The sequence below is a fragment of the Paracoccus sp. (in: a-proteobacteria) genome, assembly GCF_035556475.1.
Taxonomy (GTDB): domain Bacteria; phylum Pseudomonadota; class Alphaproteobacteria; order Rhodobacterales; family Rhodobacteraceae; genus Paracoccus.
This window is the reverse complement of record NZ_DATMFA010000120.1, coordinates 1-41,316: the sequence shown is the minus strand read 5'-3', so window position 1 is coordinate 41,316 and position 41,316 is coordinate 1. Positions and strand designations below refer to the sequence as shown.

The following is a 41,316-nucleotide window of genomic DNA, read 5'->3' as shown; positions in this document are numbered from 1 at the left end:
GGCTGGACGCGCATGAGGAGCGGCTTGAGACGGGGGATGCCAGCCGGATCGCCGAATGGCGGCATAGCGATTGGCAGTTCCATCAGGCCCTGATCTCGGCCTGTGGCTCGCGGGTGCTGATGCAGACCCATGCCGAGATCTTCGACAAATATCTTCGCTATCAGATGATCGCGCTGGCCTTCCGGCCCTCGGCCTCGCGGCCCGAACATGGCGCGCTGAAGGATGCGGCCCTGAGGCGCGATACGCAGGCCGCGGTAGAGCTGCTGCGCCATCACCTGCGCGCCGGGGTCGAGCACGCCTTGTCGCAGGGCAGGCTCGCCGGCTGAACCTTGCCGAGATCAAGCTGAACTTTGCCGATCCCCCCGTGCCGCCGCGAAATGCGGATTGCCCGTCCCGGAAGGAAGCGGCACTACCGAAGAAGTATAATCACCACCTCTCTGGATCACCATGAAACTTCGGGTCTTCATCAGCTCTCTTTTCGTCACCTCACTTCTTGCCGGGGGCGTCCATGCCGAGCAATGGCACCCGCGCCATGACCGGCCCGATTCCGTGGAACGCTTCAACCCGCGCCCCCATGATCGCGACCGTCGTGACCATGACCGCCGCGACCATGACCGGCGCGATCGCGACGATCACCGCGGCCACCGCCATGATCGTGACCGCGACCGGGATCACCGCCATGGCAAAGCGTGGCACTGCCCGCCCGGCCTTGCCAAGAAGGGTCGGGATTGCGTCCCGCCCGGCCACAAGAAACACCACCACAAGCACCACCAGTACCGCGTCGGCGAGCGGTTCCGCCCCTCGGACTATGACCGGGTTCAGGACATGCGCCTCTACAAACTGGAGCAGCGCCGGAACTGGGACTATTACCGCGACAACGACCAGATCTATCGCGTCGACAACAACACCCAGAAGGTGCTGGGCGTGATCAACCTGATGCAGGCCCTTCGGAACTGACCGGCTACCCCGGACGCCGCGATTGCCGGCGTCCGGGGCAACCTTTCAGGCTTGGGAGGGGCCTTCGCCCTGTTCCAGCGCGACCTGCAGCTCCCTGCGCTGCTCGGGGGGAAGCGCGCGAAGGATGCGGCGCATCCGCCCGGGCTTGTATTTCTGCGGGTGCCCCTCGGCGGCATGTTGCTGGACCCGCCGCATCACCTGATCAAAGCTCAGAACGGGATGGGTCAGGCGTATGCTGCCAGCGGGTGCGCGATCCAGCGCCTCGCGCAGCATGGGCGGATTGGTGTCGAACCAGGCGGGCGCGAACACTTCCGGCGCCGCCCGATACAGGTCGACCATCCTCCATCCCGAATGCGTACCCAGATTGGCCACCACCGCCTCGTCATTCGGCATGGAGCGCTTGGCGCCCACGAGCCCGCGCGATATCTGCCGCCGAACCTCGCTGAGCTCGGGGACACGGAAACCGGCAAGCCGGTTGAAGGCGAAGATGCAGCCCATCTCAGCCGAGGGCAGGGCGATGGTGACTGCCTCGGCAATCGGCTTGATCTTTTTCGGGGCGAGATTGCAGGCCATGAAATCCGCCTCGATCCGGGACAGCCGCCCAAAGATCGCGTGCTCGCTGCCATCGGGAACGTGGACGTCATTCTCGACCAACCACTGGTTCGCGCGCGGCCCGAAATCCTCGGCGATCGCAATGTGGCAGAGATCGCCCATCCGCCAGCCCCAATCCTGGGGGATGGGCTTTCCGACCATTTCCAGAACCCGGTCAGACGTCAGGCTGGATTTCGGCCAGCGCCCGGTATCGACCGGCCCCCGGCTTTCGTCCACGCAGATGGCGACATTCCCGGATCCGAAGAACCTTTCGAGCTGTCCGGCGAGCCGATCCTCCCCATCGCCAAAGCGATGCGTGCGGATGAAGATGATATCCGCCCCACTCATCCGAGCCGCTTTGCTTTCTTCGCGATGTGAAAGGCGAGGCTCTGCAACTCATCGATGCTTTGCCGGTATCCTTCGGCCGAGCGCAGGCGCGCAATCTTCTCCTGACGTCTTTCCTCGATAAGCTGGCAGGCGTCGCGAACCGGGGCGTATCGGCGCAGGCGGGTCATGTAGCTGCGCAACTCCTTCTCGAACCGCCGCGCCGCAAGGTCCGTAACCTCGTTGCGGTCGAAGAAGCCGAAATATTTGGCATCGTACTTGCTGTGATTGTCCAGAACGTCGCCCCTCATCCGGCGAAGCAGGTATTCCTCGCGCGACTTGACGGCGTAGTGATTCATCTGCGCAAGCCCGTAGCCCACGTTCTTGCGGCTGCTCTTCCAGCTCATCTTTCGCCCGTTGAGGGGCTCGCCGCTGCCACTGATCCAGTTCAGAGCATAGTCCCGGCCCTCCTCGGATCGTGCGACGCGCATGTTCAGATACGGACGGTGGATCGCGATGCAGAGGTTGGGATCGTTCTTGTAGAGCGTCTTGACGCCGTAGCCCTTGCTGAAATCCTCGGGTGCGGCGCCGGTCAGGCGGGTCACGACCGGTTCCGGCTCGAACTCCTCCAGCCCGTTGCTGCCGAAGAAGCGCCATGTCAGGCACATTCCGGTCGCGCCATTGCCGAGGATTTCGTCGATGAGGCTGTCGACCGTGCCCTCGCCGGTCTTGATCGAGACAAACTCGTCAAGATCCATCACCAACACCCAGTCGGAACCGATGACCAGAGGATTCTGCGAGGCGCGATGCAAGGCGCGCGACTGCGGAGGCTTGTCGCGCCAGGGACCGTTATCCAGCCGAGTCACCAAGCCCAGTTCGGCCAGCGCGTCCAGCAGCTCATCCGTGCCGTCCGTGCAGTCATTGGTGTAGACGAGGATATCGGTGAAGCCGAGAAGATGGTGATAGGCCACCCATTCAAGGATATAGGGCCCCTCATCCTTGGCCATGGTGACGATCGTGACGCGGCCATGGGCCGAGACATTCGCTCCGCCCGGGATATTCTTCTTGCGGGCCAGAAGATCGGCGAGGAAAGCTTCGTCCTCCGCGGTTTTGGCAGCGGCGGCAGCGGCGGCTCTGGATTGTTTGGTCGTGAGGCCGACGGGCGCGGGCTTCTCCTTCTTTCGTTTCTTTGCCTTCGCCGCTGTTTCGGGCGCGTCCTCTCCCGGCTTCGCCTTGTCACGCTTGCGCTTTTTGGGCATTACCTCGCGGGTCGGAAGCGATCCGTAATCGGCGATGCCATTCGCCTCGATCCATTTCCCGATCCAGCTATGGCGCGGCGGGAGGCCATGCGAGGACCGCTCGCAGCTCTTGCGTAGCCAGCGCGAATAGAGATGCACGCAGAGGCTTTCATGGCGCTCGAACTTTTCGGCAAGCGTGTCGGTGAGCTCGGTCTCGACCAGGGCCTTCCGATCCTGGAAGGAGACGGGAAAGAAGATCTCGGCCGGTTGAGCATTCTCGATCTCGCCGGTCTTGCGCGCGAACCATGTCAGCGCCTTGGGTCCGAAGGTTCCCCAGGGCATGTCGCCGATGCGGGCGGGCTCACCCTGACTTTTCCGGTCGAGGAGCGTTTGCCGCTGTCCGCCGCCAAGCCACGGCGGAACAGGGAAGGGCTCGCTGAGGAACTCGTGCAATTCTTGCAGCATCAGCGAGGATTTAGGGGCGCAGAGAACGGCATTCCCCAGCTCGACGCGATCGGTGCGCTCGTGTCCGATATACCATTTCAAATTCTTCGGGAACGGGCGCAGGGCGATGATGTCGGTATCGACCCAGGCACGCCCGGTCTGCGCGACCATCATCACGCGAAAGATGTCAGCGTGCAGTGCCGGGCTCTGGTTGCTGTAGACCTGAATGCTGTCGGTGTCCCAGATCTCGCGCGCGTCCCTTAGCCGGGCACCTTCGGGAACATTCGGGATCTCGTCATAGGCGTAAAGGATATAGTCGTGCCCCAGATCCACAAAGCTCCTGATGGAGGCGATCTCCAGCCAGGACAGCGCACCCCCGATCCAGAGCGAGCCGATCGGCATCAGTTTGTCAGCCATGAATTTCGTCTTTCATCTCGGGAGGGGTCCGGGATCTTGAGGTGATGCGAATGGATCGAGGTTCGGATAGCGGCATGGGTCCGATGGTTTCGGGGTCATTTTGTGCGTCATACCGCTGATCGTTCATTCCCTCGTCTGTCAGGCGCGCCATCCTCGCGTATCACGGCTGCGCTGCCAACCCGCTTGGCGCGTGTTTGCAAGGTCCCGCCGGGAGGATCGCCTGTCGCGATCACCTTATGCGGCTGCGGTTCCTTCGGCAATTCCATGACGCTCCTCCGGCAATCGCTTGCGACGGGATCGGGTCCGCGGAACTCGAGGCCATATTTTCAGGTGAGCTTGCTGCGCGAGGGGGGCAGCCTACCGGAAACCGATCACGGTCGGCTTCGTCCCCCCAACGGTCTTCGATGGAGGGAGCAGGGGTTGGGACAGTCCGTCCCCTCAGGCCGTCGTCGCGGGATCGAATCGATCGGGATGGGCTGCGGCAAAAGCCGGAAGCGCCGCGCAAGCGCGCCCGACGGCGGAAATGCGCGGCAGGTGATCAAAGGCGACGCCCCAGCGGGCGGCGTTGTAAAGCTGCGGGATCAGCGTGCAATCGGCGATCCCGGGGGCATCCCCGTGGCAGAAGGCGCCGGTGAAGGCCGGATGATCCAGCATCGCCTCCACCGCCTCCAACCCGCGCGAGATGTTTTCGCGGTTCCAGTCGGCCCGCGCGTCCGGTCCGGCCAACCCCTCGACGCGCTTCAACACGCCGAGGTTCGATACCGGATGGATCTCGCAGGCGATGGCAAGGGCGATGGCCCGGACATACGCCCGCGCCCCCGCGCCTGCGGGAAGCAGCGGCACCTCGGGCCGGGTTTCCTCGAGATATTCGAGGATCGCGAGGGATTGGGTCAGAACCAGCCCGTCGATCTCCAGCGCCGGGACCAGACCCTGCGGGTTCAGGTCCAGATGCCCCGGCCTCCGATGGTCGCCCGCCACCAGATCGACTGTGACGCGCCGATAGGCGATGCCCTTCAGCGCCAGCGCGATCCGCACCCGGTAGGAGGCCGAGGACCGCCAGTAGTCATGCAACACGATCGGGCTGGCCATGATCAGTCCCGTGCCGGCAGGATGCGGCCGGTGCAGGGGCCAAAGCCGATCCGGTATCCCTCGCCCTGCGCAAAGCCGTAAAGGCCGATCTCATCGCCGTCCTCGATGAAGGTCCGCGCCGCGCCATTCACCTCGACCGGCGATTTGCCGCCTTCGGTCATTTCCAGCAGCGCGCCGGTCTGGTCGCGGCTCGGCCCCGAGATGGTGCCGGAGCCCAGAAGGTCGCCGACCCGCATCGGGCAACCGGATTCGGTGTGATGGGCCAGTTGCTGCGCGCTGGAATAATACATGACGTTGTAGTTGGTGCGCGACATGGGCTGTCCGTTCATCGTCCAGCCGATCGTCATGTCGTAAAGGCCGGGCCGGCTCTCGGCCAGATAGGGCAGCAGGGGATTGCTGCGCTCGGCGCCCGCGCTGCGGAACGGCTCTAGCGCTGCCTGCGTCACGATCCATGCGCCGATCGTGGTGCCAAGCGCCTTGGACTGGAACGGCCCGAGCGGCTGATATTCCCATGCTTGGATATCCCGGGCCGACCAGTCGTTCAGCAGCACATAGCCAAAGATCATCTCTTCGGCCTCGTCCACGCTGACGCGGTCGCCCATGCGGCTGTCGGCGCCGACGATCGCGCCCAGCTCCATTTCCAGATCGAGGCGGCGGCAGGCGGTCCAGACCGGGCCAGCCTCGCCCTTGACCTGACCCATTGGGCGGCGGATATCGGTCCCGGTGACCACGACCGAGGACGCCCGGCCGTTATAGCCGATCGGCATATGCGTCCATTGCGGCGGCAGCGCGTTTTCCGGCCCCCGGAACAGCACGCCGACGTTGAAGGCGTGGTTGCGCGAGGCATAGAAATCGGTGAACTCGGTCACGCGGATCGGCAGGTGCAGCGTCGCATCGGCCATCGCGACCAGCGGCAGATCTTCCTCTGCCCCTTCGGCCAGAAGCTGGGTCAGCCGCGCGCGCGTCCGGTCCCATGCCTCGCGGCCGAGAGCGATGAAGTCGTTGAGCTGCGGGCGCGCGAACGTCCCCTCGGCATCGACCAGCCCCCGGCGCTCGCATTCGGCGAGGTCGAGGATCATGTCCCCGATCGCCACGCCACAGCGCGCCGCGGCATTGGGGGTCGAGAACACGCCATAAGGCAGGTTCTGGATGGGAAATTCGCAATCTGCGTGGTTGGCAGCCACAATCCGGCTGCGCAACGGCTGAACAACCGGCGTCACGACATGTCTCCTGCAATCATTCGATCGCGCCGCCCGACCCGGCGGGGGCGCCCGGGGCTTACCCGTCGGGGACCATCCCTACCACAGATCGTTTCAATTGCAACGATTAATACTACCAATGCTCGATCGCGCGGGGCGGGACCGGTTGGGTCACGAGGTAACTCTTGCGCTTTTCGTAAAAAGCGTTGCCGCCCGCGACCAGCACATAGTGCATATTGTCATAGGAGAACCGGTGGGTCGCGGCATGGAAGAACATCGCCTCACCGATCATCGGGTGGCGCTCACCGCGCAGGACCGCGCGGGCGGCGTCACGGACCGGGGGCAGGGATTTCGGGTCCATCCGGCGCTTCATGATGCCCGGCGCGAACTGGCCTTTCTGCGCGACGACACCGCAAACGGTATTCGGATAGCGACCGGATTCGACCCGGTTCATCACGACGCTGCCGACCGCGATCATGCCGTCCCTGCTGGAGCGGTTCGCCTCGAAATAGATCGCGCGCTCCATGCATTCCAACTCGCTATGGCGGCCGGGAAAGCCGCAGCCCGACACCAGAATCGATGCGGCAAGCAGCAAGGCCCATGGCCCGGCCTTCTTGTTCGAGATCTTCATCATACTGCCCCAACTGACGCCCTTTCCGGGCGCGGCTTGTTTTGATTGATGATGAACAAGAAAGGGGACCGCGACAACCGTAAGTCGGTGCGGGGGTCATTTCGTGATCAGGACGGAGGCTGGTGCAGGATCCTTCAGTGAAGCGGGCCGAAAGGGGTGGGCGATGGCCTGGATCTGGCCCGAGGTGCCGCGATGTCATGCACGGGCTCGAACTTCAGCAGCTCCGGCAGCCGGCTGTTTCGCACGAAATGCCGGGTCCGTTCGGCAAAGGTCACTTCGAACACATGGCTGCGGGCGAAATCCCGTGCCCGGAATGCCGCCTTGACGATGGCGTCGCGATCGCGGTGCAACCTCGCGATGGCGCGGGCCAGAGCCGCCGCGTCGAAGACTGGCACCGCCCAGCCCGAGCCCGAGACCTCGACGATGCCCCGGAAGGCGTCATTGGCGTATCCCGCGATGGGAACGCCGCAGGACATGACCTCGGGATAGGTGCTGGAGGGGTCGCCCTGCGTATGGCAGCACAGAAACAGGTCGGCCTTGTCGCGGAGATAGGGGATCCAACCGGTCTGGAAATCCAGCACGCCGCGCAGGATGACCTGATCCTGCAGCCCCTCGGTTCGGATGAGGTGCTGCAAGGCGTCCTGCTGTGGACCCGATCCGAAGATGTCGAGGGTGAAGGGGACGCCTTGCCGGCGAAGCTCGGCCGCGACGCGGGGCAGTTCCATCACGCCTTTCATCGGCACCATGCGCCCGCCAAAGACCAGACGCAGCGGTTCGTTCTGGCGCAGCCTTTGCGTCCGCGCGGACATGGCGCCGTCCGAGATCACCTCGTCCGCGCGCACCCGATTGTCGAAGAACAGCAGCGTATCGGCGCAGAGGCCCTGATAGTTCTCATATGTGGGCAGGCCGCTGCATTGCAGCCCGGCCGCCCGCTTCAGCATCGCCCGGCGGATCCGTTCGGTTCGCCACAGCCAGAGCAGCCGCCGCAACCGCCTGAGCGGGCCCATCTGCTCGCCTGCGAGGATCTGACGTTCTGTCCTCGGGGAATACTCGGTCACGAAGACGACGGGCAGGCCGATCTGCTGGCAGACATTCAGCATCGGGAGCTCGCTCCGCGACAGGAAGGCCACGACCTGCGCCGCCCCCGCAAGCCGCTTGGCCAGCGCCTCCGGGTCCGAGGGGCGCAGCTCCAGCGCGGTTTCGCCCTCGCCCGGCATGTATTCGACATGGTCCATGTCGGTGGTCGGCGTTTCGTCCAGTTCGACAAGGCTCGCGACGGGGCCGGGCCAGTTCCGGGCGTATTCGGCCGCGCCCTCCATGTATTTCCGGGTCAGGACCAGCCCGCCGCGTGGGCCGCGTTGCGCCCTGAGCGAGGGCAGCAGGATCAATTCGGTTGGAGCATCGGGCCTGTCGTCCCTCATGTCAGACGCTCCAGCATCGGTTTGATCTCGTCCAGATCGACCGCGAATCCGGTGCCCGAGGGCAGGCCGACCACGAAGCCGAACTTCATCCCCATGCAATCCGCGTATTCCTTGTAGGGCATCGCAAAGCGGTCCGGCGGCTGGATGACCAGAAACGACCCGCCTTTCGCCAAGGTATAGATCGCATGTGAAAAGTGGCTGCCCTCGACCGCGACGACCACGGGCGCGTCGAGCGCGCGGCGCAGGATCTCGGCGGCGCTGGTCTCCTCGACCGCGATGATGTCGAAGCCCTCGCGCTCCAGCAACTCGGCCAAGGCATCCTCGTTGACCAGCCGCCGCGGCTCACCATGCGCGGTGCCGCGGCGCAGGAAAACGCCCCTTGCGGGCCTCGCCGGTCCCAGATGCGCGCGCAGGCGGCTGCGCAACTCCTCGTAGCGCGCGACCTTGTAGCTGTTCTGCGAGAAGTCGCGGTAGAGCGTCAGCCGCGCGACGCGGGCATGGCCGGGCATGGGCGGGGCGGGCAGGTCCAGCAGGTCGCGATAGCCAGCCTCGTGCAGATAGGGCTTGGTCGGGGCGCCGATGCAGGGCTGGTCCGGCTTCGGGATCAGTTCAAGCGGCAGGCTGTCCTGAATGAAGTTCCCGAAGAAATCCGCCCCCGTCCAGGTCGAGACGAGATGCGCCTCCGGCAGCGTGAGCGCTGGGGGCAGGGCGGGGTCGAGCATCCGGGCGGGACCGATACCGACCCTTTCCTTCGCGCCCCCACGATAGATATAGGCCCCGGCCAGCACCACGTCGGGAACAAGCAGCGCCTCGGTCGCGGCATGTTCGACCGGGCTCCCCTCGATCAGGCCGCGCTCGACCTCCCAGTCACGCCAGGGGGAGAGGGCGGTGATCCTCTCCATCGCGCCCTCGGGGTAAAGTGCGGGCGGTCGCGAGGTTTCCTCGGCCGGGCAGATCGTCTGGCGTTCTGTCGCGAAGTCGGAAAGCTGGCTTGACCCCCGCCGCAGCAACCTTGCCAGATTGCGCGAGATCAGCGCCGTGTTCAGCATGGCTGGCGGACGATGGCGATGATGCGGTCCTGATCCGCCTCTGGCAGGTCGGGATAGAGGGGCAGGCACAGGACTTCCTCCCCGCCGCGCTTTGCATGCGGCAACAGTTCCGGCGCGGCGGAGGGGAGCGTGCTGTACATCGGCAGATCCGAGATCAGCGGGTGGAAATAGCGCCGGGCAAGGATCCCGTGTTCGCGCAGGGTCTCGTAAAGCTCATCGCGGGACAATGGGTATTCCGGCCGCACCCGGACCGGGAAGGCATAGGAATTGTGGCCCGGCTGGCCCGGGGGGCACAGGCATTGCAGGCCGGGGATTTGCGACAACGCATCCCAATAGCGCTGCGCGACCCCGTCCCGGGCGGCGATCATCTCGTCGATCTGCGGCAGCAGCGCCAGCCCCATGGCGGCGTGAAGCTCGCTCATCTTGGTGTTCAGGCCGATATCCGAGACCGTCACCTCGTCCACGATCCCGTAATTGCACAACCGGTCCACCGCCAGCTTGGTCTGGCGGTCGGGCGAGATGATCGCCCCGCCCTCGCAGCTGTGAAATACCTTGGTGGCATGGAAGCTGAGGACCGACAGGTCGCCTTCGGCCACGATGGGTCTGCCATTCCGCCGCACCCCGAAGGCATGGGCGGCATCATAGATGACCTTCAGCCCGTGCCGCCGGGCGACAGCGGCCAGCCCTTCGGTATCGCAGGGGATGCCATAGCAATGGACCGGCATGATGGCCTGCGTCCGGGGCGTGATCTGTGCCTCGACCGCCGCCGGGTCGAGGTTGAGCGTATGCGGGTCCACATCGGCGAATACCGGCTCGGCCCCGGCCCAGCGGATGGCGTGAGAGGTTGCGACGAACGAGAAGGGCGAGGTGATGACCTCGCCCGTAATCCCGTGCAGCCGCAGCGCGAGCACCAGCCCGAGCGAGGCATTGCAGACCAGCGAGAGATGCTCCACCCCCAGATGGGCCGCCAATTGCGCCTCGAATTGACGCAGGATCGGACCGTTATTGGTGAGAACCCGGTTTCCCCAGATACTCTCGAGGAGTGGAATGAAATCCGAAAGCGCGGGAAGAACGGGACGCAGAACGAAAACCGGCGAACTACTCATTCTTTTGGCCTTATAAAGCCGTATTGGGGCTAATCTTTACACCCACCAGTTTAGACGGGTTGGGAAATTCTTCACGCAGTTTATCGTGCGCCGTACCTGACCATTTAGACAGGTCGGAGGCTCATGCGCGGGGTCCGTGGCAGAAGCCCTGGTGCCCCCTCAGCGCCGGGCAAACATCACCATATTGCCGATGATCGTGAGGCAAACCCCAGATATGGCAGTCGGTGTCCAATGGAACCCCTCGAAGAAGGTCGAGATGGCGAGTGCGATGACGGGAAAGACGACCGTGGCATAGCCGGCCTTTGCCGAACCCATCTGTTTGACCAGAAGCAGGTAGGTGGTGAAACCGATCACCGATCCGATCAGCGCCAGGTAGATCAGGGCCGCCCAGTAGCTGACGCCATGCGGGGCCACGATCCGCTCTCCGGTCAGGAAGATCAGGGCCAGAAGCGTCAGCGCCCCGATTCCCATGCCCCAGGCATTCGCCGTGACCGGAGAGATACCGAGGGCAGAGTTCCGGCGGGACGCCATGTTCCCGAATGAGAACATCAGTGTGCCGAATCCGGCCCAGGCGATGCCTTGCAGGCTGCGGGCATCAAGCGTGGTGAACAGATCCTGCCAGAACAGCAGGACAAGGCCCGCCACCCCGATCCCGCCTGCCGCCAGCACGCGCAGCGTGATCCGGTCCCCGAAAAAGATCCGCGCGTTGACCGCGTTGAAGATCGAGGCCAGCGAGAAAACGACCGAAACCAGCCCCGAGGGGATCAGCGTGGCCGCGTTGTAGAGCCCGATGAAATTGAAGCAGAAGAGGCAAGCGGCCTGAAGGACGACGAACCTCCATTGCGCCGGCAGTCGAAGCCGGCCCGCCAGTGCAAGACCCCCGAGCATCAGCACCGCTGCCAGCGCGAAGCGGTAGAAGATCGAGACGATGACCGGCACATCGCCGACCTGAAGGGCAATGGCGATCCAGGTCGTGCCCCAGATCAGGACGGTCGCGGCAAAGAGGATGACGTTGTTCATGCCCTCGCAGATAGCCCGCGAAACGGCCGCTGTTTTGCACGATCTTGCGCAAATGCATCGGGTCTCGCTTTCGCGGACGGGGGCGATCGGATAACGATTCTCGCATGAAGCAGGCTGTTCACGATTTTCTGGGCCGGTCTCCGGTCGCGACAAGGACCGCCTGGCTGGAGCTGGGCCTGGGCGCCTCGGTCGCGATATGGCAGAACCACGATGACCGGATCAGCTATGACGCGCCCAGCAATCACACGTTCAGCCTTTATCTGGACGGCGGGACGGGAACGCGCCGCATCGACGCGGGCGGGATCTGTGGCCATCCGGGCGCGGTCTGCGTCATGCCCGAGGGCTGCGGATCAAGCTGGGAGATCACCGCGCCGTTCCGCTTCGTGCATCTCTACCTCTCGGACGACCGGCTGCGCAGCGGCTTCGCGCGCACGCATGATCGCGATGCGCGGCTCCTCGACCTGCCCGAAGTGACCTTCGCCGATGTCCCGCGCCTTGCCGGACCACTGGGCGGGCTTGCCCGCGCGGCCGAGGCGGGAGACACGCTTCTGGCCGAAAGCGCCCTCGCCGAACTTTACGGCAGGCTCAATGTCAGGGCATTGTCGGTGCGCGGCGGGCTTGCGCCACATGTCCTGCGCCGGGTCGATGACTGGATCGAGGCCCAGCTGGACGAGGCCATCCACCTTGAAGATCTTGCCCGGCTGGCGGGCATGTCGGAGTTTCATTTCCACCGCATGTTCCGCCTGTCGCGGGGCATCGCGCCCCATGCCTGGATTCTGGACCGCCGCGTCGACCGTGCCCGGACGCTGCTTCGGCGCGGCCAGCCCATCGCCGAAGTGGCCGCCGCCTCCGGCTTTTCCAGCCAGAGCCACCTGACCCGCGTGTTTCGCCGCGAGACCGGCAGGACGCCGGCGGAATATGCGCGCTCGGCGAGGGGCTAGGCTGTCCGGTCCGGTTCCCGGTCGGGGTGGTTCTGACCACGCGCGGCAGCTGGAACGAGTGGGTGTGAGGGGAGCGCGATCAGCTGACGCGCGGCGCTCCCTCATGGAAGGGCAAGCTGAAGGCGGCCTCTCAACCCTGCCGCTCGCTGCGCTTCCATTCCTCCCAGCCGGGATCGCCCTGCATGAAGGCTTCGATCTCGGCCCGGTTGGCTTCCAGCTTGGGGTCGTGCTTCAGGTAAAGTTTCGTCTCGCGCGCGATCACGCCGGAAAGGATCAGCAGGCCGATCAGGTTCGGGATCGCCATCAGCCCGTTCATCACGTCCGAGAAGTTCCAGACCACGCCCAGCGGGACGGTGCAGCCGAAATAGACGACCAGCGAGAACAGGACGCGGAACGGCATCACCGCGCGATGGCCCATCAGGCGCTCGACATTGCGCTCGCCGTAATACGCCCAGCCGAGGATCGTCGAATAGGCGAACATCACCAGCCCGACGGTCACGATCCAATGGCCCCATTGCCCCGGCAATCCGTGGCTGAAGGCCTGCCCGGTCATGACCGAGGCCGAGATCTGCTGGCCGGTCGTGGGATCGATCTCGCTCCAGACGCCGGTGGTGATGATGACGAGGCCGGTGCAGCTGACGACGATGATCGTGTCGATGAAGGTCTGCGTCATCGACACCAGCCCCTGCCGCACCGGATGGGTGGTCTGGGCCGAGGCCGCGGCGATCGCGGCCGAGCCCATGCCGGATTCGTTCGAGAAAATGCCGCGCGCCACGCCATAGCGGACCGCGATCATGATGGTCGAGCCCAGAAAGCCGCCGACCGCCGAGGTGCCGGTGAAGGCCTGGCCGAAGATTTCGCCGAAGGCCGCCGGGACTGCGCTGGCATTGGCCAGCAGGATATAGATCGCGCCCAGCACATAGAACAGGATCATCACCGGGACGAGGCCGGCCGTGACCTTGCCGATCGACTTGATGCCGCCGACCAGCACGACCAGCGACAAGACGGCCAGCGCGGCGCCCGTCGCCCAGGTCGGGATGGCGAAGCTGCTGTGAAGATTCGATGCGATCGAGTTGCCCTGCGTCATGTTGCCGATGCCGAAGCAGGCACAGACCGCAAAGACGGCGAAGGAAAGGGCAAGGAACTTGCCGAAGGGGCCGGGAATGCCGCGCTCAAGATAGTATTGCGGCCCGCCGTTCTTTTCTCCGACCTCGTCGGTGGTGCGGAAGCGCACGGCCAGGAATGCCTCGGAATATTTCGAGGCCATGCCGAGGATCGCGGTCACCCACATCCAGAACAGCGCGCCCGGCCCGCCGATCCCGATCGCGGTGGCGACGCCCACGATATTGCCGGTCCCGACCGTCGCGGCCATTGCCGTGGTCAGGGCCTGGAATTGCGAAATGTCGCCCTCGGCATCGTCGTCGCGGCGCCGGAGCAGGCCAAGCCGCAGTGCCGCGCCAAGCCGGAGGATCTGGATCCCGCCCAGCCGCACCGTGAGGTAAAGACCGGTCCCAAGCAGCAGGGGGATCAGCATATACGGCCCCCAGACGATGCTTCCGATCATCCCCAGAAAGCTTTCCACGCCATCCAGATTCATGAGAGGTCCCTTTCTTCCGTCATGGGGGCGTTCAGAGACCCGTTACGTCCCGATTGTCAACCCGAAGGGGAACGGCCATATCTCCTGATGGTTGCGTGTCTTTTTCCGCTTGCTGCCTGGGGGTGAGCGTCTGATTGTGCCTCCGGTGGCCGGATATAGGGCTTGACCTCAGGTCTCAGCGCGTCATCATCATGAAATCCGCCCAGCGACGAGGCCAGGCATGATCACCTTGAACGTGAACGGTCGGGACCATGATCTCGACATAGATCCAGAAACACCACTCCTTTGGGTGCTGCGGGACGAGCTTCGTCTGACCGGCACGAAATTCGGCTGCGGTATCGCGCAATGCGGCGCTTGCACCGTCATGCTTGACGGGATGCCGCGCCGGTCCTGCATCACCCCGATCTCGATGGCCGAGGGGCGCGAGGTCACCACCATCGAAGCCATCGAGGGGCCGGAGGCCGAGGCCGTCAGGTCCGCATGGGCTGCGATCGACGTGCCGCAATGCGGCTGGTGCCAGTCGGGCCAGATCATGTCGGCGACAGCCTTGCTGCAGACGATCTCTAGCCCTTCGGACGATGACATCGACAATGCGATGGCGGGGAATGTCTGCCGCTGCGCGACCTATATCCGCATCCGGCAGGCGATCCACGACGCTGCCAAGACGCTGGAGGGTTGACCATGGGAATCGTGACGACACGGCGGGCCTTCCTCGCCGGTGGTGCGGGACTGACGCTGGGGTTGATGCTGCCGCTTGGCGCGAGCCGGGCGCAGGTGACGGTCAGCGGTCCCTTTGCCCCGAACGCCTTTATCCGCATCGGGACGGACGATACCGTCACCGTGCTGATCAAGCATCTCGAGATGGGGCAGGGCCCCTATACCGGCCTCGCGACCCTCGTGGCCGAGGAGTTGGACGCGGACTGGGCGCAGATGCGGGCCGAGGGTGCGCCGGCCAATGACGCCCTTTACGCCAATCTGGCCTTCGGCGCGCAGGGAACCGGAGGCTCGACCGCGATTGCGAACAGCTTCATGCAGATGCGCAAGGCGGGTGCGGCTGCGCGTGCCATGCTGGTTTCGGCCGCTGCCGAAACCTGGGGCGTCCCCGCGGCAGAGATCGTCGTCAAGGCAGGCACCGTCTCGCATCCCGGCAGCGGGCGCAGTTCCGGCTTCGGCGCCCTGACCGAAGCGGCGGCGAAGCTCCCGGTGCCCGAGGATCCGCCGGTGAAGGCGGCGGCGGATTTCGTGCTGATCGGGAAGGATCTGCCGAAGCTCGACACCAAGGGCAAGACCGATGGCAGCGCGCAATTCACGATGGACATCTATCGCGACGGCATGCTGACGGTGCTTGTCGCCCATCCGCCGAAATTCGGCGCCACGGTGGCGAGTTTCGACGACAAGGCGGCGCTGGCGGTCAAGGGGGTCGAGATGGTGCGCCAGATCCCTTCGGGTGTCGCCGTCTATGCCCGCAATACCTATGCCGCGATGAAGGGCCGCGAGGCTCTTGTCGTCGAATGGGACGAAACCGCCGCCGAGACGCGCGGCACGACCGAAATGTTCGAGGCCTTCAGCAAGGCCGCCGCCGAAGGCGGGCAGACGGTCGAGGAAAAGGGCGACATGTCTGCCATGGCAGGCGCGGCGAAGGTGATCGAGGCGGAGTATTTATTCCCCTACCTCGCTCATGCGCCGCTGGAGCCGCTGGATGCGGTGATCGAGGTCAAGGGCGGCAAGGCCGAGATGTGGTTCGGCTGCCAGTTTCCCTCGATCGACCGGCCCACGGTCGCGGGGGTGCTGGGCCTGCCGGTCGAGGATGTCTCAATCAACGTTCTGCTGGCCGGAGGTTCCTTTGGGCGGCGGGCGCAGGGTTCGGGCCATCTCGCGTCCGAGGCCGCCAATGTCGCGAAAGCGGCGGGGCGCGACGGCGCCTTCAAGCTGGTCTGGACGCGCGAGGATGACGTCAAGGGCGGCTATTACCGCCCCCTGACCGTGCATCGCTTCAAAGCGGGCCTCGACGCCGATGGCCAGATCGTCGCGTGGGAGAATACGGTCGCCAACCAGTCGATCATGAAGGGCACGCCGATGGAGGCGATGCTGAAGGGCGGGCCAGACAATACCTCCTACGAGGGATCGACCGGATTGCCCTATCTTTTCGGGGCGCGGCGGATCGGCTGGGCCAGCATGGAAAGTCCGGTCAGCGTTCTCTGGTGGCGGTCGGTCGGCCACACCCATACCGCCTATGCAGTCGAGACCTTCCTCGATCAGGTGCTCGAGGCGGCGGGCAAGGATCCGGTCAAGGGCCGGTTGGAGCTTCTGCCCCCCGAGGCCGCGCGTGAGCGTGGCGTGATCGAGAAGGTGGCGGAAATCTCGGGCTGGACCGGCCCGACGCGGGACGGCAAGGGCTATGGCGTCGCCTGGGCGAAAAGCTTCGGTTCCTATGTCGCGCAGGTGGTCGAGGTCGAGGACCGGGGTGGAACGCCCAAGATCACCCGCGTCTGGTGCGCTGTCGATTGCGGCGTCGCGGTCAACCCGAACGTGATCCGCGCGCAGATGGAGGGCGGGATCGGCTATGCGCTTGGCGCCGTCCTGCACAGCCGCATCACGCTGGCGCCCGGCGGCGAGGTCGAGCAGTCCAATTTCCACGACTACCCCATGCTGAGGATTTCCGAGATGCCTGCAGTCGAGGTCGCGATCATCGCGAGTGATGCCGATCCCACCGGCGTGGGCGAACCGGGCGTGCCGCCCCTTGGCCCGGCCATGGCGAATGCCTGGCGCGCGCTGAAGGGCGAGGCGCATTACAGTCTGCCCTTTGCCGGGGCGATGTCATGATGCGTCGAGCTATTTCGGCGCTGGCACTCGTCCTCGTCCCGTTTTCGGCAATGGCGCAAGAGGGTCTTTCGGATCCAGAGGCGTTTGCCGGCATTGCCGATGAACAGGCGCGCTCGGTCGCGATCTTCGAAGAGATGGGCAAGGTCCTGACGCATCCCCGCTGCCTCAACTGCCATCCCGTGACCGGCGGGCCGACGCAGGGCGATGACATGCACCCGCATTCGCCGCCTGTGGTGCGCGGAGAGGCCGATTTCGGCGCGGCCGGGATGAACTGCAATGTCTGCCATGGCGACAAGAACGTCACCCTGACCTCTGCGATCGGGTCGATCCCCGGTCACGAACCCTGGGCGCTGGCCCCGGCCAGCATGGGCTGGCAGGGGCTTGGCCTTGGCGAGATCTGCGCGCAGCTGAAGGATCCCGAGCGCAATGGCGGCAGGACGCTGGACGACCTGCACGAGCATAACGCCACGGATGGTCTGGTCGGCTGGGGATGGGATCCGGGCGAGGGCCGAGAGCCGGTGCCCGGAACGCAGGAGCTGTTCGGCAAACTGACCCGCGCCTGGATTGATACCGGCGCCGCCTGCCCGAGCTGAGGCCGCCTAATCCTCTGCGTGCCGCCCGCCGGGCGATGAGGGGGGCGTGTCGTCCCCCTCGGCGAGGGATTTCACGGCGAGTTCGATGAAAAACCCGCGCTCGCTGTCGGTCAGACGGTCGAGGATTGCGGCCTGCAAATCGCGCACCACCGGGACCAGCGCCGAGAGGGCGGCGTCCCCGGCGGTGGTCAATCGCAGCGTGCGCGCCCTCCGATCCTCCTTGGCGACCGGGCGTTCGATGAAACCCTTCTGCTCCAGTCGCTTGACCACGCCGCCGATCGTCGCGCGGTCATAGGCGATCATCTGGGCAAGCGTCGCCTGATCTATCCCCGGAAATCGGCGCAAGGTGTCCAGCGCCGCAAATTGCACGGAGGTCACGTCGTGGCCGGCGGCCCGCATCCGTTCCTGAAACACCGCGGTCGAGCGTTGATGCAACCGGCGGATCAGGTGCCCCGGCATTTCCGCTAGATCACTGCCGCTCACCTTACCCTCCCTCTATTGATATGCACACATATCATATTGACAGGCCGAGCCTCGGTCCACTATTAAATGATAAGTATACATATCATCAGGGAGGCCGATGACATGCAGTTCCACCTCAACGGATTTCGCAGCGGCGACCCCTCGATTGCCGAGGCGGCGACGGATGCCGGCACGCGGCCGGCGGCGGTCGATGTCCTGATCGTCGGCTGCGGCCCAGCGGGCCTGACGCTGGCCTCCCAGCTTTCCGCCTTCCCGGAGATCAGCACGCGCATCGTCGAGCGGAAACCGGGTCCGCTGGAAGTCGGGCAGGCCGACGGGATCGCCTGCCGCTCGGTCGAGATGTTCGAGGCTTTCGGCTTCTCCGAAAAGGTGACGAAGGAAGGCTACTGGGTCAACGAGGTCGCGTTCTGGCGTCCGGGTGCCGAGGGGAAGGGACTCACACGCGCCGACCGCATCCGTGATGTGGAGGAGGACCTCTCCGAAATGCCGCATGTGATCCTGAACCAGGCGCGCGTCCATGACTTCTACCTTGAGGTGATGCGGAACGCGCCCCGGCGACTGGTGCCGGATTACAACCGTGAACTTCTGTCGCTGGAGGATTCCGGTGATCCCGACTATCCGGTCCTTGCGCGCTTTGCCTGCCTCGACCGCGAGGGCGAGGTCGAGACGATCCGCGCCCGCCATGTCGTCGGCTGCGACGGCGCCCGCAGCACGGTGCGCAAGTCCATGGGCCATCAGCTGAAGGGCGAGGCCGCCCGCCAGCTCTGGGGCGTGATGGATGTGCTGGCCGTCACCGACTTTCCCGATATCCGGCTGAAGGCCGCGATCCAGTCCGCCGACAAGGGCAGCATCCTGATCATCCCGCGCGAAGGCGGCTATATGGTGCGGATGTATATCGAGCTTGACGAGCTGCATGGCGACGAACGCGCCGCCGATCGCAACGTCACCTCGGAGATGCTGATCGACAAGGCCCGGGCCATTCTCGACCCTTATCACCTCGACGTGCGGGAGGTTGCCTGGTGGTCGGCCTATGAGATCGGCCAGCGCGTCTGCGATGCTTTCGACGATGTTGCGGAGGCCGAGCGTGGGACGCGTGCGCCCCGCCTTTTCATTGCCGGTGACGCCTGCCACACCCACAGCCCCAAGGCCGGGCAGGGGATGAATGTGTCGATGGCGGACACGTTCAACCTCGGCTGGAAGCTTGCCGCGGTCCTGCGCGGACAGGCCTCGCCGGTGCTGCTGGACACCTATTCCGCCGAGCGTCAGGCCAAGGCGCGCGAGTTGATCAACTTTGACCGCGACATGGCGCGGCTTTTCAGCGCCAAGCCCCGCAATGCCGAGGAAGCGGCGCAATTCCAGAGCTATTTCAAGCAGCATGGCCGCTATACGGCGGGGGTCGAGACGCGATACGACCCGTCGCTGATCACCGGCGACGATCGCCACCAGTCGCTGGCCTGCGGGCTGGTCGTCGGGAAACGCTTCCACTCGGCCCCGGTCATCCGGCTGAGCGATGCGAAGCCCATGCAACTTGGCCATGCCTTCAAGGCGGATGGACGCTGGCGGCTTCTGGCCTTTGCGGCTGCGGGCGACACGGGTGCGCAGGACGGCGCGATTGCGGAGCTTTGCCGCCAGCTGACCGAGGGGCCGGAGGCACTGTTGCCGCGCTATACCCCTGACGGCGCGGACCCCGACAGCGTGATCGATCTGCGCGCTGTCTTCCAGACCGGACACCGGCAGATGCGCCTTGAAAACCTGCCGGCCGCGCTGCTGCCGGCGAAGGGCAGATATGGGCTGGTCGACTACGAAAAGGTCTACTCCGCAACCGGTGCCGCCGGCAGCGATATCTATGACATGCGCGGTATCGACCGGACGCGGGGCGCGTTGGTCGTCCTGCGCCCCGACCAGCACGTCGCGCAGGTACTACCGCTTTCCGGTGTCCAGGAACTCGGCGCATTCCTGGCGGGCTTCATGCTGCCGCGCTGACGCCTCGAACCGACCGGGGCGCGCGGCATTGGCGGGTTTTGCGCAGGATACCGCCGAGCAGATGCGCCGCGCCATTCGGGGTCATCGCCGGTAGGGCGGGCGCTCAGATTGCCCTTGAAAATCCCGCGTGGCCGTGGATACCGTGTGACCACGAAAAGAATATACGAGCTGATCAGCGCCGCGACCCCAGCGAATTAAGCCAGGCGCGAATATCCTACGGCGCATAATGCTATCTATGTGGAGAATACCCTGTGCCGGATTTGAAAGTTTACATAGGCTGGGACTCGCGCGAGGATATCGCTTATCAGGTCGCACGATCATCCCTGATACAGAATGCCACGGTCGATGTCGAGGTTCAGCCGATCCGCCTTCAGGATCTGGTGGACCAAGGGGTATATACGCGCGATATTGACCCTCTTGCTTCGACGGAATTCACCTATTCGCGTTTCTTCACCCCCTGGCTTGCGGATTACAAGGGGTGGGCGCTATTCTGCGATTGTGATTTCCTGTTTTTCGGGGATGTTGCCGAATTGCTGGATTATCGTGACGAAAGCAAGGCGGTGCTTTGCGTCCATCACGATTACACGCCCAAGGAAGGGCTAAAGATGGATGGCAAGATCCAGACCAGCTATCCAAGGAAGAACTGGTCTTCGTTCATGCTGTTCAATTGCGCGCATCCGTCGACCCGGTCGCTGACGCCGGAACTGATAAACAGGGAAACCGGCGCCTATCTGCATCGGATGCAATGGGCCGCTGACAGAGAAATTGGCGAATTGCCCGAGGTATGGAACTGGCTGGAAGGGTGGAGCGGAAAACCGGCCTCCGGCTATCCGAAAGCGGTTCATTATACGAATGGCGGTCCCTGGTTCAAGGATTGGCAGGACGTCGAATATTCCCGGAACTGGGTGGATATCGCCAAAAGCATCGACCCCAAGTTCAAGCCCGTCTAGGTTTGGCCCGACCAGAACGGGAGGCCGGTTTTTTCGGCAACGTGTCGATCGGCGGTAAATATGGGATAACCGCGCGCGAGAAATCCCCTCAGGGCGTCCATGTCCATCGCCGTGTGAAGGCGGGAATGCCCAAGATCATTATAGGCATGGCCGGTGGAGAGAGGATTGATCCCGGTCAGAATGACGCTTTCCGCGCCGCTGGCGATTGCAAGGGCCGCGCCGACAATGCCATTCGACCATTTTGTCTCGGCCTCAAGCTCGAGATTGAGTTTGCCGGTAATTTTACGCATGAGGGCGATCCGTTCATAGCGGCTCATGACTGTCAGATCATCATATTGATACCCGAATCTGCCCAGCCCCTGTTCCAGTCGGCGAAGGTCGTGGCGCCAATGGAGAACGATCAGCTTGCCGGTGCGCTGGTTTTCCAGAACCCGGCGAACCTCACGCGCGGAGGCGTTGGTACCCTCGACCTGGTTGAACTGCATAAGGGTAATGTCCGGCCGCTGGTCAAGCCAGCCTGCCGCCGCGATCTGCGAGGCGTTGACCGTTATCACACGGAAGCTTTCGTTCCACCCCGCCGGGCGCGACGAGAACGGCGCCGAACCAATGACTATTGCGGTCTTTCCTTGCAAAACCTCGGAAACCTCGGGCACCTGCGGCGAAATCAGATGATACTTGGCACGGCGATAGGCATATTTTCGGAAGCGGGCGATTGCTGTCGTAAGTGTCACAATTGCCATCCTCCCTCAGCCCTGTAGACTTGTTGCGAAACGATTCTGCAGAAATGACCGGGTAGCGCAAGATATGGACGTCGCGGGCAAAGCGGATTTTGCGGCAGTCACCTGTGCCGACCACAACATGTTGGGTGCCGCATGTTGTGTGCTGCTCTCAGTCCGCGACAATATCGATGTTCCCTGCCGGCTTTTCCTGGTCGCCCTCGACATGTCCGGAGCGGATGCGAAGGATGTCGCCGAGTTCAGCGAACGTCATCAGTTAAATATAGAGGTTATCGGCTTCAATAGCGATCTGCTTCCGAAGATATCACGGGGCAGATGGTCTCCGTCGGTGCTGGCGCGCCTGTTTCTCGATCAGATCATTCCCCCGGATGTTAAGCGCCTTCTTTATCTTGATGCCGATACGCTCGCGGTGGATCGTCTGGATGCGCTTCAACGGATTGGCTTCATGGGAAAACCCGTGGCTGCGGTGGACGATTTCATCATGGCCTTCCCTCGAAAATTGAAAAAGAGGCGCGAGAAGATCGGTCTGGGGCCGGAGAGCGCCTATTTCAATTCCGGGGTTCTGCTTTTCGATTGGCCGCATAGTTTGAAATTCGACCTTTTCCGCGCGGCGAGGCACAAGCTGGAAACATGTTCGGACAGTTATCATGCCACGGATCAGGATGCGCTCAATGCGACACTTGACGGGAAATGGCTTCGACTGAGCCCGCGATGGAATGCACAGACCGGATTTCTGCGCGAGATATCGGCTCCGGCGATCCTGCACTTTACCGGGCGGAGAAAGCCGTGGCAGAAGCAGGCGTCCTGGCTGCACAGAAGATATATCCGAAGATATCGCGACTATCTAACCGGAACGCGATGGGACTTGGGGCCGCGGTCCGGTGTGCTTGAGGTTGTGACGAGCTTCCTGCTATATCTGGGTAAGAGCCTGGAGGGCTTGAGGAAGGCGAGCAGATTGAAGCGTTATGTCAACAGGTCGGATGGGAAAAGTATCTGGAAGAATGGAGATGAATGATATTTTTTCCGATCCAAGCCTGCCTGTTCAGATAGGCTATGATGCGGAAGAGTGGCGGAATTTCTTTTCACGATATTCTCAGATCATTCTGGTCGCCAATAGCGACGAAGTCGATATCGACCATCTGAAGAAAACGAGTGAGGAAGGCGTCCTCTTCATCTTCTTCAACAAGGTTTACAAAGTTCTTGACGGGTCATTTGATCGTCCTGCGATTCTGGTCTGTCGAAGCGGGATGATGGGCGCAAATATCGTGCATCGGCGCGAGGTTCCCGAGGTTCTGAAATATTTCAACCGGGACACTTTTCTGGGAATAATCAACATTGCGATCAGCCCGGAGGAGCGGTTCAGTCCTGCCGAAGCTTTTGAGGGGGCGAGCGTAAAGCACCTGCATCTTGGTGCAGTCCTTTCGCCTTTCTATCCAGAAAAAAAGCTCCCAACCACCGGTTTCGGATTGGCGCTTTGGTTGCGCGGCCTTGGCATTCCCGCGCGCATCCGCCTTGCCGGATTCTCCTCCAGACGCAGCGAAAGGTGGAAGGTATTCGATGTTCACGACTGGACGTTCGAACAGGTAGCCCTGCGCCTGTTCCACAGATCCGGGGATATCGAGTTGATGCCTGATCCCGGGACCAATCCCTATATCGCCTTCCAGAACGAATTTCCGCAATTCTCGCATATGGACATAGCCTTGACCGCGAATGAGGTCGGCTCCGAACGGCTGATGATGGTCAGTTCGACGGTCGACCGATTGATGTCCGTCACCAAAATTTTGCGCTTCCTTGACAATTCGTTTCGGAAGATTCGTCCGAAAACCCGCAAGCAGCGTTTTCTCCAGCGGAATAAGTGAGGGGGCAGCGCAAGATACTGCGCCGCGAGCCAGTTGCCGGAATGCATGCACCCGAGGGAAGCCGGCAGGTCCGGCTTGCTCTGCCCTTGAATCCGTGCAGATTTGAATGGGACCGCAAGGAGTGCCGGGCGTGACGAAACCCGTTCAGAAGATCGCCCTTCCAGCGCTGACGGCAATGGTCGTTGGCTCGATGGTCGGAGCGGGGATCTTCAACCTGCCTGAGCGCTTCGGTCTCGCGACCGGGCCATTCGGCGCGATCATCGCGTGGTGTATCGCCGGGGCAGGGATGTATACCCTTGCCCGGGTGATCCAGATGCTGGCAGAGCGTCGCCCGGAAATCGACGCCGGGATTTTCGGATATGCGAAAGCCGGTTTCGGAAACTATACCGGCTTCATCTCTGCCTTTGGTTATTGGCTCAGCGCCATGCTGGCCAATGCGTTTTACTGGGTTCTGATCGGCGCGACGCTCGGGACGTTCTTTCCGATATTCGGAAACGGGAATACGCCTGCCTCCATCGCCCTGTCACTGGTCGGAATCTGGGCCTTCCATTTCATGATCCTGAAAGGGGTCGAGGAAGCGGCCTATATCAATACCGTGGTCACGATCACCAAGCTCGTCCCGATTCTGGTGGCGCTTGCGGCCATGATGCTGGCCTTCAACTGGCATGTCTTCGCGGCGAATTTCTGGGGTGGCACCGATATGCCGGCAAAGCCGCTGATCATGCAGGTCAAGGATACCATGCTGATCACCGTCTTCGTCTTCATCGGGATCGAGGGGGCTAGCGTCTATTTGCGATATGCCAGAAGCCGGGCCGATGTCGGGCGCGCGACCATCCTCGGCTTCGCCTGCGTGACCGGCATGATGGTTCTGGTCACCCTGCTACCCTTTGCCATCCTGCCGCGCGCCGAGGTGGCAATCCTCAGCCAGCCATCCCTGGCGGGTGCGCTGGCGGCCGCGGTCGGCGCGTGGGGGCGCTGGTTCATCTCGATCGCGGTGATCGTCTCGGTGCTCGGTGCCTATCTTACATGGTCGCTGATCGTTGCCGAGGTGCCTTTTGCCGTCGCGAAATCCAACGACATGCCGCGCTTTCTTGGACGCGAGAGCAGTCGGAATGTCCCGGCGAATGCCATGTGGGTTTCGAATGGCATCATCACGGTTTTCCTGATCTCCTCCTATTGGGCGGCCGATGCGTTCAATTTCATGCTCGATATGGCGGCGGTTGCGGTCTTGCCGCCATATCTTCTGGTGGCGGCCTATGGCGTCCTGCTGACCCGCTCGGCTGAGGAATATTCGGATCGGCCGCGGGAACGACGGCGGGACTTCACCATTTCGGTGATCGCGACGATCTATTGCCTGTTCATGTTCCTCGCCGCCGGGATCAAGATGATGATCTTGCTGGCGGTGCTTCTGGCGCCGGGAACGCTGCTTTATATCTGGGCGAGGCGCGAGCAAAATCTGGCTCTTTTCGCCAGAAGGGAGCTTCCGCTCCTCGCCGTGGTCGTGATTGCCGCCCTGATCGGAATGGCGGGCATTCTGGCAGGGACGCTCAGCCCGTGATGCGATTCAGCGCACGGCGAGGCTGCCGGCAAAGCCAGCGATGAAATCGGTCAGTGCCGCGCGGGACTGCTCATCGACCAGTTCTCCCTCGGCGTCGAACAACCCGCCTGCGCGTGAGACCATCAGCCGCCCCTCCGTCCAGATATCGCATCTGAGCGTGCGCAGCACCGGCAGCCAGTGGTTCTGGGCCATGATCGTGCCGAAACCGCCCGGCGATGCGCCGATCACCGCGACCGGTTTACCGACGAAATGCTTCAACCCTTCGCCGCGGGACATCCAGTCGATGGCATTCTTGAACACGCCCGGAATGCCATTGTTATATTCCGGTGTCACCAGCAGCAGCCCGTCTGCGGCCTTCAGGTTGGCCTGCAGGGTGGCCACGGCGGGCGGCAGTCCACTCGCCGCTTCGACATCGCCATCGTAAAGCGGCACGTCGCGGATGCTGCCGATCTCGATTCGCGTGCCCTCGGGCGCGGCCTTGGCGGCGGCGCGCAGAAGGCCCGCATTGAACGATCCCCGACGCAGGCTGCCCGATAGCCCCATTATGGTTGTCACGACGAGTCCCTCTCGTTGGTTGATCCGGGCGACATGGCCGCCCGCGACCAGTCTGGTCTGGCGCGACAGGATCGGCAAGGCATCCCTCGCGCTGGATTTGCGGGGGGCGCGACCCTGCCTCAGCCCCTAGCCGCGATGCCGGCGCCGGACCTGTCCCGGCCGGCCCGCGATCTTCAGCTGCGCATCCCCCCTCGGCGCGCGCGAGATCACCTTGCCGCGCGAAACGACCGCGAGGCGGGCAGGGCGCAGCCGCAGCGCCTCGATCGGGTCGGATGCGTCCAGCACCACCAGCGAGGCCCGCTTGCCGACCGCCAGCCCCAGATCGTCCAGCCCCAGAATGCCTGCGTTGGTTTCCGTGACCATCTGGAAGCAGCGCGCCATCTCCTCGGGCGAGGACATCTGCGCGACATGCAGCCCCATGAAGGCCACGTCGAGCATGTCGCCGGTCCCCAGCGAATACCACGGATCCAGCACGCAATCCTGCCCCCAGCCGACGCGAATGCCATGGGCTTGCATTTCCTTGACCCGAGTGAGGCCCCGGCGCTTGGGATAGCTGTCATGCCGGCCCTGAAGCATGATGTTGATCAGCGGGTTGGCGATGGCGGAAATCCCGGCCTCGGCGATCAGGGGCAGCAGCTTCGAGACATAGTAATTGTCCATCGAATGCATCGAGGTCAGGTGGCTGGCGGCCACCCGTCCCTGCAGGCCAAGGCGCTGCGCCTCATAGGCCAGCGCCTCGATATGGCGGGACATGGGATCGTCGGTCTCGTCGCAATGGATGTCGACCATCAGCCCGCGCTCGGCTGCGATCTCGCACAGCTCCTTCAGCGAGGCCGCCCCATCGGCCATGGTCCGCTCGAAATGCGGGATGCCGCCCACGACCTCGATCCCCATGTCGAGGGCGCGGATCGTGTTCTCGCGCGCGGTCGGGTCGCGGTAGAAACCGTCCTGCGGGAAGGCGACCAGTTGCAGGTCGATGTAATCCTTGACCCGCTCGCGCAGCTCCAGCATCGCCTGCACGCCCAGCAGGCGGTCGTCGCAGGTATCGACATGGCTGCGGATCGCCAGAAGGCCGGTCGAGGCCGCCCAGTCGCAATAGGTCAGCCCGCGCTCGACCATCTCATCGACCGTGGCGATTTCTTTCAGTTCGCCCCAAAGTGCGATGCCCTCGAGCAGCGTGCCAGAGGCGTTGATGCGCGGCAGGCCATAGCTCAGCGTCGCGTCCATGTGGAAATGCGGATCGACAAAGGGCGGGCTGACCAGATCGCCCGTCGCGTCGATCACCTCGGCCGCCTGGACGTCATCCGGCAGGGCCTCGATCGCGGCGATCCGGTCGCCCTTGATGCCGATATCGGCGCGGGTTCCATCGGGAAGGGTGCCGCCCTTCACGATCAGATCGAACTGGCTCATTTTGGACCTTTCATCTTTCGCCCTTGCGGAAGGGCTGCATCAGCGCGGCCGGAACCGAAGCCCGGCGCGAGGTTAGGATCAGGGCGAGGATGGATAGCAGATAAGGCAGCATCAGGAAGATCTGATAGGGCAGATGCGCCCCGAGCGGTGTCTGCTGCAACCGGATCTGCAAGGCATCGAAGGCCGCGAAGAGGAACGCGCCGGCCACGGCCTTGCCGGGCTTCCATGCGCCGAACACGACCAGCGCGATGCAGATCCATCCGCGCCCGTTCACCATCCCGAAGAAGAACGAGTTGAAGGCCGAAAGCGTCAGGAACGCGCCACCGACCGCCATCAGCCCCGATCCGACGATCACCGCGCCCGAGCGCAGGCCCGTGACCGAAAGCCCCTGCGCCTCGACTGCGGCGGGGTTTTCGCCGACCGCGCGGATCGCAAGGCCAAGGGGCGTGCGGACGAGGATCACGGCCAGCAGGATCGCCAGCAGATAGGCGAGATAGGTCAGCGGCGTCTGGTCGAACAGCGCCGGCCCGATCAGGGGGATCTGTGACAGGCCGGGGACGGGCCAAGTCTGAAACGCCTCGATCTTGGGCGGAGAGGTGACCTCGGGCAAGGCAAGGCGATAGGCGAAATAGCTCGACGAGGTGGCAAGCAGCGTGATGCCGATGCCGACGACATGCTGCGAGAGGCCGAACAGCACCGTCAGCAGGGCGTGCAGCGCGCCAAAGACCATGCCGGTCGCGAAGGCCACCGCGACGGCCGACCACAGGTCCATGCCGGAATAGGCCGCGAACCAGCCCGCGAAGGCCCCGGCGACCATGATCCCCTCGATCCCGAGGTTGAGGACGCCCGCGCGCTCGCACAGAAGCTCGCCCAGCGTCGCGAAGATCAGCGGCGAGGCGATGCGCACCATCGCGATCCAGAAGCTGGCCGAGATCAGGATATCGACAATCTCATTCATGCGCGGCGCAACCTGTAGCGGGTCATCGTCAGGGCCAGCACCATCGCCAGCAGGGCAAAGGCCAGCAAGATGTCGGCGATATAGGTGGGAACACCCGCCGCGCGGCTCATGCTGTCCGCGCCGACAAAGATCGCGGCGACGAAAAGCGCGGCCAGCACCACGCCCAGCGGATTGAGCGCGGCCAGCATCGCGACCACGATCCCGGTATAGCCATAGCCGGGCGAAAGGTCAGAGGTCAGGTTGCCCTTGAGGCCCGCGACCTCCGAGAAACCGGCCAGAGCCGCCAGCCCGCCCGAAAGGGCGGCGGTCAGCATCACGACTCGGGGAACGCGGATGCCTGCAAAGCCTGCCGCCGCCTCTCCGGCACCGACGGCGCGCATCTCGAACCCGGCGACGGTCTTGCGGTCGAGGATCCAGATCCCGACCGCCGCGATCAGGGCAAGGGCAAAGCCCCAATGCAGGCGCAGCCCGTCGACGATCCGGGGCAGGCGCGCCTCTTTCAGCAGGGCCGGGGATTTGGGCCAGCCCATGCCCATCGGATCCTTCAACGGTCCCTCCAGCAGCATCGAGACCAGAAGCAGCATGACGAAGTTCAGCAGAAGCGTCGTCACCACCTCGTCCACTCCGAAGCGCAGCTTCAGGAAGGCCGGTCCCATCAGCATCAGCGCGCCGGCAAGCATGGCCGCCAGAGCCAGCACCGGGATCAGGATTGCCGAGGGCCAGGGCAGCGCGCCGGTGCCCAGCAGCACTGTCATCAGCGCCCCGGCGTAAAGCTGCGCCTCGGCCCCGATGTTCCAGAGTCGGGCGCGGAAGGCGACGGCGACGGCAAGCCCGGTGAAGATCAGCGGCGTGGCGCGATTGAGCGTTTCGAGCAGCGCGAATTTGGAACCTAAGGCGCCCTTGACGATCAGGCCCAGGACGGCCAGCGGATCGGCCCCGGCGATCAGGGCCAGCACCCCGGCAAGCAACACCGTCGCGCCAAGCGCGACCAGCGGCGGCAGGATCCGGCGCGCGGGGCCGGGCGCGGCGATGGGTTCAAGCCGCATGATCGAAGCCCTGACCGGCCATCCACAGGCCCAGTTCCGCCGGCTGCATCGAGCCGCGCGCGAATCCGGGCGAAAGCCGCCCCTCCGAGATGACGTGGATGACGTCTGACAAGGCCATGATTTCTTCCAGATCTTCCGAGATCAGCAGGATTGCCGCCCCGCGTTGGCGCGCCTTCAGAAGCTGCTCCTGCACGAAGCGGACGGCGCCGATATCCAGCCCGCGGACCGGCTGGTTCGCGAGGATGATTGCGGGGTTCTCCTCGAGCACGCGGCCAAGGATCAGTTTCTGCATATTGCCGCCCGAGAGCAGGCGGATGCGGGCATCCGGGCCGGGGCAGCGGATGTCATAGCTCGCGATCAGCTTTTCCGCATGGCTGCGCGCAGCGCGCCAGTCGATCCAGCCCGCGCGCGAGAACCGGGGATCGCGGATGCGCTCGATGACGGCATTCTCGGCCAGGCTGAAATCGCCGATCGTCCCGGTGTGATGGCGGTCCTCGGGGATGCGGCCGATGCCATGGCCGACCGCAAGGGCGGGGGACCAGTCGGCGACGGTCCGGCCAGCGACGATGACCTCGCCCGAGATCGGGCGGGCAAGGCCCGAGATCAGCGCCGCAAGCGCCGCCTGCCCATTGCCGGAGACGCCGGCGAGTCCGGTGATCCGCCCACCCACCAGATCGAGCGTCACGCCCGACAGGTCAGGGCGGAATCCCTCGGTCACGACGCGGTCGAACCGCATGGCGATGGCGCCCTCAGTGGCGGGGGCAAGCATGGGGGTGCTGACCTCGGCCCCGACCATCATCGCGGCAAGGCGGGTCGCATCGGTCCCGGTGGTCGCAACCTCGCCCGCGACACGGCCATGGCGCAGCACGACGACGCGATCGGCAATCGCCATCACCTCATGCAGCTTGTGCGAGATGAAGATCACCGCCAGCCCATGCGCGACCGCCTTGCGCAAGGTGGCGAACAGGGCGTCGGCCTCCTGCGGGGTCAGGACTGCGGTGGGCTCGTCAAGGATCAGGACGCGCGCCTCGCGATAGAGCGCCTTCAGGATCTCGACCCGCTGACGCTCGCCCACCGAAAGGTCGGCGATGCGGGCGTCGGGATTGACGGCAAGGCCGTATTCGTCCGCGAGCGTCTCGATCCGGTGGCGCGCCGCGCTGCGATGCTGCCGCGCCTGCCACAGCGAGCGCGTCCCGAGCAGCAGGTTGTCCAGAACGGTCAGGTTCTCGGCCAGGGTGAAATGCTGATGCACCATACCGATCCCGCGCTCCAGCGCGGCGCGGGGCTGGCCGGGCGGCAGGGGCGCGCCCAGAACCTCGATGCTGCCCTCGTCGGCCGTGTAATGGCCGAAGAGAATGTTCATCAGCGTGGTCTTGCCCGCCCCGTTCTCGCCCAGAAGGGCAAGAACCTCGCCTTCCGCGACCTCAAGCGAGATCGCGTCATTTGCAAGAACCGGCCCGAAACGCTTGGTGATCTTCGACAGACGCAGCGCGACGGGACGTGGGGGCGGGGTCAGGTCCGGCATGGGTCGTCAGTTCGCCTTCGGCTCGCTGTCGTCAACGACGACCTCGAAGCTGCCATCCTTGATCGCGGCTTCCTTGGTCGCGATCAGGTCCAGCGCCGCCTGCGGGATCTTGCCCTCGAAGGTGCCGAAGGGTGCAAGCGACGCTCCGCCTTCCTTCATCAGCGAATAGACCCCGTAATTGTCGGACTTGAACTCGCCTGCCTTCACCTTGGCCAGCGCGGCGTTCAGCGTCGGCGCGAAGTCCCACAGCGCCGAGGCAACGACGGTTTCGGGATAGTCGGCCTGCGTGTCGATGACGTTGCCGATGGCGAGGACGCCCTTCTCCTTGGCTGCGTCCGAGACGCCGAAGCGTTCCGCATACATGATGTCGGCGCCCGCCTCGATCATCGCAAGGGCGGTTTCCTTGGCCTTGGGCGGATCGAACCACGAACCGATGAAGCTGATCTGGAAGGTGGCGTCGGGCCGGGTTTCGCGCACGCCGGCGATGAAGGCGTTCATCAGCCGGTTCACCTCGGGGATGGGGAAGCCGCCGACCATGCCGATCTTGCCGGTCTGGGTCATCGCGCCGGCGACGATCCCGGTCAGATAGGACGCATCCTGAATGTAGTTGTCGAAGACGCCCATGTTCTCGAGGCTGCCATCGGGCATGAAGCTCGACCCCATGAGGAAGGCGGTCTCGGGATAATCCGCCGCGACCTCGCGCGCCTCCTGCTCGACGCCGAAGATCTCACCGAGGATAAGCTGCGCACCGCCCTCGGCATATTCGCGCATCACGCGGGGATAGTCGGTATTCGAGACATTCTCCGAGAAGGTGTATTCGATCAGCCCGGCCGCTTTCGCCGCCTCGGCTGCCTTGTGGATCCGGCTGACCCATTGCTGCTCGACCGGGACGGTATAGATGCCCGCGACCTTGATCGGCGCTTCCTGCGCATTGACGCGCATGCCGCCAAGGGCCAGACCCGCCAGACCCGTCGCGATCAGATGGCGGCGATTGATATGCAGAGATTTGGTCATTTTGTTTCCCGTATCCATCCTGTTGCGGTGCTTGTCTGACCTGCATAAGCCGGCGACGATTCTGTGGCCATGTTTGTGCAGGCTTCTTGTCGAAATGTTGGGGCTTGCTCAAGACTTGGGCAAGCTGACCTTGCGGCAAAGGATAAGCAACTGGAGGGGGTGATAGCATGCTAGCGCATTGCGCTGCCAGCCCATCCGCAGGACGGGATTGTCGCCGCCCGAGGGCAGGGCGCGAAGGGGAGGCGGCGCGGTCAGGCGCGCGGCATTCCGGTGGGACGTCCGGTGCGTTTCTGGGCGGCAATGCGGAAGGGCGCGTTCGGCGCGCCGTAGCCGTCGTAATTGCCCTGCCGCTGGACGATCTCAAGGAAGAAGCCGTCCTTGCGGGGCACGGAATAAAGCTGGAAGAACTGCCCGCCCGCATCCTCGTCATACATGATGTTGGCGTGGCGCAGCCGCTCGGTCAGGGCGGCATCAAGCCCGAAGCGCGCGGCGACGTCGTCGTAATAGTTCGCGGCGATCCGCAGCACCGGGAAGCCGCGCTCGTGCAGGGCGGCGGCGGTGGCGAAGATGTCGGCCGTCGCAAAGGCGATATGCTGGACCGATGAGCCGAGGCTTTCTTCGATGAAGCGCCCGGCAAGGGTGCGGCGCGCCTCGGCCCCGTTCAGGGTGACGCGCATCCCGCCGGTCCTGACCGCTTGCGACCGGACCAGCCCGTCGGGGTCGATCACATCGACCATGGGCGATCTCGAGGCATCGAAGATCTCGGTATAGAACAGCGACGAGCTGAGCATCTCGTCATAGGGCATGGTCTGGGCGATATGGTCGATGCCGGTGATCCCGGCCCCGGCGGGAGTTTTCCCCTCGACCCGGAAGTCGACGTCCCAGATCCGGCCGAGGTCCGAGCGGTTGTCGAGAAAGCGCAGGACGCTGCCGCTGACGCCGCGGATCGCGGGGATGGCAAGCTCGCCGCTGACGACCTCCTGCTGGTGCGGCTGAGCAAGCAGCGCGGTCGCGCGCCGGAACGCCGCCTGCGCGTCGGGCACGTCGATGCCGATTTCGGACACCGTGGTGCCATGCGCGACATAGGAGGTGCGGGCAAAGCCACTGGCATCGGTATTGACCAGCAGGTTCACATCCCCCTGCCGCCACAGCGTCACCGGCTTTGACACATGGCGGCCTGCGGGATGGAACCCGGTCGCCGTCAGCAAGGCGGAAAGCTCGGGCTCCTCCTCCTCGCTGGTGGCGAATTCGATGAACTCGATGCCCTTCACAGGGGCGGGCGGCGGAAAATCGGGTAGGTCGATCGACAGCGCAGGCTCGGCCCGGCGCGCCCGGTCCTGAAGCGAGATCAGGCTGCGATGCCCGTCCAGCGCCACAAGCCGGGGCAGGCCCGAGCGGAACTGGTCATTGAAGATCTCAAGGCTGAGCCAGCCGTCATAGCCGGTCGCAAGGACGGCGCGCATGAAGCCCGGCACATCCAGATCCCCCTCGCCCGGCATATTGCGGAAGTGGCGCGACCAGTAAAGCAGGTCCATCTCGATCGCCGGGGCATCGGCAAGCTGGACGAAGAAGATCCGGTCGGCGGGGATCGAGCGGATGGAATCGGGGTCGAGCTTGCGGCCCAGCGTATGGAAACTGTCGAGGATCAGGCCGATATTCGGGTGGTCGGCGCGGCGCACCACCTCCCACGCGTCGCGGTGGTCGTTGACGAAGCGGCCCCAGGCCAGCGCCTCGAAGCCGACGCGCACGCCGAATTGCGCGGCAAGATCGCCAAGCTCGCGGAAGTCCTGTGCCATGCGGTCGATGCCGCCCATCGCCGCCGGATGCGTGGACGAGCAGAACAGCACCAGATCGGTGCCAAGCTGGTTCATCAGTTCGAACTTGCGGGCGGCGCGGGCGAAGGCGCGGGCGCGATAGGGTTCGGGCAGGCCCTCGAAGTCGCGGAAGGGCTGGAACAGCGTGATTTCGAGGCCGTGATCGCGGACCATGCGCCCGACCTCGGCGGGGCCGAAATCCGAGGCGATGAAATCCTGCTCGAAGATCTCGATCCCGTCGAAGCCCGCGGCGGCGATGGCGGCAAGCTTCTCGGTCAGGTTGCCGGAGAGGGAGACGGTGGCGATCGAGGTTTTCATGTCGGATTCCCTTCGGCGGTTACTTGTCCTTCCGTCAGCGGACCGGGCAGTCGGCCGCGGACAGGCAAGGCGAGAGTGGCTGGTCCCGATATCCCCCCGAACCTGCCTCCGGTCAGGATGCTGGATCGGGAGCATAACGGCAATTACCGTTATGTTCTCGACATTAACGAAATGTTATTTGGCGAGGGAGGGTTCCGAGGGCCGCTGCCTTCCGGGCGTTCCTATTCGATCATCCCGGCTTCCCGGTAGAATTTCTCCGCCCCCGGATGCAGCGGAATGCCGGCCCCCTTGGTCGCATTCTCCAGCGTGATCGACCCGCCCTTGACATGGCCCGCCGCGAAAAGCCTGCGGGCGCTATCGCTGTAAAGCGCCTTGGTGATGGCGTAGATCAGTTCCTCGGGCTGGTCGGCGCTGGTCACAAGCTGCGCCCCGACCGAAAGGGTCGCGACAGTCTTGTCCTGGCCGCTATAGGTGCCGGCGGGAAAGCTGTTCGCCGCGAAAAAGCTGTAGGTCTCGCGCAGCTTGTCGGCGGCCTCGCCGTCGATCGGGATCAGCTTGATGTCATGCTGGCTGGCAAGCTCGGCAATCGCGCCCGCCGGATAGCCCCCGACGAAGAAGAAGGCGTCCATCTGGCCCTCCCGCATCCGGGTGGCAGCCTGATCGGGGCGGAGAAACTCGGCCCTCACATCGGATTCGGACAGGCCATAGCCCTCGAGGATGATGCGGGCATCGACCAATGTGCCCGAATCCGGCTCGTCCAGCGAGACGCGCTTGCCCCTGAGGTCGGCAACGCTCTCGATCCCGGCATCGGCGCGGGCGACGAGGTGGATGCTTTCGGGATAGAGATTGGCGATCAGGCGCAGCTTCTCGACCGCGGGCTGGCCTTCCCAGAGGCCGGTCCCGGTCTGTGCCCAATAGGCCACGTCGGATTGGGTGAACCCGGCCTCGATCTGGCCGGCCTCGATCGCGTTGATATTCCCGACCGAGCCGCTGGAGGCGAGGGCCGTGGCCACCAGCCCCGGCACGCCGCAGGGCCCGCCATCCCCGCAGGGTCGCGCGCCGGGTGGGCTGGAGATGGCGTTGGCGATCAGGCCGCCGATCGGATAATAGGTTCCCGCCGTGTTGCCGGTGCCGATGCGGAAGAAGGTGAGCTCCTGCGCCGCCACGCACTGCGCGAGGATGCCTATCGCGGCCACGATCCCCAGGATGAAATGTTTGCCCATGTCGCGACCCCCGCTGAAATCGGTCCGACGCTAGCATGAAAGCACGGGCAGACAGAAGCGGTGGCCTTCTCCGGCAGATCGGCGCGCGAGGGGCCGGTCTGTTTCAGCCGGCAAGCAGCATGTCGGGACTGATCGCCTCGATCCCCAGCGCGCTGCCGACGGGGGGAGAGATCAGCCGCCCCTCATGCGTGGCCAGCCCCGCCCGCAGATGCGGGTCGAGTTCGACGGCCCGGCGCCATCCGTGCTGGGCGAGCGCGAGGATGAAGGGCAGCGTCGCATTGCCAAGCGCCTGGGTTGAGGTCCGCGCCACGCCCCCGGGCATGTTCGCCACGCAGTAATGGATCACCTCGTCGACCTCATAGATCGGATCCTGATGGGTGGTGGGACGCGAGGTCTCGAAACAGCCGCCCTGGTCGATCGCCACATCGACCAGCACCGAGCCGGGCGGCATGGTGGCAAGCTGGGCGCGCGACACCAGCTTCGGCGCCGCCGCGCCCGGCACCAGCACCGCGCCGATGACCATGTCCGAGGTGGTCAGCAACTCGGCCGTTGCCGCTGCGCTAGCATATTGCGTGGTGAGCTTTCCCATGAAGATGTCGTCAAGATACGAAAGCCGCGGCACCGAGCGGTCCATGACCGTCACATTCGCGCCCATACCCACCGCGACCCGCGCCGCGGCCGCGCCGACCACGCCACCGCCGATGATCAGCACATTGGCGGGCCGGACGCCGGGGACGCCGCCCATCAGGACGCCGCGCCCGCCATTCGATTTCTGGAGTGCCCAGGCCCCGACCTGCGGCGCGAGGCGTCCGGCGACCTCGGACATTGGGGCAAGCAGCGGCAGGCCGCCGCGCGCGTCCGTCACCGTCTCATAGGCGATGGCGGTCACGCCCGAGGCCAGCAGATCGCGGGTCTGCGCCGGATCGGGCGCCAGATGCAGATAGGTGAAAAGGATCTGTCCCCGCCGCAGCATTGCACGTTCGGAGGCTTGCGGTTCCTTGACCTTGACGATCATGTCGGCCCCGGCAAAGACCGAGGCGGCATCGGGCAGGATCCGCGCGCCCGAGGCCAGATAATCCGCGTCGGGAAAGCCCGCGCCCTGACCTGCGCCCGTCTCGATCAGAACCTCATGGCCCCGGCCTGCCGCTTCGGCCACCGCATGGGGTGTCAGGCCGACGCGAAATTCCTGCGGCTTGATTTCCTTGGGGCAACCGATCCGCATGTTTTCCTCCCGTCTCGGCATGTCAGGGACAGTCTGGCATCCTAACCGGGAAAGATCCTGCCAAGTTCGCCCGGAAATTGGCAATCAGATCGAAGATTTCTGCACCGGAGGCATCAGAACGCGAATTTCCTGCCCATTTCCGGTCGGAACGGGCGGCGTCCTTCGCGCGACATGCGTGACCCTGCCGCGACATCCCTTGCAGAAAGCCCGACAGTTCCGGCGCATCCTCGAAATGCCGGTTGAAGCCATTGATGATCCACGGCTAAGTTTCCGCTGAGGCAAGGGCGCAAATCGCCGTTCGCTTGAAGGAACAGGGCTATGCAATTTGGTCGCTTCCGCATTCGAAACCTGCCGTTCGCGGCCCTTCTCCTTCTGCTCCTGCTTGGTCCATCGGTCACGCCCGCAGCCGCGCAGCAAGCCGCCGCGCCCGAGGCCGCCGGATCGGTTGCGGAAAAGATTGATGAATTGCGCAAGCTGCTGGCCGATCCCGATGTGCAGGCCGCATTGACGCAGGCCGGCGCTGAACCGGCAGCACCAGCACCCCCAACCTCGGCCCTGTCCCGTGAGGTAGCGGCGGAATCCGCGATAGATCACTGGCTGGGACGGCTTGGCGGGCATTTCTGGGCGGTGATCGGGGCGGCCCGCGACCTGCCGGGCGATCTGGCGCGCGCCGGCCACCGGGCATTGGAGCTGATCGGCGAGGCTGGCTGGCTGCGCTTCCTCCTCCCGCTTGTGATAACTCTGGGCGGGGCCTTCGGGGTCGAGGCGATCTGCGCGTGGGCCTTGCGCAAGGACGCCCACGCGACCCTGCCCGAGGCCATTGCCGCGCCCGACCCGATCCCTGCCGCCGAGGTCGAGCCCCTCTCGCCCGCCGACCCGCTCGCGGTGGAAATCGTGCCTCCTGACGTCGTTGCACCCGCCGCGTCCGTCGCCGAGGCGCCGCCCGCCGCCCTCAGGCAATTCGGGCGGATCGCCGACAAGGCTCTGCCGCTGGCGGCCTTCGTCCTGACGCTGATCGTCCTGCATACGCTGATGCGGGGGCCGGGTCAGCTCGGCCCGCTCCTCCGGCCCTGGCTGGTGGCTCTGGTCGTGATCCGCGTGGTTCGCGTCCTTGTCCGCTTTTCCTTCACCCTGCCCGATGCGTCCGACCTGCCCGAGATCCGCGATTTCTGGCTGCGCAGGCTGACGCTGATCGTCGCGGTGATGATGGGGGGAGGCGCCCTCAGCCGCAGCGCGGCGGTGCTGGGCGCGCCGATGGACTGCGTGATCCTGCTGCGCTACCTGACCGGCTTTGCCCTGATCCTGCTGACGATCCTGACGATCTGGCGCCATCCCGAAACCGCCGAACAATCCCAGGCCGCCCACCGCAAGCGGCTGATGCTGACGGTCTGGCTGGTGCTGATCGGCCTGCTGGAGCTTGTGGGCGCCATGCTGATCTTCTGGCTGGCCGTCTATGCCGTCGCGCTGCCGCCGCTGCTGCGGCAGGTCACGCGGTTCGTGCGCGGCATGTCTCCCTCCTACGCCGAACCCGGAGGAGGGCACGCGCTGAGGACCGTGCTGGCCGATCGCGGCAGCCGGGCGGTGGTGCTGATCGGCGCGACGGCCTGGCTCGTGTGGTTTCTCAAACACGATCCGGCCGGTCGTTTCCTCGACAGCGAATCCATGGGGGTGGTGATCAATGGCGCGCTGCGCGGCGTGATCATCCTGCTGTTGGCCGATCTGGCGTGGCATCTGCTCAGCGCCAAGGTCAGCGATAGCATCGCCACATCGGCCGCGGCCCATGACCCTGCCGCGCTGGCGCGGACCGCCCGGATGCGGACCCTGCTGCCGATCTTCCGCTCGGTCGCGGGGGCGGCGATCCTTGTGATCGCGGCGATGATGGTGCTGGCCGGGATGGGGGTCGAGATCGGCCCCCTGATCGCCGGCGCGGGGATCTTTGGCGTGGCCATCGGCTTCGGCTCGCAAACGCTGGTCAAGGACGTGATCAGCGGCGTTTTCTACATGATCGACGACGCCTTCCGGGTCGGTGAATACATCCAGAGCGGCAGCTACAAGGGCGTGGTCGAGGGGTTCTCGCTGCGCTCGGTGCGGCTGCGGCATCATCGCGGCCCGGTCTATACCGTGCCCTTCGGCTCGCTCGGTGCGGTCCAGAACATGAGCCGGGACTGGTCCAAGGACAAGTTCCTGCTGAACGTGCCCTTCAACACCGATGTCGAGCTGGTCCGCAAGCTGGTCAAGAAGGTGGGCCAGACCCTGCTGGACGATCCCGAACTTGGGCCGCTCTTCATCCAGCCGATCAAGATGAAGGGGGTCGAGCAGTTTACCGATTACGGCATGACGCTCGCCGTGGCGATGATCCTGCATCCGACGCCGCTGCTGACGACGATCCGCCGCCGCGCCTACAAGATGATCCACGAGGCCTTCCGCGAGAACGGGATCGAGTTCGCCTCGCCCACGGTTCAGGTCGCCGGGCATGGAAACGACGATGATCCGGGGGCGGACGAGGCGGCAGCCCTCGCGATGGAACGCAAGCGCCGCGCGGCCGAGGCCGCCAAGGCCGCCGGGGCGTGAAGCCCGGGCCGCCGCGAATCTGAGGAGACCTTCATGGCAAAGACAGCGATCCCTTCGCTTTACCCCGATCACGACCGGCTCATGGCCGAGGCCCGCGCCTTGTGGGATTTCCACGCAGCCGCCGTTGATCCAACGGGCGGGTTCCGGCCGCTCGACCTTTCGGGCAAGCCTTCGGGGGTCGCGCCGCGCGGGCAGGGGGCGGAGCGGGCGCTGCATGACGTTTGCCGGATGGTCCATTCCTACGCCCTCGCCGTGCCTGCCGGTTATCCCGATGCGCGCCGGATCGTCGATCACGGCATGGAATGGCTGCTCGGCCCGCAATTCGACGCCCGAAATGGCGGTTTCTTCTGGTCGGTCGATGATGCCGGGCCGCTCGACAGCCGCAAGCAGGCCTATGGCCATGCCTTCGTGCTGCTTGCGGCGGCATCGGCAGCGCGGATCGGCCATCCCGACGCGATGCGCCTGCGCGATCTCGGGCTGGAGGCGATCCGCCGGCATTTCTGGGACGAGGAATATGGCGCGGTCAGCGACACATTCGATGCGGATTGGAGCAATGGCCTCGACTATCGCGGCCAGAATGCCAACATGCACCTGACCGAGGCGCTGCTGGCCGCCCATGCCGCCTGGGGCGACCCCGCGCATCTGAAGGCCGCGAACCGCATTGCCGACCGCATCCTGAACCAGAATGCCCGCGCGGCGGGCTGGGTGGTGCCCGAGCATTACACCAACGACTGGCAGGTCGATCCCGGTTTTGACGGCGACGCGATGTTCCGCCCCTCGGGCACCACGCCCGGCCATGCGCTGGAATGGAGCCGGCTGGTTCTGGACCTCTGGACCCGGCGCGGGCGGGTCGACGACTGGATGCCCGAGGCTGCGGAGGGCCTCTTCCGCGAGGCGATCCGCACCGGCTGGCTGCCCAATGGTGGCTTCGCCTATACCCTGGACGAGGATCGCAAGGTCTCACGCGACTGGCGGTTGTGGTGGCCCTGCGCCGAGGGAATCGCCGCCGCCTGGGTGCTGGACAGCCTGCGCCCCGACCCCTTCTATCGCGAATGGTATGGCCGCTGCTGGGGGTTCGCCGACGCCTTTTTCATCGACCACGCGCATGGCGGCTGGTTCCACCAGATCGACGCCGGGGGCCAGCCCGCGACCGGCATCTTTCCGGGCAAGCCCGACATCTATCACGCCTTGCAGGCCTGCCTGATCCCCGCCGGCGCGATGTGGCCCGACGCGGCCTGAGCGACCGGTCAGGGCCAGGCCGCATATGAGGGCGGCTCGGCCCCGCTGCGCGCCCGGCGCCACTCTCCGGGCGTCTGACCGACATGGCGCCGGAAGGCGCGGTTGAAATAGGCCGGATCCTGATAGCCGAGGCGATAGGCGATGGCCGCGACCCGCATCGTGCTTTGCGACAGCATCCCCTTGGCCTTCTCCATCAGCATGTCATGCAGAAATTCCTGCGGACTGCGCCCGGTATGCCTGCGGACCGCCTCGCCCAGCTGAAAACGCGTGACGCCAAGCGCCTCGGCATAGCCCGCGACGCTGCGATGCTCGTGCCAATGCTGCGCGGCCAGCAGCACGAAGCGGTCGACCAGCGGCGGCTGCCATGCGCTGCGCGCGACCTCGGGCTGGGCGAGCCGCAGGAAAGCGACCAGCAGCAGGGTTGAGGCAGCCTCGGTGACCAGCCGGCCGTCGGGGCGACTCGCCTCGATCTCAGCGGCGATGTCGTCGAAAAGCATGGCCATGCGGGACTCGCGGTCTGCGGGCAGGGCCGCGGTCAAGGTGGTCTTGGGCAGGGGCGCAAGCCTGCCGCCCGCATCGCCCTGCGCGACGATGCGCGCCAGTTCCGGCGGCGGCAGGATCAGGCCGACCGAGCCCGCGCCCGCCTCGATCCGCAGGGTCTCGCGCTCGCCCGGCGGCAGCCAGGTCATCTATCCGCCGGAAAGCTGGCGATCCGCCTCGATCAGGTGCAGCCTGCCGCGCTCGATCAGGATCAGGTGGCCGTTGCGATGGTCCAGCCGAAACTCTCGCCGGGCGAGTGCCGGGTGGGGCTGGGCGACCGGCTCGGAATGCAGGCCGCGGAGCTGACCTATATCGACCAGAAGCGGCTGGAGCTTGCGCGGGCGCTGGCCGGAGAGCCGCAATTGCTGCTGCTGGACGAATGGCTCGCTGGCCTCAATCCCGCCGAATTGCAGCAGGGCATCGCGCTGATTCGCAGCCTGACGAAGGAGGGGCTGACCATCCTGATGGTCGAGCATATCATGGAGGCCGTGCGCGCGCTTTGCCCGCGCACCATCGTCATGGCCGCCGGACGCAAGCTCGCCGATGGCGAGACGCATGCGGTCCTCGCCATGCCCGAGGTCGTCGCCGCCTATCTGGGAGGCGCGGCCCATGCTTGAGATCGACGGGCTGACCCTGCGCTATGGCCGCCATCTGGCGGTGGACGGCGTCTCGCTCTGCGTCGCGCCGGGCGAGACGGTGGCGCTGCTGGGGGCGAACGGGGCGGGCAAGTCCTCGACCCTCAACGCGATCTGCGGCCGGGTCAGGCCAGAGGCAGGACAGGTGCGGCTTTCGGGTGCGGACCTTCTGGCACTGCCGCCGCACCGGATCGTCGACACGGGCATCGCGCTGGTGCCCGAGGGGCGCGGGATCT

At 64.9% G+C, this 41,316-nt stretch carries 38 protein-coding genes; 15 read left to right on the top strand and 23 right to left on the bottom strand.

The window, feature by feature from the left end:
* Positions 1-326, top strand: a 326-nt coding sequence (locus tag VNQ78_RS17485) for an FCD domain-containing protein (protein WP_325692167.1), incomplete at its 5' end; no start/stop codon positions are given.
* A 160-nt stretch (positions 327-486) separates the two neighbouring features.
* Here the strand turns inward: VNQ78_RS17485 and VNQ78_RS17480 are convergent.
* A complete protein-coding gene (locus VNQ78_RS17480; protein WP_325692165.1) occupies positions 487-771 on the bottom strand; it encodes a hypothetical protein in 285 nt (94 codons plus the stop codon).
* Between the two features lie 54 nt (positions 772-825).
* On the opposite strand from VNQ78_RS17480, the gene VNQ78_RS17475 reads away from it, so the two are divergent.
* Positions 826-957, top strand: coding sequence for a hypothetical protein (locus tag VNQ78_RS17475; RefSeq protein WP_325692163.1), 132 nt, complete (start codon positions 826-828; stop codon positions 955-957).
* A 45-nt stretch (positions 958-1,002) separates the two neighbouring features.
* Here VNQ78_RS17475 and VNQ78_RS17470 read toward each other — a convergent pair whose 3' ends face one another.
* The 9 genes from VNQ78_RS17470 to VNQ78_RS17430 form a co-directional block, all read right to left on the bottom strand.
* Positions 1,003-1,896, bottom strand: coding sequence for a hypothetical protein (locus VNQ78_RS17470; RefSeq protein WP_325692161.1), 894 nt, complete (start codon positions 1,894-1,896; stop codon positions 1,003-1,005).
* The gene (locus VNQ78_RS17465; protein ID WP_325692159.1) at positions 1,893-3,971 is read right to left on the bottom strand and encodes a glycosyltransferase family 2 protein; all 2,079 of its coding nucleotides are present in this window, start codon (positions 3,969-3,971) and stop codon (positions 1,893-1,895) included. The genes VNQ78_RS17470 and VNQ78_RS17465 overlap by 4 nt, the downstream gene beginning before the upstream one ends.
* A 438-nt stretch (positions 3,972-4,409) precedes the next feature.
* A complete protein-coding gene (gene maiA / locus VNQ78_RS17460; protein WP_325692157.1) occupies positions 4,410-5,060 on the bottom strand; it encodes a maleylacetoacetate isomerase in 651 nt (216 codons plus the stop codon).
* 2 nt (positions 5,061-5,062) lie between these two features.
* Positions 5,063-6,280, bottom strand: a complete 1,218-nt coding sequence (fahA, locus tag VNQ78_RS17455) for a fumarylacetoacetase (RefSeq protein WP_325692155.1) — start codon at positions 6,278-6,280, stop codon at positions 5,063-5,065.
* Between the two features lie 112 nt (positions 6,281-6,392).
* On the bottom strand, positions 6,393-6,890 hold the full coding sequence (locus VNQ78_RS17450) for a cell wall hydrolase (protein ID WP_325692153.1): 498 nt from the start codon (positions 6,888-6,890) through the stop codon (positions 6,393-6,395).
* A 134-nt stretch (positions 6,891-7,024) separates the two neighbouring features.
* The gene (locus VNQ78_RS17445; protein WP_325692152.1) at positions 7,025-8,311 is read right to left on the bottom strand and encodes a glycosyltransferase; all 1,287 of its coding nucleotides are present in this window, start codon (positions 8,309-8,311) and stop codon (positions 7,025-7,027) included.
* On the bottom strand, positions 8,308-9,360 hold the full coding sequence (locus VNQ78_RS17440) for a glycosyltransferase family 61 protein (RefSeq protein ID WP_325692150.1): 1,053 nt from the start codon (positions 9,358-9,360) through the stop codon (positions 8,308-8,310). The genes VNQ78_RS17445 and VNQ78_RS17440 overlap by 4 nt, the downstream gene beginning before the upstream one ends.
* Positions 9,354-10,466: a DegT/DnrJ/EryC1/StrS family aminotransferase gene (locus tag VNQ78_RS17435; RefSeq protein ID WP_325692148.1), complete on the bottom strand. Its 1,113-nt coding sequence runs from the start codon at positions 10,464-10,466 to the stop codon at positions 9,354-9,356. Before VNQ78_RS17435 ends, VNQ78_RS17440 begins: the two co-directional genes overlap by 7 nt.
* Before the next feature lie 159 nt (positions 10,467-10,625).
* Positions 10,626-11,486 carry a DMT family transporter gene (locus tag VNQ78_RS17430; protein ID WP_325692146.1) on the bottom strand — a complete coding sequence of 287 codons (861 nt, stop codon included), beginning with the start codon at positions 11,484-11,486 and terminating at the stop codon, positions 10,626-10,628.
* Between the two features lie 104 nt (positions 11,487-11,590).
* On the opposite strand from VNQ78_RS17430, the gene VNQ78_RS17425 reads away from it, so the two are divergent.
* Complete coding sequence (locus VNQ78_RS17425) at positions 11,591-12,427, top strand: AraC family transcriptional regulator (RefSeq protein ID WP_325692144.1); 837 nt, start codon at positions 11,591-11,593, stop codon at positions 12,425-12,427.
* A 130-nt stretch (positions 12,428-12,557) separates the two neighbouring features.
* Here VNQ78_RS17425 and VNQ78_RS17420 read toward each other — a convergent pair whose 3' ends face one another.
* Entirely contained in the window at positions 12,558-14,024 is a 1,467-nt protein-coding gene (locus tag VNQ78_RS17420; RefSeq protein WP_325692142.1) for a sodium:alanine symporter family protein, read from the bottom strand.
* A gap of 220 nt (positions 14,025-14,244) precedes the next feature.
* Here VNQ78_RS17420 and VNQ78_RS17415 point away from each other — a divergent pair, with 220 nt between their 5' ends.
* From VNQ78_RS17415 to VNQ78_RS17405, 3 genes are read left to right on the top strand one after another with little or no spacing between them, the layout of a single operon-like run.
* Positions 14,245-14,703 (top strand): (2Fe-2S)-binding protein, encoded by a 459-nt coding sequence (locus tag VNQ78_RS17415; protein ID WP_325692140.1) that lies wholly within the window; start codon positions 14,245-14,247, stop codon positions 14,701-14,703.
* A 2-nt stretch (positions 14,704-14,705) separates the two neighbouring features.
* Entirely contained in the window at positions 14,706-16,847 is a 2,142-nt protein-coding gene (locus VNQ78_RS17410; protein WP_325692138.1) for a xanthine dehydrogenase family protein molybdopterin-binding subunit, read from the top strand.
* A complete protein-coding gene (locus VNQ78_RS17405) occupies positions 16,847-17,440 on the top strand; it encodes an Isoquinoline 1-oxidoreductase subunit (RefSeq protein WP_414694102.1) in 594 nt (197 codons plus the stop codon). The genes VNQ78_RS17410 and VNQ78_RS17405 overlap by 1 nt, the downstream gene beginning before the upstream one ends.
* A gap of 6 nt (positions 17,441-17,446) precedes the next feature.
* On the opposite strand, the gene VNQ78_RS17400 is transcribed toward VNQ78_RS17405, so the two are convergent.
* Positions 17,447-17,923 carry a MarR family transcriptional regulator gene (locus VNQ78_RS17400; RefSeq protein WP_325692133.1) on the bottom strand — a complete coding sequence of 159 codons (477 nt, stop codon included), beginning with the start codon at positions 17,921-17,923 and terminating at the stop codon, positions 17,447-17,449.
* Between the two features lie 102 nt (positions 17,924-18,025).
* Here VNQ78_RS17400 and VNQ78_RS17395 point away from each other — a divergent pair, with 102 nt between their 5' ends.
* Positions 18,026-19,906 carry an FAD-dependent monooxygenase gene (locus tag VNQ78_RS17395; RefSeq protein ID WP_325692131.1) on the top strand — a complete coding sequence of 627 codons (1,881 nt, stop codon included), beginning with the start codon at positions 18,026-18,028 and terminating at the stop codon, positions 19,904-19,906.
* A 251-nt stretch (positions 19,907-20,157) separates the two neighbouring features.
* The gene (locus VNQ78_RS17390; protein WP_325692129.1) at positions 20,158-20,856 is read left to right on the top strand and encodes a hypothetical protein; all 699 of its coding nucleotides are present in this window, start codon (positions 20,158-20,160) and stop codon (positions 20,854-20,856) included.
* On the opposite strand, the gene VNQ78_RS17385 is transcribed toward VNQ78_RS17390, so the two are convergent.
* Positions 20,853-21,596: a hypothetical protein gene (locus VNQ78_RS17385; RefSeq protein ID WP_325692127.1), complete on the bottom strand. Its 744-nt coding sequence runs from the start codon at positions 21,594-21,596 to the stop codon at positions 20,853-20,855. The genes VNQ78_RS17390 and VNQ78_RS17385 overlap by 4 nt on opposite strands.
* 64 nt (positions 21,597-21,660) lie before the next feature.
* Here VNQ78_RS17385 and VNQ78_RS17380 point away from each other — a divergent pair, with 64 nt between their 5' ends.
* From VNQ78_RS17380 to VNQ78_RS17370, 3 genes are all read left to right on the top strand, one after another.
* Complete coding sequence (locus VNQ78_RS17380; protein ID WP_325692125.1) at positions 21,661-22,608, top strand: glycosyltransferase family 8 protein; 948 nt, start codon at positions 21,661-21,663, stop codon at positions 22,606-22,608.
* Positions 22,601-23,452: a hypothetical protein gene (locus VNQ78_RS17375; RefSeq protein ID WP_325692123.1), complete on the top strand. Its 852-nt coding sequence runs from the start codon at positions 22,601-22,603 to the stop codon at positions 23,450-23,452. The genes VNQ78_RS17380 and VNQ78_RS17375 overlap by 8 nt, the downstream gene beginning before the upstream one ends.
* A gap of 130 nt (positions 23,453-23,582) precedes the next feature.
* Complete coding sequence (locus tag VNQ78_RS17370) at positions 23,583-25,010, top strand: basic amino acid/polyamine antiporter (protein WP_325692121.1); 1,428 nt, start codon at positions 23,583-23,585, stop codon at positions 25,008-25,010.
* A gap of 6 nt (positions 25,011-25,016) precedes the next feature.
* Here VNQ78_RS17370 and VNQ78_RS17365 read toward each other — a convergent pair whose 3' ends face one another.
* The 9 genes from VNQ78_RS17365 to ald all read right to left on the bottom strand — a co-directional run bounded on the left by VNQ78_RS17365 (position 25,017) and on the right by ald (position 36,095).
* Complete coding sequence (locus VNQ78_RS17365) at positions 25,017-25,565, bottom strand: NADPH-dependent FMN reductase (RefSeq protein ID WP_325692169.1); 549 nt, start codon at positions 25,563-25,565, stop codon at positions 25,017-25,019.
* A gap of 126 nt (positions 25,566-25,691) precedes the next feature.
* The gene (locus tag VNQ78_RS17360) at positions 25,692-26,975 is read right to left on the bottom strand and encodes an amidohydrolase family protein (protein ID WP_325692119.1); all 1,284 of its coding nucleotides are present in this window, start codon (positions 26,973-26,975) and stop codon (positions 25,692-25,694) included.
* A gap of 10 nt (positions 26,976-26,985) precedes the next feature.
* Positions 26,986-27,933 carry an ABC transporter permease gene (locus VNQ78_RS17355; RefSeq protein WP_325692117.1) on the bottom strand — a complete coding sequence of 316 codons (948 nt, stop codon included), beginning with the start codon at positions 27,931-27,933 and terminating at the stop codon, positions 26,986-26,988.
* Positions 27,930-28,979, bottom strand: coding sequence for an ABC transporter permease (locus VNQ78_RS17350; protein WP_325692115.1), 1,050 nt, complete (start codon positions 28,977-28,979; stop codon positions 27,930-27,932). Before VNQ78_RS17350 ends, VNQ78_RS17355 begins: the two co-directional genes overlap by 4 nt.
* Positions 28,969-30,504, bottom strand: coding sequence for an ABC transporter ATP-binding protein (locus VNQ78_RS17345; protein WP_325692113.1), 1,536 nt, complete (start codon positions 30,502-30,504; stop codon positions 28,969-28,971). Before VNQ78_RS17345 ends, VNQ78_RS17350 begins: the two co-directional genes overlap by 11 nt.
* 6 nt (positions 30,505-30,510) lie before the next feature.
* Positions 30,511-31,518, bottom strand: coding sequence for a BMP family protein (locus VNQ78_RS17340; protein WP_325692111.1), 1,008 nt, complete (start codon positions 31,516-31,518; stop codon positions 30,511-30,513).
* Between the two features lie 251 nt (positions 31,519-31,769).
* Positions 31,770-33,650 (bottom strand): bifunctional sugar phosphate isomerase/epimerase/4-hydroxyphenylpyruvate dioxygenase family protein, encoded by a 1,881-nt coding sequence (locus VNQ78_RS17335; protein WP_325692109.1) that lies wholly within the window; start codon positions 33,648-33,650, stop codon positions 31,770-31,772.
* A gap of 221 nt (positions 33,651-33,871) precedes the next feature.
* Positions 33,872-34,873: a TAXI family TRAP transporter solute-binding subunit gene (locus VNQ78_RS17330; protein ID WP_325692107.1), complete on the bottom strand. Its 1,002-nt coding sequence runs from the start codon at positions 34,871-34,873 to the stop codon at positions 33,872-33,874.
* Positions 34,874-34,976: 103 nt separating this feature from the next.
* Entirely contained in the window at positions 34,977-36,095 is a 1,119-nt protein-coding gene (gene ald, locus VNQ78_RS17325; RefSeq protein ID WP_325692105.1) for an alanine dehydrogenase, read from the bottom strand.
* A gap of 318 nt (positions 36,096-36,413) precedes the next feature.
* Here ald and VNQ78_RS17320 point away from each other — a divergent pair, with 318 nt between their 5' ends.
* Complete coding sequence (locus VNQ78_RS17320; protein WP_325692103.1) at positions 36,414-38,666, top strand: mechanosensitive ion channel family protein; 2,253 nt, start codon at positions 36,414-36,416, stop codon at positions 38,664-38,666.
* Positions 38,667-38,699: 33 nt separating this feature from the next.
* Positions 38,700-39,905: an AGE family epimerase/isomerase gene (locus VNQ78_RS17315; protein WP_325692101.1), complete on the top strand. Its 1,206-nt coding sequence runs from the start codon at positions 38,700-38,702 to the stop codon at positions 39,903-39,905.
* Positions 39,906-39,913: 8 nt separating this feature from the next.
* On the opposite strand, the gene VNQ78_RS17310 is transcribed toward VNQ78_RS17315, so the two are convergent.
* Positions 39,914-40,594: a helix-turn-helix transcriptional regulator gene (locus VNQ78_RS17310; RefSeq protein WP_325692099.1), complete on the bottom strand. Its 681-nt coding sequence runs from the start codon at positions 40,592-40,594 to the stop codon at positions 39,914-39,916.
* A 78-nt stretch (positions 40,595-40,672) separates the two neighbouring features.
* On the opposite strand from VNQ78_RS17310, the gene VNQ78_RS17305 reads away from it, so the two are divergent.
* Both VNQ78_RS17305 and VNQ78_RS17300 read left to right on the top strand, forming a co-directional pair.
* Positions 40,673-41,062 (top strand): hypothetical protein, encoded by a 390-nt coding sequence (locus tag VNQ78_RS17305; protein WP_325692097.1) that lies wholly within the window; start codon positions 40,673-40,675, stop codon positions 41,060-41,062.
* Positions 41,055-41,316, top strand: a 262-nt coding sequence (locus tag VNQ78_RS17300; RefSeq protein WP_325692094.1) for an ATP-binding cassette domain-containing protein, incomplete at its 3' end; no start/stop codon positions are given. The genes VNQ78_RS17305 and VNQ78_RS17300, both read left to right, overlap by 8 nt.

Excerpts from the sequence above, each read along its gene's own strand:
- VNQ78_RS17340 (WP_325692111.1), bottom strand. The coding sequence starts at position 31,518 with ATGACCAAATCTCTGCATATCAATCGCCGCCATCTGATCGCGACGGGT.
- VNQ78_RS17350 (WP_325692115.1), bottom strand. The coding sequence starts at position 28,979 with ATGCGGCTTGAACCCATCGCCGCGCCCGGCCCCGCGCGCCGGATCCTG.
- VNQ78_RS17475 (WP_325692163.1), top strand. The coding sequence starts at position 826 with ATGCGCCTCTACAAACTGGAGCAGCGCCGGAACTGGGACTATTACCGC.
- maiA (WP_325692157.1), bottom strand. The coding sequence starts at position 5,060 with ATGGCCAGCCCGATCGTGTTGCATGACTACTGGCGGTCCTCGGCCTCC.
- VNQ78_RS17410 (WP_325692138.1), top strand. The coding sequence starts at position 14,706 with ATGGGAATCGTGACGACACGGCGGGCCTTCCTCGCCGGTGGTGCGGGA.
- VNQ78_RS17385 (WP_325692127.1), bottom strand. The coding sequence starts at position 21,596 with ATGGCAATTGTGACACTTACGACAGCAATCGCCCGCTTCCGAAAATAT.
- VNQ78_RS17425 (WP_325692144.1), top strand. The coding sequence starts at position 11,591 with ATGAAGCAGGCTGTTCACGATTTTCTGGGCCGGTCTCCGGTCGCGACA.
- VNQ78_RS17360 (WP_325692119.1), bottom strand. The coding sequence starts at position 26,975 with ATGAGCCAGTTCGATCTGATCGTGAAGGGCGGCACCCTTCCCGATGGA.
- VNQ78_RS17315 (WP_325692101.1), top strand. The coding sequence starts at position 38,700 with ATGGCAAAGACAGCGATCCCTTCGCTTTACCCCGATCACGACCGGCTC.
- VNQ78_RS17450 (WP_325692153.1), bottom strand. The coding sequence starts at position 6,890 with ATGAAGATCTCGAACAAGAAGGCCGGGCCATGGGCCTTGCTGCTTGCC.
- VNQ78_RS17435 (WP_325692148.1), bottom strand. The coding sequence starts at position 10,466 with ATGAGTAGTTCGCCGGTTTTCGTTCTGCGTCCCGTTCTTCCCGCGCTT.
- VNQ78_RS17305 (WP_325692097.1), top strand. The coding sequence starts at position 40,673 with ATGGTCCAGCCGAAACTCTCGCCGGGCGAGTGCCGGGTGGGGCTGGGC.
- ald (WP_325692105.1), bottom strand. The coding sequence starts at position 36,095 with ATGCGGATCGGTTGCCCCAAGGAAATCAAGCCGCAGGAATTTCGCGTC.
- VNQ78_RS17310 (WP_325692099.1), bottom strand. The coding sequence starts at position 40,594 with ATGACCTGGCTGCCGCCGGGCGAGCGCGAGACCCTGCGGATCGAGGCG.
- VNQ78_RS17445 (WP_325692152.1), bottom strand. The coding sequence starts at position 8,311 with ATGAGGGACGACAGGCCCGATGCTCCAACCGAATTGATCCTGCTGCCC.
- VNQ78_RS17465 (WP_325692159.1), bottom strand. The coding sequence starts at position 3,971 with ATGGCTGACAAACTGATGCCGATCGGCTCGCTCTGGATCGGGGGTGCG.
- VNQ78_RS17355 (WP_325692117.1), bottom strand. The coding sequence starts at position 27,933 with ATGAATGAGATTGTCGATATCCTGATCTCGGCCAGCTTCTGGATCGCG.
- VNQ78_RS17330 (WP_325692107.1), bottom strand. The coding sequence starts at position 34,873 with ATGGGCAAACATTTCATCCTGGGGATCGTGGCCGCGATAGGCATCCTC.
- VNQ78_RS17470 (WP_325692161.1), bottom strand. The coding sequence starts at position 1,896 with ATGAGTGGGGCGGATATCATCTTCATCCGCACGCATCGCTTTGGCGAT.
- VNQ78_RS17430 (WP_325692146.1), bottom strand. The coding sequence starts at position 11,486 with ATGAACAACGTCATCCTCTTTGCCGCGACCGTCCTGATCTGGGGCACG.
- VNQ78_RS17345 (WP_325692113.1), bottom strand. The coding sequence starts at position 30,504 with ATGCCGGACCTGACCCCGCCCCCACGTCCCGTCGCGCTGCGTCTGTCG.
- VNQ78_RS17440 (WP_325692150.1), bottom strand. The coding sequence starts at position 9,360 with ATGCTGAACACGGCGCTGATCTCGCGCAATCTGGCAAGGTTGCTGCGG.
- VNQ78_RS17420 (WP_325692142.1), bottom strand. The coding sequence starts at position 14,024 with ATGAATCTGGATGGCGTGGAAAGCTTTCTGGGGATGATCGGAAGCATC.
- VNQ78_RS17395 (WP_325692131.1), top strand. The coding sequence starts at position 18,026 with ATGCAGTTCCACCTCAACGGATTTCGCAGCGGCGACCCCTCGATTGCC.
- VNQ78_RS17380 (WP_325692125.1), top strand. The coding sequence starts at position 21,661 with ATGGACGTCGCGGGCAAAGCGGATTTTGCGGCAGTCACCTGTGCCGAC.
- VNQ78_RS17335 (WP_325692109.1), bottom strand. The coding sequence starts at position 33,650 with ATGAAAACCTCGATCGCCACCGTCTCCCTCTCCGGCAACCTGACCGAG.
- VNQ78_RS17405 (WP_414694102.1), top strand. The coding sequence starts at position 16,847 with ATGCGTCGAGCTATTTCGGCGCTGGCACTCGTCCTCGTCCCGTTTTCG.
- VNQ78_RS17375 (WP_325692123.1), top strand. The coding sequence starts at position 22,601 with ATGAATGATATTTTTTCCGATCCAAGCCTGCCTGTTCAGATAGGCTAT.
- VNQ78_RS17415 (WP_325692140.1), top strand. The coding sequence starts at position 14,245 with ATGATCACCTTGAACGTGAACGGTCGGGACCATGATCTCGACATAGAT.
- VNQ78_RS17320 (WP_325692103.1), top strand. The coding sequence starts at position 36,414 with ATGCAATTTGGTCGCTTCCGCATTCGAAACCTGCCGTTCGCGGCCCTT.